The organism is Lysinibacillus sp. 54212 (assembly GCF_036662795.1).
Taxonomy (GTDB): Bacteria; Bacillota; Bacilli; order Bacillales_A; family Planococcaceae; genus Lysinibacillus_B.
This window is the reverse complement of record NZ_JBAFWZ010000015.1, coordinates 1-57671: the sequence shown is the minus strand read 5'-3', so window position 1 is coordinate 57671 and position 57671 is coordinate 1. Positions and strand designations below refer to the sequence as shown.

56 protein-coding genes, 2 pseudogenes and 1 riboswitch (1 of these 59 running past the window's edge) are annotated in these 57671 nt (G+C 36.7%); of the genes and pseudogenes, 41 read left to right on the top strand and 17 right to left on the bottom strand.

The window, feature by feature from the left end; all coding sequences use genetic code 11:
• The 3 genes from V4T18_RS11840 to V4T18_RS11830 all read left to right on the top strand — a co-directional run.
• Positions 1–323, top strand: the final stretch of a protein-coding gene (locus tag V4T18_RS11840) for a TerC family protein (protein ID WP_332649616.1). 448 nt of this gene lie to the left of the window's left edge; only the last 323 of its 771 coding nucleotides appear in the window; its start codon lies off the left edge, out of view; the stop codon is at positions 321–323.
• Positions 324–433: 110 nt separating this feature from the next.
• A complete protein-coding gene (locus V4T18_RS11835) occupies positions 434–1780 on the top strand; it encodes a TrkH family potassium uptake protein (protein ID WP_332649613.1) in 1347 nt (448 codons plus the stop codon).
• Between the two features lie 199 nt (positions 1781–1979).
• Positions 1980–2717 (top strand): polysaccharide deacetylase family protein, encoded by a 738-nt coding sequence (locus V4T18_RS11830; protein WP_332649612.1) that lies wholly within the window; start codon positions 1980–1982, stop codon positions 2715–2717.
• Between the two features lie 103 nt (positions 2718–2820).
• On the opposite strand, the gene V4T18_RS11825 is transcribed toward V4T18_RS11830, so the two are convergent.
• Positions 2821–4557, bottom strand: coding sequence for a B12-binding domain-containing radical SAM protein (locus V4T18_RS11825; protein ID WP_332649610.1), 1737 nt, complete (start codon positions 4555–4557; stop codon positions 2821–2823).
• 227 nt (positions 4558–4784) lie between these two features.
• On the opposite strand from V4T18_RS11825, the gene V4T18_RS11820 reads away from it, so the two are divergent.
• A complete protein-coding gene (locus tag V4T18_RS11820) occupies positions 4785–6227 on the top strand; it encodes a HAMP domain-containing sensor histidine kinase (RefSeq protein WP_332649608.1) in 1443 nt (480 codons plus the stop codon).
• Positions 6228–6466: 239 nt separating this feature from the next.
• Positions 6467–6913 carry a MarR family winged helix-turn-helix transcriptional regulator gene (locus tag V4T18_RS11815; protein ID WP_332649607.1) on the top strand — a complete coding sequence of 149 codons (447 nt, stop codon included), beginning with the start codon at positions 6467–6469 and terminating at the stop codon, positions 6911–6913.
• A gap of 89 nt (positions 6914–7002) precedes the next feature.
• Here V4T18_RS11815 and V4T18_RS11810 read toward each other — a convergent pair whose 3' ends face one another.
• The 3 genes from V4T18_RS11810 to V4T18_RS11800 form a co-directional block, all read right to left on the bottom strand.
• Positions 7003–7713, bottom strand: coding sequence for a hypothetical protein (locus V4T18_RS11810; RefSeq protein ID WP_332649605.1), 711 nt, complete (start codon positions 7711–7713; stop codon positions 7003–7005).
• A gap of 57 nt (positions 7714–7770) precedes the next feature.
• Positions 7771–8382 carry a CPBP family intramembrane glutamic endopeptidase gene (locus V4T18_RS11805; RefSeq protein WP_332649604.1) on the bottom strand — a complete coding sequence of 204 codons (612 nt, stop codon included), beginning with the start codon at positions 8380–8382 and terminating at the stop codon, positions 7771–7773.
• Between the two features lie 82 nt (positions 8383–8464).
• On the bottom strand, positions 8465–8653 hold the full coding sequence (locus V4T18_RS11800; RefSeq protein ID WP_332649602.1) for a YkvS family protein: 189 nt from the start codon (positions 8651–8653) through the stop codon (positions 8465–8467).
• A gap of 261 nt (positions 8654–8914) precedes the next feature.
• Here V4T18_RS11800 and V4T18_RS11795 point away from each other — a divergent pair, with 261 nt between their 5' ends.
• From V4T18_RS11795 to V4T18_RS11740, 12 genes are all read left to right on the top strand, one after another.
• Positions 8915–9121 carry a hypothetical protein gene (locus V4T18_RS11795; RefSeq protein WP_442916935.1) on the top strand — a complete coding sequence of 69 codons (207 nt, stop codon included), beginning with the start codon at positions 8915–8917 and terminating at the stop codon, positions 9119–9121.
• Between the two features lie 80 nt (positions 9122–9201).
• Complete coding sequence (locus V4T18_RS11790) at positions 9202–9393, top strand: aspartyl-phosphate phosphatase Spo0E family protein (RefSeq protein ID WP_332649600.1); 192 nt, start codon at positions 9202–9204, stop codon at positions 9391–9393.
• A 270-nt stretch (positions 9394–9663) separates the two neighbouring features.
• Complete coding sequence (locus V4T18_RS11785) at positions 9664–10530, top strand: NAD(P)-dependent oxidoreductase (protein WP_332649598.1); 867 nt, start codon at positions 9664–9666, stop codon at positions 10528–10530.
• Between the two features lie 163 nt (positions 10531–10693).
• A complete protein-coding gene (locus V4T18_RS11780) occupies positions 10694–11602 on the top strand; it encodes a chemotaxis protein (protein WP_332649597.1) in 909 nt (302 codons plus the stop codon).
• A 167-nt stretch (positions 11603–11769) separates the two neighbouring features.
• Complete coding sequence (locus V4T18_RS11775) at positions 11770–13317, top strand: Ppx/GppA family phosphatase (protein ID WP_332649596.1); 1548 nt, start codon at positions 11770–11772, stop codon at positions 13315–13317.
• Complete coding sequence (locus tag V4T18_RS11770; protein ID WP_332649595.1) at positions 13314–15479, top strand: RNA degradosome polyphosphate kinase; 2166 nt, start codon at positions 13314–13316, stop codon at positions 15477–15479. Before V4T18_RS11775 ends, V4T18_RS11770 begins: the two co-directional genes overlap by 4 nt.
• 92 nt (positions 15480–15571) lie before the next feature.
• Positions 15572–17599 (top strand): sensor domain-containing protein, encoded by a 2028-nt coding sequence (locus tag V4T18_RS11765; protein WP_332649594.1) that lies wholly within the window; start codon positions 15572–15574, stop codon positions 17597–17599.
• 67 nt (positions 17600–17666) lie between these two features.
• Positions 17667–17906, top strand: a complete 240-nt coding sequence (locus V4T18_RS11760) for a short-chain dehydrogenase (protein ID WP_332649592.1) — start codon at positions 17667–17669, stop codon at positions 17904–17906.
• Between the two features lie 115 nt (positions 17907–18021).
• A complete protein-coding gene (gene cbpB, locus V4T18_RS11755; protein WP_332649589.1) occupies positions 18022–18465 on the top strand; it encodes a cyclic-di-AMP-binding protein CbpB in 444 nt (147 codons plus the stop codon).
• 70 nt (positions 18466–18535) lie between these two features.
• The gene (locus tag V4T18_RS11750; protein ID WP_332649587.1) at positions 18536–19426 is read left to right on the top strand and encodes a LysR family transcriptional regulator; all 891 of its coding nucleotides are present in this window, start codon (positions 18536–18538) and stop codon (positions 19424–19426) included.
• 74 nt (positions 19427–19500) lie between these two features.
• Complete coding sequence (gene dapD, locus V4T18_RS11745) at positions 19501–20217, top strand: 2,3,4,5-tetrahydropyridine-2,6-dicarboxylate N-acetyltransferase (RefSeq protein ID WP_332649585.1); 717 nt, start codon at positions 19501–19503, stop codon at positions 20215–20217.
• A 12-nt stretch (positions 20218–20229) separates the two neighbouring features.
• Positions 20230–21348, top strand: a complete 1119-nt coding sequence (locus tag V4T18_RS11740; RefSeq protein ID WP_332649583.1) for an N-acetyldiaminopimelate deacetylase — start codon at positions 20230–20232, stop codon at positions 21346–21348.
• Positions 21349–21492: 144 nt separating this feature from the next.
• Here V4T18_RS11740 and V4T18_RS11735 read toward each other — a convergent pair whose 3' ends face one another.
• A complete protein-coding gene (locus V4T18_RS11735) occupies positions 21493–21762 on the bottom strand; it encodes a hypothetical protein (RefSeq protein WP_332649581.1) in 270 nt (89 codons plus the stop codon).
• A 348-nt stretch (positions 21763–22110) separates the two neighbouring features.
• Here V4T18_RS11735 and V4T18_RS11730 point away from each other — a divergent pair, with 348 nt between their 5' ends.
• The 9 genes from V4T18_RS11730 to V4T18_RS11690 all read left to right on the top strand — a co-directional run bounded on the left by V4T18_RS11730 (position 22111) and on the right by V4T18_RS11690 (position 31179).
• Entirely contained in the window at positions 22111–22785 is a 675-nt protein-coding gene (locus tag V4T18_RS11730) for an adenosylcobinamide amidohydrolase (RefSeq protein WP_332649580.1), read from the top strand.
• Entirely contained in the window at positions 22782–23753 is a 972-nt protein-coding gene (gene cbiB, locus V4T18_RS11725; protein WP_332649578.1) for an adenosylcobinamide-phosphate synthase CbiB, read from the top strand. The genes V4T18_RS11730 and cbiB overlap by 4 nt, the downstream gene beginning before the upstream one ends.
• Positions 23710–24798 carry a pyridoxal phosphate-dependent aminotransferase gene (locus V4T18_RS11720; RefSeq protein WP_332649576.1) on the top strand — a complete coding sequence of 363 codons (1089 nt, stop codon included), beginning with the start codon at positions 23710–23712 and terminating at the stop codon, positions 24796–24798. Before cbiB ends, V4T18_RS11720 begins: the two co-directional genes overlap by 44 nt.
• On the top strand, positions 24767–25366 hold the full coding sequence (locus V4T18_RS11715; RefSeq protein WP_332649575.1) for a histidine phosphatase family protein: 600 nt from the start codon (positions 24767–24769) through the stop codon (positions 25364–25366). Before V4T18_RS11720 ends, V4T18_RS11715 begins: the two co-directional genes overlap by 32 nt.
• Positions 25367–25410: 44 nt before the next feature.
• A riboswitch (cobalamin riboswitch) is annotated at positions 25411–25585 on the top strand.
• 146 nt (positions 25586–25731) lie between these two features.
• Positions 25732–25959 (top strand): glutaredoxin family protein, encoded by a 228-nt coding sequence (locus V4T18_RS11710; RefSeq protein ID WP_332649573.1) that lies wholly within the window; start codon positions 25732–25734, stop codon positions 25957–25959.
• Complete coding sequence (nrdI, locus tag V4T18_RS11705) at positions 25956–26345, top strand: class Ib ribonucleoside-diphosphate reductase assembly flavoprotein NrdI (protein ID WP_332649571.1); 390 nt, start codon at positions 25956–25958, stop codon at positions 26343–26345. Before V4T18_RS11710 ends, nrdI begins: the two co-directional genes overlap by 4 nt.
• Entirely contained in the window at positions 26320–28413 is a 2094-nt protein-coding gene (gene nrdE, locus V4T18_RS11700; protein ID WP_332649569.1) for a class 1b ribonucleoside-diphosphate reductase subunit alpha, read from the top strand. The genes nrdI and nrdE overlap by 26 nt, the downstream gene beginning before the upstream one ends.
• A complete protein-coding gene (nrdF, locus tag V4T18_RS11695; RefSeq protein WP_332649568.1) occupies positions 28401–29378 on the top strand; it encodes a class 1b ribonucleoside-diphosphate reductase subunit beta in 978 nt (325 codons plus the stop codon). Before nrdE ends, nrdF begins: the two co-directional genes overlap by 13 nt.
• Positions 29379–29718: 340 nt before the next feature.
• Positions 29719–31179: an IS1182 family transposase gene (locus V4T18_RS11690; RefSeq protein WP_332649567.1), complete on the top strand. Its 1461-nt coding sequence runs from the start codon at positions 29719–29721 to the stop codon at positions 31177–31179.
• Between the two features lie 508 nt (positions 31180–31687).
• Here the strand turns inward: V4T18_RS11690 and V4T18_RS11685 are convergent.
• The 6 genes from V4T18_RS11685 to V4T18_RS11660 all read right to left on the bottom strand — a co-directional run bounded on the left by V4T18_RS11685 (position 31688) and on the right by V4T18_RS11660 (position 37065).
• A complete protein-coding gene (locus V4T18_RS11685; RefSeq protein WP_332649565.1) occupies positions 31688–32881 on the bottom strand; it encodes an MFS transporter in 1194 nt (397 codons plus the stop codon).
• Positions 32882–33106: 225 nt separating this feature from the next.
• The gene (locus tag V4T18_RS11680) at positions 33107–33610 is read right to left on the bottom strand and encodes a QueT transporter family protein (protein WP_332649563.1); all 504 of its coding nucleotides are present in this window, start codon (positions 33608–33610) and stop codon (positions 33107–33109) included.
• A gap of 154 nt (positions 33611–33764) precedes the next feature.
• The gene (locus tag V4T18_RS11675; RefSeq protein ID WP_332649562.1) at positions 33765–34520 is read right to left on the bottom strand and encodes a 3-oxoacyl-ACP reductase; all 756 of its coding nucleotides are present in this window, start codon (positions 34518–34520) and stop codon (positions 33765–33767) included.
• 15 nt (positions 34521–34535) lie between these two features.
• Positions 34536–34757 carry a DUF2829 domain-containing protein gene (locus tag V4T18_RS11670; protein ID WP_332649560.1) on the bottom strand — a complete coding sequence of 74 codons (222 nt, stop codon included), beginning with the start codon at positions 34755–34757 and terminating at the stop codon, positions 34536–34538.
• Between the two features lie 318 nt (positions 34758–35075).
• A complete protein-coding gene (locus V4T18_RS11665) occupies positions 35076–36467 on the bottom strand; it encodes a TIGR00341 family protein (protein ID WP_332649559.1) in 1392 nt (463 codons plus the stop codon).
• Positions 36468–36687: 220 nt separating this feature from the next.
• Positions 36688–37065 carry an SLAP domain-containing protein gene (locus V4T18_RS11660; RefSeq protein ID WP_332649558.1) on the bottom strand — a complete coding sequence of 126 codons (378 nt, stop codon included), beginning with the start codon at positions 37063–37065 and terminating at the stop codon, positions 36688–36690.
• Between the two features lie 321 nt (positions 37066–37386).
• On the opposite strand from V4T18_RS11660, the gene V4T18_RS11655 reads away from it, so the two are divergent.
• From V4T18_RS11655 to V4T18_RS11645, 3 genes are all read left to right on the top strand, one after another.
• Entirely contained in the window at positions 37387–38112 is a 726-nt protein-coding gene (locus tag V4T18_RS11655; protein WP_332649555.1) for a 3-ketoacyl-ACP reductase, read from the top strand.
• A 160-nt stretch (positions 38113–38272) separates the two neighbouring features.
• The gene (locus V4T18_RS11650; RefSeq protein ID WP_332649554.1) at positions 38273–39469 is read left to right on the top strand and encodes a class I SAM-dependent rRNA methyltransferase; all 1197 of its coding nucleotides are present in this window, start codon (positions 38273–38275) and stop codon (positions 39467–39469) included.
• A gap of 13 nt (positions 39470–39482) precedes the next feature.
• Positions 39483–39671 carry a hypothetical protein gene (locus V4T18_RS11645; protein WP_332649553.1) on the top strand — a complete coding sequence of 63 codons (189 nt, stop codon included), beginning with the start codon at positions 39483–39485 and terminating at the stop codon, positions 39669–39671.
• 943 nt (positions 39672–40614) lie between these two features.
• Here the strand turns inward: V4T18_RS11645 and V4T18_RS11640 are convergent.
• Together V4T18_RS11640 and V4T18_RS11635 are read right to left on the bottom strand one after the other, a co-directional pair.
• Positions 40615–41433: a DEAD/DEAH box helicase gene (locus V4T18_RS11640; RefSeq protein WP_332649552.1), complete on the bottom strand. Its 819-nt coding sequence runs from the start codon at positions 41431–41433 to the stop codon at positions 40615–40617.
• 177 nt (positions 41434–41610) lie between these two features.
• A complete protein-coding gene (locus V4T18_RS11635; RefSeq protein WP_332649551.1) occupies positions 41611–42663 on the bottom strand; it encodes a TOTE conflict system archaeo-eukaryotic primase domain-containing protein in 1053 nt (350 codons plus the stop codon).
• Positions 42664–42767: 104 nt separating this feature from the next.
• On the opposite strand from V4T18_RS11635, the gene V4T18_RS11630 reads away from it, so the two are divergent.
• The 3 genes from V4T18_RS11630 (at position 42768) to V4T18_RS11620 (ending at position 45794) form a co-directional block, all read left to right on the top strand.
• Entirely contained in the window at positions 42768–43310 is a 543-nt protein-coding gene (locus V4T18_RS11630) for a DUF6155 family protein (RefSeq protein WP_332649550.1), read from the top strand.
• A gap of 120 nt (positions 43311–43430) precedes the next feature.
• Complete coding sequence (gene thpR / locus V4T18_RS11625) at positions 43431–43994, top strand: RNA 2',3'-cyclic phosphodiesterase (RefSeq protein ID WP_332649548.1); 564 nt, start codon at positions 43431–43433, stop codon at positions 43992–43994.
• Positions 43995–44363: 369 nt separating this feature from the next.
• The gene (locus V4T18_RS11620; protein WP_332649547.1) at positions 44364–45794 is read left to right on the top strand and encodes an alanine/glycine:cation symporter family protein; all 1431 of its coding nucleotides are present in this window, start codon (positions 44364–44366) and stop codon (positions 45792–45794) included.
• A 291-nt stretch (positions 45795–46085) separates the two neighbouring features.
• Here the strand turns inward: V4T18_RS11620 and V4T18_RS11615 are convergent, their stop codons facing one another.
• On the bottom strand, positions 46086–46859 hold the full coding sequence (locus tag V4T18_RS11615) for a class I SAM-dependent methyltransferase (protein ID WP_332649546.1): 774 nt from the start codon (positions 46857–46859) through the stop codon (positions 46086–46088).
• A gap of 119 nt (positions 46860–46978) precedes the next feature.
• Here V4T18_RS11615 and V4T18_RS11610 point away from each other — a divergent pair, with 119 nt between their 5' ends.
• Entirely contained in the window at positions 46979–47851 is an 873-nt protein-coding gene (locus tag V4T18_RS11610; RefSeq protein WP_332649544.1) for a LysR family transcriptional regulator, read from the top strand.
• Here the strand turns inward: V4T18_RS11610 and V4T18_RS18350 are convergent.
• Positions 47825–48049, bottom strand: a pseudogene (locus V4T18_RS18350) (nuclease-related domain-containing protein); the annotation flags it as partial. The gene V4T18_RS11610 and the pseudogene V4T18_RS18350 overlap by 27 nt on opposite strands.
• 158 nt (positions 48050–48207) lie before the next feature.
• Between V4T18_RS18350 and V4T18_RS11605 the strand changes: the two are divergent.
• From V4T18_RS11605 to V4T18_RS11590, 4 genes are all read left to right on the top strand, one after another.
• Entirely contained in the window at positions 48208–48534 is a 327-nt protein-coding gene (locus V4T18_RS11605) for a nucleoside triphosphate pyrophosphohydrolase (RefSeq protein ID WP_332649542.1), read from the top strand.
• A gap of 55 nt (positions 48535–48589) precedes the next feature.
• Complete coding sequence (locus tag V4T18_RS11600; protein ID WP_332649541.1) at positions 48590–49564, top strand: HNH endonuclease; 975 nt, start codon at positions 48590–48592, stop codon at positions 49562–49564.
• A 314-nt stretch (positions 49565–49878) separates the two neighbouring features.
• Positions 49879–51360, top strand: coding sequence for a phytoene desaturase family protein (locus V4T18_RS11595; RefSeq protein ID WP_332649538.1), 1482 nt, complete (start codon positions 49879–49881; stop codon positions 51358–51360).
• A 66-nt stretch (positions 51361–51426) separates the two neighbouring features.
• Complete coding sequence (locus V4T18_RS11590) at positions 51427–51984, top strand: GNAT family N-acetyltransferase (protein WP_332649536.1); 558 nt, start codon at positions 51427–51429, stop codon at positions 51982–51984.
• Positions 51985–52273: 289 nt separating this feature from the next.
• On the opposite strand, the gene V4T18_RS11585 is transcribed toward V4T18_RS11590, so the two are convergent.
• Positions 52274–52705 (bottom strand): Ohr family peroxiredoxin, encoded by a 432-nt coding sequence (locus tag V4T18_RS11585; RefSeq protein ID WP_332649535.1) that lies wholly within the window; start codon positions 52703–52705, stop codon positions 52274–52276.
• A 286-nt stretch (positions 52706–52991) separates the two neighbouring features.
• On the opposite strand from V4T18_RS11585, the gene V4T18_RS11580 reads away from it, so the two are divergent.
• A complete protein-coding gene (locus V4T18_RS11580) occupies positions 52992–54119 on the top strand; it encodes a stalk domain-containing protein (RefSeq protein WP_332649533.1) in 1128 nt (375 codons plus the stop codon).
• Positions 54120–54489: 370 nt separating this feature from the next.
• Positions 54490–54948: a hypothetical protein gene (locus V4T18_RS11575; RefSeq protein ID WP_332649532.1), complete on the top strand. Its 459-nt coding sequence runs from the start codon at positions 54490–54492 to the stop codon at positions 54946–54948.
• A 268-nt stretch (positions 54949–55216) separates the two neighbouring features.
• On the opposite strand, the gene V4T18_RS11570 is transcribed toward V4T18_RS11575, so the two are convergent.
• Positions 55217–55798 carry a TetR/AcrR family transcriptional regulator gene (locus tag V4T18_RS11570; protein ID WP_332649530.1) on the bottom strand — a complete coding sequence of 194 codons (582 nt, stop codon included), beginning with the start codon at positions 55796–55798 and terminating at the stop codon, positions 55217–55219.
• A 263-nt stretch (positions 55799–56061) separates the two neighbouring features.
• On the opposite strand from V4T18_RS11570, the gene V4T18_RS11565 reads away from it, so the two are divergent.
• Positions 56062–57105: a 2,3-butanediol dehydrogenase gene (locus tag V4T18_RS11565; RefSeq protein ID WP_332649528.1), complete on the top strand. Its 1044-nt coding sequence runs from the start codon at positions 56062–56064 to the stop codon at positions 57103–57105.
• 460 nt (positions 57106–57565) lie between these two features.
• Positions 57566–57671: pseudogene (locus V4T18_RS11560) on the top strand (purine-nucleoside phosphorylase); the annotation flags it as partial.

Sequence of the window (57671 nt, the reverse complement as noted above, 5' to 3'; positions counted from 1 at the left end):
TTGGTGGAATCAATGGTGGTCAATTCGCAGTAATGTTCCTAGGTGGTTTAATTGGATTAATCATTATGCGATTTGCAGCACAATGGTTCGTGAAAATTTTAAATGATTACCCTTCATTAGAAACTGCTGCCTTTTTAATTGTTGGCTGGGTAGGGGTAAAGCTTGCGGTGCTAGCATTAGCACATGAAAAATTAGGTGTTATTCCACACGATTTCCCACATTCTACTGTATGGAAGGTTATCTTCTGGGTAGTATTATTAGGAATTGCAATCGGTGGTTATTTAACAAGTGTAGCCAAAAACAAAAAACAACAACAAGCGTAATAACACGAAGATGTCACAAAGGTGAAATTTCACAATTGTGGCATCTTTTCATTTTCGATACTTTTGTCTATACTGATAAAAAGTTAGTAATTGTAAGGAGGCGAGCTTTCGTGTTTAAGAAAAAAGCAAATCAAGGTTTTACACCATTCCAAGTGCTCGTCTTATATTATTTCATTGCGATTGCCGTATCATTTGGATTGTTAAGGCTACCGGGTGTACATCAGTATGGTGTAGAAGTATCTTATTTAGATACATTATTTACAGCAGTAAGTGCTGTAAGTGTAACTGGTTTAACGGTGTTTAATATTGCTGAAACGTATACAAGCTTTGGGTTATTTGTTTTATTATGTATTTTGCAGCTTGGTGCTATCGGGATTATGTCACTTGGTACGTTTGTATGGTTACTTGTCGGTAAGAGGATTGGAATGAGAGAACGACAATTAATTATGATTGACCACAATCAAGTGAATTTATCTGGCGTTGTACATTTAATCCGAGAAATTATAAAGATTTTATTGGTGATAGAATCGTTAGGAGCAATTGTTTTAGCCATTCACTTTAAACGCTATTTTGACACATGGCAGGAAGCTTTTACGCACGGTGTTTTTACGGCAGTTTCGGCTACTACGAACGGTGGCTTTGATATTACTGGACAAAGCCTATTACCTTATCATTTAGATTATTTTGTACAATTTGTTACGATGATTTTAATTGTATTAGGAGCGATCGGGTTTCCTGTGCTGATTGAAGTCAAAACGTATTTACAAAGGAAGCATGAAGGATTTCGATTTAGTCTTTTTGCTAAAATTACGACAGCTACATATGGTGTCCTTTTTATTGTTGGTACTTTTGTTATTTTTATAATTGAATCTTTTCAATCGTTTAAAGAGATGAGCTGGCATGAGGCTTTATTCTCGGCAATGTTTCATTCGATATCAACTCGTTCAGCTGGTTTAACAACGTATGATGTACAAACGTTCAATGAGGCAACTAATGTGTTTATGAGCTTTTTAATGTTCATTGGTGCATCTCCAAGCTCGGTTGGTGGTGGTATACGAACAACGACTTTTGCCATTGTTATATTGTTTTTAATTTCGTATGCAAACGGGCGGGAAGAAATACAAATTTTCGGAAGAGAAATTCATATGATTGATGTGTTTCGATCGTTTGTTGTAATCATTTTAGCTCTATTTATGGTGCTTATTTCAACGATGATCCTATTAATTACAGAGCCGCATGCTACAGCCACTCAAATCATATTTGAAATAACCTCTGCATTCGGAACCTGTGGAATGTCGCTAGGGATAACAAATGATTTATCGACGGCTGGGAAAGTTGTTATTATGGTGCTAATGTTTATAGGACGTGTCGGCTTAATTTCCTTCTTATATACACTTGGTGGTAAAAAGAAGAAAATGGTTTATCGATATCCGAAAGAGCGCGTAATTATTGGTTAAAAATTTGCCCGTTATCACTATTCTAGTGATGACGGGTTTTACTTTATGTTTTCTGAGAAGTTGTAGGGGAAGTTTTATACATAAACTATAATAATTATTAAGTGTTCTTTCGTGGAGCAATCTAAGTATAATTCATTTCATTTTGTAAATAGTAAAGGGAAATATCTTGTGAAATGATTTACTCTTAGGAGGAATTACTTTGAAACGGAATGGAGTCATACCATTATTAGTAGCTATTTTGCTTATTTCGTTATTTTTTGTGAATTTCTCAAATGCTTCAAATAAAGGGCGCAAGTATTATGAAGAGACTGGTGAAATTGTTTGGGATATTAAAACAAAGGATAAATTTATTGCACTTACGTTTGACGACGGCCCACATCCTATATATACAATCGATATTTTAGAGGAATTGGCTAAATATGATGCGAAGGCGACTTTTTTTATTGTCGGCAAACATGCTGAAAAAAATCCTCAAATTGTTTATCGAATGTACGAAGAAGGACATGAATTAGCAAATCACACATATGCCCATCCGTTAAAAGCCCCTGTTCCTAGGTTAATAAAGGAAATAAGACAGACGAATGAAATCATTTTTAGCATTACAGGTTATTCACCTACTTTATTCCGACCTGTTGAAGGGCAATATACAGATCCCTTAATTAAAGAAGTTGTGAAAGATGGCTATAAGGTAGTCATGTGGTCTTGGCATATAGATACGCTGGATTGGAAGAATCCAGGGGTTAAAAGTATTGTTAATACAGTGTTGAAAAGGATAGGACCTGGTAATGTCATTCTGTTCCATGATGGTGGTGGGAATAGGGAGCAGACAGTAAAAGCACTTAAAGAAATTTTACCCTCACTACAAAACGAAGGATATCAGTTTTTAACAGTATCTGAACTACTTGAGCAAGATAGAAAAAATATTAAATCAAAGTGAGTTTAAAAGTTTGGGTGAGGTATTAGAGAATTAGTACCATTCATTTTATAATCACAACTTTATGGCAAGAAAAAAATCGAGGTGAAATACCTCGATTTTTTAATTAAGATGAAATTGTTGCAAAATAGGGTGGTTGTCCTTGTTGGAAAAATGTAAATAAATAGCCATCTTGTTTTACAATTTCTCCGTTTATGAAATGCTCGTATGAAATACTATACGGTATAATTAATGAATGCTTAAATAAATCCTTCTCACTAACATTCATGAATGCAAATTTATCCCCTACAATAGTTGGATTTTCTCGGATTTCCGTATAAATCGCCTTAAGCTTCTCTTGCTCAATACGGTCATTCCACCATAGCTTACGTGGCTGGAATCCCATAGGTGTAAGGTAATCTAGCTGCATAATACTTTTCACAGCTGATAGATCTACGTGTGGAAGTGTACTTAAGTATTCTAGAAGTCGTTGGAATAAATCCTCAAGCTGATGCCCAATTCTCGACCAGCCTTTTTGCTCCCAGTACGTTCCAAAATTTTGAAAGAAATCAAATGGTGTGTCAAAAACGTGTGAAACTAAATATTCAATCGTATTGTCCATACGATGTGCGTTCCAATACTTCTCTAATACATCCTCAGCATGTTTAATTCGTACAATGTCATCAAAAGGAAGCACATTATTAGAGAAGATTTCGTAAGGTGCAACATCAACATACGTATAGCCGTATTTAGGCGCCTCTGTACGGAGCCCTGTCCCACGTAATAGCTTTAGAAAGCCGAGCTGTAATTCTTCAGGACGCATTGCAAAGACATCATTAAATGTGTCTCGGAAAGAAGCGTAATCTTCTTCAGGTAAGCCTGCAATTAAATCTAGATGCTGATCAATTTTGCCGCCTTCTTTTACCATTGTGACTGTTCGTTTTAGTTTTTCAAAGTTTTGGCGTCGCTTCACAAGTTCATTTGTTAAATCATTTGTTGATTGTACGCCTATTTCAAAGCGGAATAATCCTTTTGGGGCGTGATCATTTAAAAACTGGATAACTTCTGGTCGCATAATATCAGCTGTAATTTCGAATTGGAAAACAACACCTGGCTTATGCTCATCAATTAAAAATTGAAACATTTCCATAGCATAGCTACGGCTTATATTGAATGTTCGGTCAACAAATTTAATCGTTTTAGCACCATTGTCCATCAGAAAGCGAATATCTTCTTTAATTTTTTCACGGCTAAAGTATCGAACCCCAACTTCTATAGAAGAAAGACAAAATTGACATTGGAATGGACAGCCTCGACTAGTCTCAATGTACTGAATACGTTTACCTAAATGCGGCAGATCTTCTTCAAATCTAAACGGTGATGAGAGTTCGCGTAAGTCGATTTTTGGCGGTTGCGCATGAATTTTGACCTTACCATCCTGTAGGTAACAAATACCAGGAACATCCTCTAAATTTTTCTTGCCGTTAATATAATGAAGTAATTCAACAAAGGAAGTTTCTCCTTCACCCATAACAATAAAGTCTATTTCATTATATTTCTTCAACCAATCATGAACATCGTAGGATACTTCTGGACCTCCTAGCACAATTTTAGTGTTTGGACATACTGTTTTTAACATTTTTATAACTTTGATTGTCTCTTCTATATTCCAAATGTAACAGCTAAATCCAACTACATCTGGCTTTTTTTGAAAGAGGTCAGATACAATGTTAAACGCTGGATCTTTAATTGTATATTCTGCAAGTTCAATATCGAATGCAGGTTTGGCGCTTGCCTTTAAATAACGAATCGCTAAATTTGTATGGATATATTTAGCGTTTAATGTAGCTAATATGATATGCATGTACTATTTCTCCTTCACAGCATATATTGTAACAGTGTATGACTTTTGGGACAATATGATATAATTATCCCATTTCCTCATCATAAAACATATGAAATAATAAAAAATAGTTTTGAGCAATATAATTGAAAATTTAGAAATTTGATGCATAATTAGTATTATCAATTAATAATATAAATAATATAATATGTGATACGTTTCTGAACTCATGGGATGGAGGAATAATAATGAATTCATCAATTGGTCCACTTTTTAATGAATTTTTTATGTCGATTAATGATTGTACAATTATCGTACATAGTTCCCTAAAAATCGCTTTTGTAAACGACAAAGCCCGTAAAATGTTAGATTTAGGAGATCGAAATACAGAATTTTTAGAAGTAGACGAGCCTTCATTACCAATTTGGCAGTCATTTATCGATAGGATTCGTCAACAAACGTGCGGATCTTGTGAACTTAGAATTAAAACTTCTAGAACATCTACTAAGCTAGTTAAATTTATGGGGTATTATAGCGAACGAGATGATATTGTTTTTGCCAGATTAGTGATACAAAAGGAAACAGCAATATCAGCTTTTTCTTCGATCAATTATCAAAATTTTTCAACAATGTTAAATCATGTCGAACAAGGGATACTTATTACGACGAACGAAGGTATCGTTGTAGACATGAATAGACAAGCAGCTCAGTTTATTAATTGTGGGGAAAATGAATATATCGATAGCCATTTTAAACAAATAATTAAGCATTTCTCATTTAATACGACTGAATTGAGTGACTTTTATAACATATTAAAATCGTATAAGAGTTCTAGTATAAATTTTGAAAAAACCGATGTATGTGGTAATCGCAGCTATTATCATATTAAAACTTCCTATGACATGGGCATGAATGTGTTTATTACAGTTATTACGGATGAAACAGAGAAAATTTTACTTCAAAAAGAGCGAGAGAAGCAATCTTATTTGCAGGATTTAGGGCAAATGGCTGCTTCTATTGCACATGAAATTCGAAATCCTATGACGTCACTTAAAGGTTTTATTGATTTACTGAAAATGTCAGTGAAGGACGAGCATACGAACTATTTCTCTATTATCGATTCAGAGCTGCAACGAATGGATACCATTCTTTCAGACTTACTTTATTTAGCGAAACCAAAAGTAGAAACATATGACCCGATTTGCTTAATTGGGGTTGTAAATTCTGTTATTGATTTAATGCAATACACAGCTGTAACACAAAACATAATTCTACAGCATGAATATAATGTTATGGATAACTTTACGATTTTCGGAAATAGAGTTCGATTGCAGCAGGTACTAATTAACTTAGTGAAAAATGCGATGGAAGCTATGCCGAGTGGTGGTGTTATTCAAATTAAATTAATTTCAACTTCTGAAGGGAGTTTACAGCTTAAAATCAGAGATCAAGGTGGCGGTATGCATGAGGAAACAAAGCGAAACTTATTCCAGCCCTTCTATTCAACAAAGGATACAGGTACAGGCCTTGGATTACCGTTAGTAAAGAAAATAGTGGAAGAACATAACGGACAGATTGATTTAGATAGCGTAGTAGGAGAAGGGACTAAATTTACTATTAGTTTCCCAATTGTGCCAATGGATGGGGTAATTTCGAATGAAAATTCGAATTCTGAAACATATGTGATCTAATGGCTTTTCCCATATCCCCTTTTCTTTCGCTAAAGTATAAGTTTATGGAAATTGAGCAGCGCCCAGCCCCTCGAGGTCGCTCCATCCCCTCGGTCGAAAGCAAAAAAGAAGCTTTCGATTCGGGTCTTCCAGCGCATGTCGGGGCTAAACAGGGCGCTTCCGCTTTTCTTGCTTTGACAAAGTATTTTCAAACTCGCTATAATAATCATTAGAAATATATAGTAGAGGATGATTTGTCAATGGCGACAGAGGATATAAAACAATCGCTAAAGCTATTTATCGTGTTATCTAGAGCACATAAAGCAATTAGTGAAACGACAAGTCAATTTTTTCAACAAAATGGAGTAAATCCAACTGAATTTGCGGTATTAGAACTTCTATATCATAAAGGTCGTCAACCACTTCAACAGATTGGGAGTAAAATTTTGTTGGCGAGTGGTTCTATTACTTATGTGGTAGATAAACTAGAAAAGCGAGGGTATTTATCAAGAGTTTCTTGTCCCAATGATAGACGTGTAACATACGCTGAAATTACTCAAGCTGGAACCCAGTTTATGGATGAGATTTTCCCGCGGCATGAAAAACATTTGCATGAACTGATGAATGTCATGACAAGTGAAGAAAAGGATACAGCAATTGAGTTACTGAAAAAATTAGGTTTATCGATAAAGGATTTGTCCTATTAATCAAAAAGCTTGCAAACCAACGTTATGGTTGCAAGCTTTTTTAAGTAATAAGAAAGTATAAATTTTTGGAGTTTGAGCTTTTCTCTAAGTTATTGAATTGTAAAGCCCATTTGTAAAAAGGCATTTGTTAGCTCAGGTTGTAAGCTGTCGAAAACGGAAAGACGAACAATTCTATCTTCCTTTTCAAATACAGCCGTTACGACTTGCTCTCCATCTTCTTCATATTTCACTGTGAACATTGCGGCATTTTCTATCGAATTAGATTTTACATAAGGAGTAACATCACCTGGCTCATATTTACCTTCAGGTGCAATTAGAGAGATTGTTTCTTCAGTTTCCTTTACGAAGTCCTCGTAATTTGTATCCTTCTTGTTGAACGTTTCAATTCTCATAGAACGCTTATCGTTTTGTTTGTATATTAACATATCACGCCCAGGCTCTTCGGCTGTTAATGTAAAGTCCTTAGTAATCATCATTTTATAATGCTGTGATTCACTCGTAATAGCAGCTGTTTCGGTTGTGACTTCTTTTCCATTTTTAGGATAAGTGATGGTTGTTTGCTGCTCATTGTTTGTTTGTTGTTCATTGGTTGATTGCTGATCATCATTTACTTGCTCTTCATTTGATTCTGCGTCGTTGGATACTTCTCCATCTGATTCTTCATTTTCCTTATTAGGTGTTTGGGCAGAATTATCTTCTACAGGGTCATTTTCTGATACAGGTTCTTCTGTTTCGTTACAAGCAGTAACAAACAGCATTGCGCATAGGATTGTTGTGATGAATAGGTAATGTTTTTTCATTAAATCTACCTCCATATTCTTAAGACGTATTCGCTTGTTGGTAAGTTTCCAAAAATTTTACGTTATGGGTAAAACTAAGAATAATAATACTACGAATACGATATGTGAAACAATAACTAGTGGTAAGCTTTTTTTCCACTCGTAAAGCGCGCCCCATAATAAGCCAGTAAAGATTGCGGCTAATGCTCCAGGCATAAATCCACTTATTGCTAATGAAAGTGAAAATAGGATAGCTGTTATAAAAACGGCATATAGTGGAGTTGTAAAGCGTTTTAACCCTTGTTGGATAAAACCACGCCAAAACATTTCTTCTCCGACTACAATAATAAAAATTAACATTAAATAATGTCCAATATTAGAAGGTCCATAAGTTGCTAAAAATTTATTAATATCTTTTGTAGCAGAAGAGTCGATATAAGGAAGCAGAATATACCCTAGTTTTACTAAACCGTAAGCAATAGTTCCATAACCCGTGCCATAGATTAAATATTGCCACGTAGGAAGCTGATCCTCGAATTTTCCAAAGATAAGTGAGATAGCAATACCAACAAGTAAAGTAAAAGCATATAAGTACCAAAAAATAGCTTGTTCTTTAAATGTGAAAGAAAGCATCGCAAAAATGAATAACAAAGAAAGAAGGAGCACAATAGTTTGCTTATTTTTTTTCATGTATCTATTTACCTCCTTGCAACAGTGTAACAAAAAAAAACTCCTTCATCATCTATAAACGATAAAAAGGAGTAAATGTTGCTTATGCATCTTTTGTTTGTAAAATTTTATAACGTTTATGGTTTACTACTGTTTTTTCTTCCATCTCGAGATCATAAAAATTTTCCATTATTGTTATATCGACAATGACGGAATTTTCATTTACTTTTTCAACGATCCCTTGTAGACCGTCCTTAAATTCGATAATATTTCCAACTTCAGCTATTTTCATCAGAGGTCAGCTCCTTCATCGACTAATACTTTACAGTTTGCAATAAATTTTCTAAAAGGTAAAGCATTTTTTGAAAATTTCATAAAATACCCTGTATAAATGGTCTTGCAAATAGCTGGAACTAAGAAGGATTTTTAAATAAGCTAAATTAATTCACTTTTATTCAATTTAAGATAAAATATAAGAGTAACAAATACTGATAAATAAATCTTTTCTACGTATATTGAATGGAAAGCAAGATGTTACTCCGAAAGTATAGTTATGAAGGTGTGGTATTCTATGAATAATTTTGAGCTGTTGATTAACCAATTACGAAATGGTGAAATTAAGAGTGTCGATATCAAAAAAAGTGATTTTCTATCATTTAGGGAAATATTAATAAAGGACGATGAGTTCAAACACTTCCGTGGTGAAGCTAAGCAAGGTGGAAACATTGTCTTCACATTTTTACAAAATCCAAGATCGTAAACAGTATAAAAGAAATATTTTCCATTTCGTTAGAGTGAAGTACAATAATTGTTATGATTAAGTATCCTGGGGGGGAAGTAATGGATAAATGTATTTTGAAGCAGTTAGAGCAAACTAGGGAACTAATGATTCAAGCAGGCATGAAATACGGGCTACAAAATATTAGGACAATTAAACTTAGCAGACAGTTGGACGAATTATTAAACGAATATGCAGGCAAAAGCAGAGGTAACCGAGATAGCCAAAAAGAAGCGAACAATTTATTGCAATAATTTGAGAATGGGGTTTAGTCAATAAAATTGTGGGTATAATAACTTTGAACACAGCAACATTCTCATTTCCCCCTTTAGAGCAGGTGCATTTTAAGCATCTGCTCTCTTTTTGTTGGCAGTAGTATGTTCTGGTGAAAATTGCTGCGATGAATATTCGCACCGGAAATCAACCCCTGAGTTATGGTTTTGAACCCGGGATATGTTTTTCTAACCAAATGTTAGGTTGTTTGCTACACTAGAGGGAGAAGGATTTATTGGAGGGGAATAGGAATGGAGAAAAAAATCGCATTTATCGGTACGGGTGTAATGGGTGCTAGCATTGTGAAACACTTACTAAAAGCCGGACACTCAGTAACTGTGTATAATCGTACAAAAAGTAAAACAGAGGAGCTTGTTTCGCTAGGAGCCAAATGGGCATCTACACCAGCAGAAGCGAGCGTAGACAAGGATATTATTTTTACAATGGTTGGGTACCCAAAGGATGTTGAAGAGGTCTATTGTGGCAAAGAAGGTATCTTACAGGAGGCGGCGCCAGGGTCAATTGTTGTAGATATGACAACATCTGAACCAACGCTCGCAAAAAAAATCTACAAGAGAGCGAAAGAAAACGGCATACATAGTATCGATGCACCTGTTTCCGGTGGTGATATTGGGGCAAAGAATGGCACATTATCGATTATGGTTGGCGGTGACCATGATATCGTACAATCCATCCAGTCTATACTTGAAACTTTTGGTACGAATATTGTTTACCAAGGGGAGGCTGGTGCAGGACAGCATACAAAAATGTGCAATCAAATTGTGATTGCATCTGGCATGATCGGCGTTTGTGAGGCAATCGCATATGGCTTGAAGGCTGGGTTAACGATGGAGGAGGTATTAAAGTCTATCTCATCTGGGGCAGCGGGTTCTTGGTCCTTATCGAATTTAGCGCCTCGTATATTGCAGGGAGATTTAGAGCCAGGCTTTTATATTAAACATATTATTAAAGACATTGGTATAGCGATTGACGAAGCAGAAAGAATGAATTTAACCTTACCAGGCTTGCAGTTAGCAAAAGAACTTTATGTGACACTGCAGGAACAGGGCTATGGAGAAAAGGGAACCCAAGCGTTAATCAAGTATTATGTAGAGTAGTCAAACGGAAAATATAGTCGATAAATAGGTTAGAAATGCTATAGCTCTATGATAAAAAATGCAGTGTAAAAAGTAGTTTGAACATAAAACGATTATAGGAGATACGACTCTCCTATGATACAATTAATGTAAAGGTTTAGTGAGTGAAAGGAGCGGGCACGCTTTGGAAAAAGGTCATAAAGGGATTCTGCTAGAAAGCGGAACAAACGAGCTAGAAATTGTAGAATTTGAAGTAGCAAATAATAAGTTCGGTATTAATGTAATTAAAGTAAAAGAAATTATTCAGCCGATCGCTGTCACATTTATTCCACATGTACACCCTCACGTGGAAGGAATTATTCAATTACGTGGGGAAGTATTACCTGTAGTAGATATGTTAAAGGTATTAGGTATCCCTAATGCAGAGCGTAGTCCGCAACAAAAATACATTGTAGCAGAGTTTAATAAGCAACGCGTTGTATTTCATGTAGACAATGTAACGCAAATTCATCGTATCTCATGGGATCAAATTGAAAAGCCATCAGACATGTATCAGGGTGGAACTTCTCAAGTAATTGGTGTTATAAAGCATAATGAGGATATGATTTTACTGCTTGATTTTGAAAAAATTATGGTCGATATTAATCCAGAATCAGGTATTAGTGTCGAAGCCGTGAAAAAGCTAGGGAATCGTGAGCGCTCTGAGAAGAAAATTGTCATCGCAGAAGATTCACCTCTATTACGCAAGCTATTATTCGATACGATGCAAGAAGCCGGATACGTGAATTTAGAGTTCTTTGAAAATGGACGTGACGCTCATGAGTACCTAGAAGCGCTTGTAAAGGCGGATAAAAATATTGAAAAGCATGTACAGCTTGTAGTGACAGATATTGAAATGCCGCAAATGGACGGCCATCATTTAACAAAGAAAATTAAGTCACACCCTGATTTACAAAAGCTACCCGTTATTATATTCTCAAGTTTAATAACAGACGATCTTCGTCATAAGGGCGAGGAAGTGGGCGCTGAGGACCAAATATCAAAACCTGAAATTGCAGAATTAATACTAAGAGTGGATCAATTAATACTATAAGCTTTTGCTAATACTTGTGTCCAATCTATATAACGTTTTATAAAAGCCGGATACTTGAAAAAGTAGTTCCGGTTTTTTTACAATTCCTTTACAGAGGCTTAAAGTTTAAAGGTTAATGTATAGCTGTAAGGGGATGATCTTATTTTAAGAAGGAAGAAGTGAACGGGATGAAGAAAATAAAGACTGCTATTATCGACATCGGCTCCAATACAATTCGACTTGTTATGTATGAATATGACAAAAATGAAGGATTGCATGAATTTGGAAATATAAAAACCGTTGCACGACTTCGTACATACTTAATGCCGAATGGTAAGATGGCCGAGGAAGGTATAAAAGTGCTTTTGGAAACGCTTTCTTCATTTAAGAGGATACTGCATGATTATGGGGTGACAGATATTCAAGCAGGGGCTACAGCAGCAATTCGTCAAGCAACAAACAATGAAGAGATTATCGAACGTATGAAGGAAGAAACGGGAATTGAAATTGATATTTTATCAGAAGAGGAAGAGGCATACTTTGGCTTTTTAGCAGTTGTAAATTCGATGGATACGTCTTCAGCGGTAACGATTGATATTGGTGGAGGATCTACTGAAATTACATTGTTTAAAAATAAAAAACTTCAAAAAACCCATAGCTTTCCATTCGGAACTGTTTCATTAAAGCAACGATTTGTTAGCGGCTCAATAATGAACGAGGCTGAGCGTAAAGCGTTACATGAGTTTGTTAAAGAGCAATTTGAAACATTATCGTGGATTCGACAAGCACACTTACCGATTGTTGCGATTGGAGGAAGTGCGCGAAATGTGGCGCAAGTGCATCAACAGCAAGTAGAATATCCTATTTCAGGTGTGCATCAATATGAAATGCACAAGGATGAGTTAGAAGGATTAAAGCGCGAGCTAAGCGATATGACATTTGACCAGCTTAAACAGCTCGACGGTCTATCATCTGACCGTGCCGATATTATTGTGCCAGCACTAGAGGTATTTACAACATTGATGGGCGTTGTCCAAACAAAGAGCTTCCAAATAAGTAAAAAAGGCTTGCGAGAAGGACTCATTATTAACCGTGTTTTACAAGAAGATACAAAGGCGTTTGATAAATATAATGTTTTTGAGGAAAACGCCAGGAGATTCTCCTATGAGTATGGGCGGTCAGGAGAAGAAGCTAATACGTTAGCAACATTAAGTGAAAGACTATATCGTGAGTGTTGTCAGGTTAAGTTATTGTCCTTTAAGGAGGAGCATTTACAGCTTATTCGAAAGGCAGCGAAGGTTTTTGCTATTGGTGAGTATATTGAGCTTGATTCGGCAAGTCAGCATACTTTTTATTTATTAGCTAATCAATCTATTGCAGGTTTGAGCCATCCTAATCGGGTGAAGCTAGCACTACTAGCATCCTATAAAAATAAAGAGTACTTTAGACGATTTTCTATGCCATTTTTATCGTGGTTTTCGCGTGAGGAATTAAAGGATTTACGTGATTTTGGGGCCTTATTAAAGTTTGCGTATGCATTAAACGTTTCCAAACGAAATGTTGTAAAGCAGCTTTCCTTAGAAATAAGGGACGCAGCTATACATATGTATATTATTGTGAGTGAAAGTGCAGTTGCAGAAATTTATCAAGTAGAGCGCACTAAAAAACACTTAGAACGTGTATTTAAGGGTGAAGTACAAATTCATTTTAGTGAAGAAGGGTGGAATAAAGGATGACAACGAATTTTGAGGAGCTAGAAAATACGAAAAGGGAAGAGCAATCAATGAAAGAAGAGCAAAAGAAATTATTGCTAGAAGAAATTGCAAAGCCTCAATATTACAATAATCGTGAACTAAGCTGGCTGGCCTTTAATGAGCGTGTATTAGAGGAGGCGGAAGATGAAAATAATCCACTTCTTGAACGATTAAAGTTTTTGGCGATATTTAGTTCGAATTTAGATGAATTTTTCATGGTACGGGTTGCGGGGCTACAGGACCAAGTACGTGCTGGCTTTCATAAACCAGAAAATAAATCCGGCCTAATGCCAAAGGAACAGTTAACAAAAATTGCAGAACGTACACAGGCGTTAGTTCGTCGACAAACAGAGGTGTATCGTCATTTAGTGGATGAATTATTACCAAAGGAAAATGTATTTATTCGGGATTTAAAGCTGTTAAACCCCGAACAAAAGAAATTTATTAATGAACTTTTTGAGGAAACGATTTTCCCAGTACTTACACCAGTTGCAGTAGATGCGTATCGTCCATTTCCAACCTTACTTGGTAAAACATTAAATTTACTCGTTATGCTAGAAAATAATAATGGTGATGTTGAAAATACTGATAAGGTTGCCATTGTGCAGGTGCCATCTGTGCTAGATCGATTCATTAAAGTTCCGACGAAAGAAAATGATACGGTGTTTGTGCTATTGGAAGATGTCATTTCTGGTCATATTGATAAATTATTTTACGGCTACAAGGTGAAATCTTCCCAAGCGTTTCGGTTAACGCGTAATGCAGATTTAACAATTCATGAGGAGGGGGCGCAGGATTTACTTTCTGAGATTGAAAAGGAATTAAAAAAACGCAAATGGGGCGTTGGCTCCCGACTTGAAGTGCGTGATGGTGAAATGAATGATGATGTATTAGATTACTTACTAGATGAATTCGAGATAGAAGAATCGGATGTATTTAAAATTGATGGTCCACTGGATTTAACATTTATGTTTCCATTCGTGAAGGCGATTTCTGGAGGTCGAGAGCATTTAGAATATGAGAGCTTTATTCCACAACGTCCAGCAGATCTTGATTCAGATGAAAGTATTTACGAAAAGGCTCTAGTGCAGGATTTATTTTTCCACCACCCTTATGAGTCCTTTGTGCCGATTGTCGATTTTATTCTAGAGGCGGCAAACGATCCTTCAGTACTAGCGATCAAGCAAACCTTATACAGAGTAAGTGGGAATTCGCCAATTATTCAGGCTTTAAAGCAGGCTGCTGAAAACGGGAAGCAAGTAACGGTGCTTGTCGAGCTAAAGGCACGCTTTGATGAAGAAAATAACGTGCACTGGGCGAAGCAGCTAGAGCAGGCAGGCTGTCTAGTTATTTATGGAATGAATAATTTAAAAACGCATTCAAAAATTACACTTGTTGTCCGTCGACGTCATGGGAGAATTGAGCGTTTTGTGCACCTTGGAACAGGAAATTATAATGATGCTACAGCGAAAATTTATACGGACATGGCTATCATTACTTCAAATAAAGAATTCGGAATTGATGCGACGAACTTTTTTAATTATTTAAGTGGCTATACAGAGAAGCCGAAGTTTCACCATTTAGTCGTTGCCCCATTTGATATTCGTGACGATTTCATACGTTTAATTGATGAGGAGATCTATTGTCATAGGAAGCATGGAAATGGTTTTATTCGTGCCAAAATGAATTCCTTAACCGATAAGGATTTAATGATGAAGCTATATGAGGCATCAATTGAAGGTGTAAAAATCGAGTTAATTATTCGAGGGATTTGCTGTATTCGACCGGGTATCCCAGGCATTAGTGAAAATATTACTGTAACAAGTATCGTCGGTCGATTCCTTGAGCATTCACGGATTTTCTGGTTCCATCATAATGGCGAAAATAAGGTGTTCCTGTCATCGGCGGATATGATGACGCGAAATATGATTAAACGGGTGGAAATCCTATTCCCTGTCTATTCGCCAGAAATCAAAAAGCGCATTATTAAAATTATGAATTTACAGCTTCAGGATAATCAAAAGGCTCGTATTCAAGACTCCAATGGAAAATATCATTATAAAGAGGATCATGATAGCTCGCAAAAAATCAATAGCCAGGAAATATTTTTGCGAGAAGCCATTGGAAGAAACATCGAGGATTAACGAAAAACTGAACAATTTCATATAGTCTTGCAAAAATTGTAAGGCTATATGAAACGTAAGGCAGTCGGAAGAGTTGGATAGGAGGGGTCAAAGTGATTAATGCAGTAGATACAGAGAAAAGTAAAGCTTTGCGTGAAATCATTCAACTAAATCCATTTGATGCTGTCACGATTATACAACAGCATGAGAATCATTTTTCTGTGGAAATGATCAATGCGAAGGCAGCCCAATTATTTAATGAGAGATTCCTAGATGGAATGGATGCAGAAAAGTTTTTTCATACAATTCATTGGTTTCAAATATACCCATTAGTCTTGTCTCCGAATGGTGAGGTAAACTATATTACGTTACAATCAGCAAAACAGCTTGCGATTCATGTTCAGCCTATTGCACATAGTTCTGAGCGCTTATTCAGTGTTGTTATGAGGTTGGTATCAAACGATGTAGCGACGGCTTTTGAAGAGCATTTAGAAACGGCGAAGCATGTTTACTTTGTAGAGCAATATGTGGATCCTGTTATTTCATTAGACAGAACGGGAACAATAATTTATACAAATATCGCCGCCACTAGAAAATTACAATCAACGAGTGCTATTATTTTAGGGCAAAGTATTTTTGAATTAATTGAAAAGGATTATTTAACGAGGTTTAGACCGTTGTTTTATAACACTTTAGAAGGATATCCAATGGGGATGCCGCAGTGCTTATTAAAAAATAAGTTATTTAGTGAGGAGCCTGTGTACTTAAAGACGTTCCCTACTTATTGGAACGGAAAAATTATCGGGGCCCACGTCATCGTTAAAAATGTAGATGGACTTTTTCAAGATGGAGATACGTATCCTTATATGGCGTATCAGGACGAATTAACGGGCTTGCTGAATAGGCGTGCGCTAAATGAAAAATGGTCAGCTTTTCTGGAAGGTCAGCCTGAGCTGAATTCAGCGTTAATGTTAGTCGATTTAGATCGCTTTAAAAAGTTTAATGAATCCCTTGGAAAGAAAAAGGCGGATGGGATGCTAGCTATTGTAAGTAATCGATTTAAACGATTACGGAGTGAGTTTTGTGAGATTTTTCGCTATAATGGCGATGAATTTGTCTTTCTTCTTCGGTATGTTGCAAGAGAAGAGGTAGAAAGATTAGCGAGAAATATTTTAGAATTATTAAAAGAGCCGCTAGTGGTAGAAGATCAAGATTATTTTGTAACAGCTTCTATCGGTATAGCTACCAGTGTGTCGGGTCAAATTTCAGAGTTAGACACATTACTACATAAGGCAGATCAGGCTCTTTTTTACGTAAAAAATCACGGTCGCAATCATTTTCGTTTTTATAGTAAAGAGATGAGCCAGGCATTTCCGAATGAAGCGTTACTTGAAGCTCATCTACGTCGTGCTATTGAATTTGGTGAACTGAGCTTACATTTACAGCCACAAATTGACTTATTTACAGAAACGATTGACAGCTTTGAGGCGCTCATTCGGTGGAATAACCGTAAATTCGGGCTTGTACCACCCTCACAATTTATACCACTAGCAGAGTCTTCTGGGCTAATACTAGATATAGGTGATTGGGTGTTGGAACGTGTATGTCAATATCAGCAAGAGTGGAGGAGAAAAGGCTATCGTCCTGTCCGGGTTGCAGTAAATATTTCTCCAAAGCAGTTTAAGCAGGATGATTTTGTCCATAAAGTGGAATGCATATTAAAGCGATATAATGTGAAGCCAGAATTAATAGAGTTAGAAATTACCGAAAGTTCAATGACCAATGTAAATGAAACGACAGCAACGTTGACAGGATTAAAGAGATTAGGGGTTTATGTTTCTGTTGATGATTTTGGGACAGGTTATTCCTCGCTAAGCTATTTAAAAAAGTATCCAATCGATATTATTAAAATCGATCAATCCTTTATTGCTGATATAGAGAAGGACAAGAAAAATGAAGCGATTGTCAAAGCGATTATTCTACTCTCGCATAATTTAGGTTTGGAAGTTGTAGCTGAGGGTGTAGAACAAAAACATCAAGAACGCTTTTTATATGAAAATCAATGTAAAAGAGTTCAAGGTTATTTGTACAATAAACCTTTACCTGTCGAACAAATTATTGAACAATACTTTGTAGGTTGATGTCGAAAATGAATAATTATAAGGCTGGCTTGCCATACTATCTAGAAAACGAAAGGGGACGTTCTCAATGGATATTTGGCTATGGCCAGCTATTTTTGCGATTGTTGTGCTATGCATCTATGCAGTATATACGACAATGGCGGTAGCAAAGCAAACACGAACTCGTGAATCTGAAATGGATACACCTGTACCAGAGGCAGTGAAGGAACACCCACTTATTCTTAATCCGATTATTATTAGCTATGTCGTGTTTTTATTGTTTTTAGGTATTGTTATTTTTTATTATTGGGCTAAGTCAGGCTATTAGTTTTGCGGTATGGTTGCTGCTCCTATACGGTAGGCATTCTTTTGCATATTATGTTATGATAAAAAAGAATGCACTATCCTGTTCTATTCGTAGGGCAGTAAAGGAGTAGAAGTTCATGCTTTCATTAAATAATAAGGATTTACTAGAAACACCGATAAAAGAATTTATTATTTCGTCTGAAAAGGTAGCGCATGTTCAAATTGGGAATAGTGCAGAGCATGCTTTGCTAGTATTAACAAGAACAGGTTATTCTTCGATCCCCGTTTTAGATGTCAAATATCGCTTGCAAGGCTTATTAAGCATAAAAATGATTACGGAAGAGATTTTAGGGCTAGAGCGAATTGAATATGATCGTCTACATGATATTAAAGTGGATGATGTCATGAATAAGGAAGTTGCCTTCTTAAAGGAAAAGGATACATTCCAACGAGCGCTTGACCTAGTGATTAACCATGCGTTTCTTTGTGTGGTAGATGAAGAAGGAACGTTTATTGGGATTATGACGCGTCGTATTATTTTAAAACAATTAAAAAAGTATATATACCAAACTGAAAAATAGTTTTGTAGTATCATCGGCAAAATCCTTTTAGGGTTTTGTCGATTTTTCGTAAAGGGAAGGAGGAAGGCGTTTGACAGCTACAGAAGCGGAAATTATTAAAGTCCTTGCAGAGGAAGGGAACATGCGAAAAGCGGCAGAACGATTATTTTTAACACAGCCCGCCTTATCACAGCGCCTCCAATCTATTGAAAAGGATTGGTGTACGCAGCTATTCCTTCGCTCGCAACGAGGTTTAACACCAACACCAGCAGGAGAGCTCGTTATCCAATATGCAATCGATGCAATTGCGAGACGAGAGGAAATTTTTGAGACGATTCAAGCGTTAAATTCTAAAGTGCATGGGACGTTAAAAATTGCGTGTGCCTCGATAGTTGGGCAAAATTGGTTGCCAAAAGTATTAAAGGACTTCGTTACGTTATATCCAGATACGAAAATTTCCTTAATGACGGGATGGAGCTCGGAAATTGTAAAAGCCTTATACGAAGGAGAGGCGCATGTTGGAATTGTTCGTGGTCAAGCAGATTGGAAAGGAAAGAAAATTCACTTATTTCGCGATATGATGTATTTAGTAGATAAGGAAATCCAATATTTAGAGGATATTTATACGACGGAAAGACCATTTATTCAATTTAAGAGCGATTCGGATTATTATCAGGAAATCCTACAATGGTGGCAGCGACATTTTAATTCTAATCCAAGGCATCAAATTATTGTGGATCAAATTGAAACGTGTAAGCAAATGGCAGTAAACGGAATTGGCTATGCGATATTACCTTCCATCACCTTAAATGGCGAGGAGGACGTTAATAAAATTCCATTAACTCAAAATGAAAAAGATGTAGGTCTTACTCGCGATACATGGCTAATAGGCTATGAATCATCATTTGAGCTAAGGCAAGTTGCCGCGTTTGTTGACGTTGTACAGGACCGAGCAAGGTGCTTATATGAGTATAAAAATTAAACGTGCTATTTAACTGAGTATTTAGTACAATTATGACATGTTAGTTATTCTCACATAAGGAGTGGATTAAAACGATGTCCGAGAACTTAAATGCACAACAAATTATTGAATTTATTTCAAATGCGAAAAAGGTTACACCTGTAAAAGTATATGTGAAAGGTGATGGAGTAGCCCAGTTATCCTATGGTGAAGGCTCAAAGGTTTTTGGTGAGGGTAACACGGCTGTTGTATTTGGTGAATGGGATGAAATCGAAGCCTCTATAAAAGAGCACGGAGATAACATAACAGACTATGTAATTGAAAGTGACAGAAGAAATTCTGGCGTGCCGCTTTTAGATACAAAAAACATTAATGCACGTATCGAGCCCGGTGCAATTATCCGAGATAGAGTAACGATAGGTGATCAAGCCGTTATTATGATGGGTGCGGTTATTAATATCGGTGCAGAAATTGGTCCGAAGACGATGATTGATATGGGCGTTATTTTAGGCGGTCGTGCAACAGTTGGTAGCAATTGTCACATCGGTGCAGGTACAGTATTAGCTGGAGTTATTGAGCCTCCGTCAGCTCAACCTGTAATTGTAGAAGATGATGTGGTGATTGGTGCTAATGCCGTTGTGCTCGAAGGTGTTCGCATTGGCAAAGGGGCTGTTGTTGCAGCAGGTGCTATTGTGATCGAGGATGTTGCACCCTATACAGTTGTTGGTGGTGTACCTGCTCGCGTTTTAAAGCAATTAGATGAAAAAACGAAATCAAAAACTGAGGTTATTGATGCATTGCGAAAAATATAAGAAGGTGACAAAATGAGTTCACTCATTAAATTAAGAAGAGAACTTCATAGGATTCCCGAGCTTGGCTTTCAAGAGTTTAAAACGCAACAATTCCTGTTAGCGCATATTGCAAGCCTGCCTCAAAGCCATTTAGAGGTAACAACGTGGAAAACTGGAATAGTTGTGAAGATTCATGGCGCGAATCCAACGAAAACAATTGGCTGGCGAACAGATATTGATGGTCTTCCTGTAACAGAGGAAACTGGTGTTGACTATGCATCGATTCATGAGGGAAATATGCATGCTTGTGGCCATGATTGTCATATGACGATTGCTCTAGCCCTCGTATCAGCGTTTGCACATGAGCCTCCTGTACAAAATGTCGTTGTTTATTTCCAACCTGCAGAGGAAGCTCCGGGTGGCGCGGAGCCAATGCTTGCCTGGTTAAAGGAAGAGCGTCCGGATTTATTGCCAGATGAAATTTTTGCATTGCATATTGCACCAGAATATCCTGTCGGTACAATCGCTACACGTCCGGGGCTTTTATTTGCCAATACGTCTGAGCTATTTATTGATTTAAAGGGTGAGGGCGGACACGCTGCTTATCCACATAAAACACGTGATATGACCGTTGCTACTGCGAATTTAATCTTACAGCTACAAACAATTGTCAGCCGAAATGTCGACCCTCTTGATAGCGTAGTCATTACAGTTGGGAAAATGACTGCTGGAACAGTGCAAAACGTTATTGCGGAAAATGCACGTTTGGAGGGAACAATCCGAACATTGAATGCTGAATCAATGGAGCGAGTAAAACGACGAATTAATCTTATTTGTGCGGGTATTGAAGCCGCGTTCGAATGCCAGATTTCGATTGATTATGGTGCAATGTATTATGAAGTAAATAATGATGAAGCGTGTGCGAAAAAAATTCTTAACTTCGCAGGACAGTTTGATGGGGCTACAGCCTTCCAGTGTCCTGCTGCAATGACTGGTGAGGATTTTGGTTATTTTGTAAGGGAAATACCAGGAGCGATGTTTTGGTCAGGAGCCAATTGTCCCTACGGCTTACACCAGTCAAAAATGAACCCAGACGAGGCTGTTCTCGACTTTAATGCAATATTTGTCGAGCAGTTTATACGGAGTTTGTAAAGTGAAGTAATAATACCGAGTAAGCCCCACCACGAAAAGCGGAGTGGCGGGGCTTACCGATTTCTATGTAACTAAAAATAGCTTATTTACAATCAAAGAGCAGCGATGTATACGCTGCTCTTTTTATCTATTATTACTTATAAATTATCTAGCTTTTTGTAGTGTTCGTACATCTGCTCTTGTTTCTAGCAGCTCATCTGATAAAATATGAAGCTTTGTATTAATTTTATCTATTTTCGTACTTAATGTATTTTCAACAGAAACGATTTGCTCTTTTGTCGTTTGAATTTGCTGTTGAAGTTCTGCTTTCGTATCAGCGATCTGCTGCTGCAATTCATCCTTTGTAGTCTTTAGTTGGTTCGAAAGCTCTAAAATAGCCTGAAGAACAGCATCTTGATTTGCATTTTGTTCCATCATCGTGCCTCCATCCTTTAATCTTTGTTAACTATCTAAATCCATAGGGCAACAATCCATAGTTTTCTTCATTAAAAGAGTGACTGCAAGACTCTACTAACCATTCTATCTACAATTTTATCCGTAGTCAAAACATAAAAAATAATGAATTGTTGAATAATTCAAGCTCTATTAAAATGATATGATAAATAAGTGAATTATAGGCATATTTCAATTTGAAAAAATGCCAAAATGACAATGATTTTTAAAAATATTCATACGTGAAAAATAACATTTTGCTAGGTCTACAGGATCAACCTATTTTTTTACGCTATAATGTTCTATATAAAATAAAAAGGAATTACTAATATGAGTGAACCAATCATTTCGAATTATGGGATTTATTCAGTGGCATCTTTTAAAAAGCCGTTACTCTCAATCAGTTCGGCGATGATTAATCCTGGACTATATGAAGCCAGTATTTTTATTAATCGAACTGTGCCTGTTGACTATAATCCACAGCATGTACAAGAAGAATTTATAGATTTTTTAGTCCAGCATGACCTTCCTATCGAGAAGAGTGTGGCAATGATGACTGCAGTAAACCAGGAGTTTCTTTTTATAGATACTTTTCAGGATGGAGAACTAACGCTGACGGTCATGTTAACAGCTGGGCTAGGGAATGCAGTAGATATTACCGCCTCGCATCGCTATACATATCAATCAAGGATCGGCACTATTAATATTTTCGTATTTATCGACGGTCATTTAACTGTCGAAGCCTTGATGCAGGCATATAGTGCAGTAACTGAAACAAAGGTGAAAACACTTATCCAGCGTAATATAGTAGATAAAAAAAGTGGGACCTTGGCTACAGGCACATCGACAGATAGCGTATGTGTTGCAGCCACACAACAAGGCGAGCTTTATCCTTATGCAGGCTCCATTACTAAATTAGGAAGCTTGATCGGAAAAGGTGTTGCCCACACATTACATCGTGCAATTGATAATTATATTATTTATACAAAGGGACGTTTAAAATGAATAGTATCATTTGTTTACTGGCCATAGGGTTAGACCGTATCGTAGGCGATCCAAAAGGGCTACCACACCCAGTCATTTGGATTGGCAACTGGATTGCCTTCTTAGAAAAAAGGTTGAATAGGGGGGTCAATCGACGCTTAAAAGGAGCCTTAACGGTATTGCTAACTCTATTCGCTACATTGGCTGTAGTAGGTGCGGTTCTTTTCGTCAGCTATAAAATTCATTGGGCCATTGGTATTGCGATTGAAGTACTCTTAATTGCAATCGCACTTGCTCAAAAAAGCTTAGATCAAGCAGCGATGGTTGTTTATCGTGCATTAGAGGCAAACGACATGGAAGAGGCCCGGACGAAGCTTGGATGGATTGTAGGTCGGGATACAGCTCATTTAGAGGAGCCAGAAGTTGTACGAGGGGTCGTGGAGACTGTTTCGGAAAATACAAGCGACGGCGTAACCGCTCCATTATTTTATGCTCTTCTATTTGGTGCAATCGGTGCGTGGATTTATAAAGCGATTAACACATTAGATTCTATGGTTGCGTATAAGAATGAGCGCTACAGTCAATTTGGCTACATTGCAGCAAAATTAGATGATATTGCGAACTACATTCCGAGTCGTCTAACAGGGTTATTGATTTTGCTTACAACCAAAAATGTAAAAAAGCTACCTTTGGCGGAACGATGGAATAAATGGAAGAGAGATGCGAAAAAACATCCAAGTCCTAATAGCGGCTATTTAGAGGCAGCTACGGCTTATCAACTAGGGATTCGTTTAGGTGGCAATAATTCCTATGGTGGAAAGCAATCCTTTCGAGCGTTTATGGGGGAGCCACTTGTCGTCATGAACCGAGAGCATATTAAGCTTACTGTTCGACATATGTATACCGTCACAATTTACTTTTTACTACTGATTGGAGGGATCATTTTTGGCATTACCTGCGCATGGAGCAAATGCATTGGCTTTATATAGGCAACTTCAGTTACCAATGCCTGAAAAGATTTATGATTTAAGTGAAAATGTGAATGTTCTAGGGAGTCCTTCATCGATTAAAAAGCTTTGGCCAGCGTTGTTGGAAAGTGTCGGAAGTTATCCAGATATGCTTGCAGAACCTTTTCGGAGTAAAGTAGCTAGCGTTCACAGAGTGCCTAATGATTTTGTTGTAGTAGGGAATGGGGCAGCGGAATTACTAATGGCAATCGCGCAGTTTTTTAGAGAAAAGCATGCCATTATTGTGGAGCCCTCCTTTTCTGAATATAAACGAACGCTTTTACAGCAAAACGTTCATGTGGAGTCGATTGTTGTAGAGGATATTTGTCTCTATAAGCTACCGATGCAAGCACTAAAAAAGGCGATGGACAAGGGTGACGTAATTTACCTTTGCAACCCAAATAATCCAACGGGTGTTCTGACAGCTCGTGAGGAAATTGAAGAGCTATTAGCTTACGGTGAAAAGGTTGGCTGTGCCGTAGTTGTTGATGAGGCGTTTATGGATTGGACGGATGAAAAAGAATCGGTAATCGATTTAACTGTCCGCTATGCCAATTTATTTGTCTTACGATCAATGACAAAAATGTATGCTTTAGCTGGCGTTCGCCTTGGCTATTTAGTTAGTAGGCATGCGTCAAATATCTACAATTATTTACCTCATTGGAGTGTTAGCGGCATTGCGATTGCAATTGGCTGCCAATGCTTAGAAGAATCCGCCTTTGTCCAAATATCTGGTGAAAATAGTACGAAAATGCGAACGGCTATGAGTCATTTTTTAATGCAACATGGCTGTGCTGTAACGGCTAGCGAAGCCAACTTTCTAACATTCAAACTACCGATGGGGTGGAGTGTACCGGAAGCCTATCTATATTTCCTTCAGCATGGAATCGTGTTACGGCATACGGAAAACTATATCGGCTTGGATGGTCAGTGGTTTCGGATTGGCATGAAGGATGAAGAAGCAATGAATGAATTTACTAAAAGGTTTGTGGAATATGAAAACAATTTACCTAGTAAGACACGGTGAGACGGAGTGGAATAAGCTAGGCAAGTTACAGGGCTGGCTTGACTCGGAATTAACCGAATTAGGAGTACAGCAAGCAAGGGCGCTTCAGTATACTTTTCAGGGAATGGATATCGATACTGTTTATAGCAGTGACTTAGGGCGGGCGATTTCTACTGCCCGACTTATTGTACCAGCCCAGGAGCCAGTGATTGATGCGCGGCTAAAGGAAATATTTTTAGGTGAGTGGCAAGGAAAAGAGCTTCAATATTTGGAAAGAGATCCTTGTTACGAGCAATATGTGTGTTCACCTCAATCTTTTCAACCGACCACTCAGGAAACATTTCAGTCAGTAGCAAATAGAATGCATGCCTGCTTGCAAAGTGTTGCTCAAAAAAATGAAAAAAATATCATAATGGTATCACACGGGATCGCTATTCATTGTTTGTTGTGGAAATTAAGCGGTGAAAGACTCCATTCTTTATCCGATTTAATCCCTAGCTGTGGTGTTGTAAAGCTAAATTATTGTGACGGTATTTGGGAAATTCAGGAGTTTACCTTGAGGAAAGTACAAAATACTTATTTACAGTAAAAGATTGGTCATGCTATACTTGAAATCGTTGAATCACAATATATTGTGTTATTTTTTATTTAGGTACTACTATATGTAGTTGAAAGGGAAGCTGGTGAAAATCTAGCGCTGTCCCCGCAACTGTAAATCCGAGCGACTTACGTGATACCACTGTTCCAACGGGAAGGTGTAAGAAGTGATGAAGATGAGCCAGGAGACCGCCTCAATAAAAAGACAGTACATTTCTTCGGGGTAGAGTAAATGGATGCGAAGCTTTAGTGTGTCCATTTTAGATTATCTCACATTTGAGGTAGTCTTTTTATTTTTGTCCCATGTTTAGGGATAACGGAGACTATACATAAATTAATGAAATGAGGAATGAAAAAATGAAATTATACACAAAAACAATTTGTCCAAAATGCCTATGGGTGAAATCTGAGTTAGTGCAAGCTGGATTCGATTCAGTTGAAATGATTAATATTGATCACAATGAGCAAGCAAAAGAAAAAATTATCAATGCTGGCTTGATGAGTGTTCCTATTTTAGAGGTTGAAGGCGAACTAATTCATGATGTGCAGGAGATTGTATCGCGAATTGAGATGCTTACGCAGTGATTGCCTATGCTAGTCGAACAGGGAATGTACGCTATATTGTCCAAAAACTAAACCTACCAGCTATCGAAATTACAAAAGATACAGTAATTGAAACACCATTTATCCTTTGTACGTACACAGATGGACTTGGTGATGTGCCCGCTGTTGTCCAAGCCTTTATGGAACAGAACGCTACGTTATGTAAAGGGATTGTCGTTAGTGGAAACAGTAATTTTGGTTTAGATGTTTTTGGACTTGCTGGTGATAAACTCGCTTCAGACTACCATATACCGCTAGTTAGAAAGATTGATTTACGAGGGTTTTCAAAGGATTATGAGGCAATCCTTGCATTTTATAATGATTGTGTGAAAGAGGATGACTATGAAACAATACTTGAAGTTAAATAATGAAGTATTAAATCGCTATCATGCAACTGGTGAGCTCGATTTAGCGAAGGATAAAGAAGCAACACGCCGATACTTTTTAGAGGATGTTAACGTTCGTATGCGTTACTTTATCGACGTAGAGGAAAAAATTCGATACTTAGTCGATGAAGGCTATTATGAAAAAGAATTTATCGACCAATATACGCCAGCATTTATAAAAAGTATGTATAAAAAAGCATACGCTTATAAGTTCCGCTTCCCATCCTTTATGAGTGCAAGCAAATTTTACGAAAGCTATGCGATGAAAAGTCGAGATGGCAAGGAAATTTTAGAAAAGTACGAGGATCGTATCGTTATTATCGCCCTTTATCTCGCACAAGGTGATGAAAGGTTGGCAGAAAAAGCTGTCGAAGCGATGATGGAAGCATACCAGCCTGCTACACCTACTGCATTGAATAGTGGTAAAAAAGCGCGCGGAGAGTTAGTAAGCTGCTTTAAGCTAACAATGGATGACACGATGAATAGCATTGCCGAAAATATTGGCTACTGCTTAGAGCTATCACGTCTTGGTGGTGGTGTCGGTGTAAATTTAACTGATTTACGTCCATTAGGTGATCCAATTAAAGGGATTTTGAACAGAGCTAGTGGTGTAATGCCTGTTGCAAAGCTGCTAGAAAACTCCTTCTCCTATTCCAACCAATTAGGACAGCGTAACGGTTCAGGTGTTGTGTACTTAAACATTTTCCACGGAGATATTGAGAATTTTATTTCCTCGAAAAAACCAAATGCAGATGAAAAAATTCGCTTAGCAACATTATCTACAGGTGTTATCCTTCCAACAATCTTCTTTGAGCTAATGAAGCGAAATAAAGATATTGTGTTATTTAGCTCTTACGATATTTATAAGGAATACGGCAAGCGCATGTCTGAAATTAGCATGAGCGAAATGTATTACGAGTTACTCGATAATCCAAACATTCGCAAGCTAAAACGTTTAAATGCACGTAAGCTTTATACAGAAATTAAGAAGGCACAGTTTGAATCGGGCTATCCGTTTGAAATTTTTGATGATAATGTGAATGAAGCACATCCGTTAAAGAGCATTGGTCGCGTAAAAATGTCTAATCTATGTACGGAAATTCTGCAGGTGCAGGAAACTAGTGTCATTACCGATCAGGACGAGCCAAATCAATACGGCCTAGATGTAAGCTGTAACCTAGGTTCCCTAGATATTTATAAGGCAACAAAGGTCGGGGATTTCGAAACATTAGTCGATACAGCTGTTCGTTTGCTAACGAACGTATCGCAAATGACAAATATTAAAAATGTTCCTTCTGTAGCGAAGGCGAATAAGTTAATGCACTCGATTGGCTTAGGTGTAATGAACCTACATGGCCATCTTGTGACTGAGGGCATTGTATATGGTTCTAAGGAATCTGTTGCATTTATTGATGCGTTTATGGAAGCAGTGAACTACTTCTCGATAAAATCATCGATGGAAATTGCGAAGGAAAAGGGCGTAACCTTTGATCGGTTTGAAGAAAGTGATTATGCAACAGGCGCTTATTTCGATAGCTATACAACGAAAGAGGGCAGTTTATTAGAGCCAGCAGTGGAAAAGGCGTTAGGAAACGTCCCACAGATTACACGTGAAATGTGGCAGGCACTTAAAGAGGATGTTATGAAGCACGGAATTTTCCATGCGTATCGTTTAGCAATTGCACCTACGGGTAGTATTTCTTATATTCGTAGCAGTACGGCATCGATTGCCCCGTGTACTGAACGTGTTGAAGTTCGTGACTATGCAGATAGTCGTACGATTTATCCGATGCCATTTTTAACAAATGAAAATGAGCATCTTTATACAGAAGCATACGAAGTGGACCAATTCAAACTTATTGACCTTTATGCAGCAGCGCAAAAGCATATAGACCAAGGCGTTTCGATGACACTGTACGTGACAGATAGCTGGACTACTGAGCAGCTTGCAAAGGTGTACATTTATGCATGGATGAAAGGAATTAAATCTGTGTATTATGTACGTCAGCGTCTACAAACATTAGAGGAGTGTGTATCATGCCAGGTGTAACAAAGTTTGAGGCGGTTAACTGGAATCAACCAACAAGTGAGCTTGCCAAAGTTTTTTGGGATCAGCAATGGAAGCAAATTTGGTTCCCAGAAGAAATCGCGGTAAGTAAGGATATTAAGCAATGGAAGGAATTTGAGCATCAGGATACGTATAAAAAGGTATTTGGTGGCTTAACACTTCTTGATACTGTACAAACAAATATTGGGATGAATGAAATTGCAAGGTTCACACCGGATTATCAAGAGAAGGCGGTATTAACAGTTTTCGGCGCCTTTGAAGCAATCCACGCAAAATCCTATTCTTATATTTTTACAACTCTTTGTACAAATACAGAAATTGATGAAGTATTTGACTGGGTTAAGAAGAATGAGTTTCTTCAATATAAAGCGACGAAAATTAATGAAGTGTATACGTCGATTAAAGAGGATGATCCTGAAAGTTTGTGGAAGGCGATGTTTGCCTCTGTTATGCTTGAATCATTCTTATTCTACTCAGGCTTTTTCTATCCGCTGTACTTAGGTGGACAAGGCTTTTTACGAAATAGTGCAGAGGTGATATCACTCATTTTACGTGATGAGTCGATTCACGGCGTTGCGGTTGGCTTCTTTGCACAAAACATCTTTAAGCAAATTCCAGCAGACAAACAGGATGAACTAAAGCTTTGGGGCTATGAGTACTTGCTTGATCTTTATCAAAATGAAATGCGTTATACAGATGATGTATATGCGGAAACAGGGCTTAGTCCGGAAGTAAAGGCGTATGTTCGTTATAATGCCAATAAGGCACTAATGAATGTTGGCTTTGATGCGATGTTCCCAGAGGAAGAGGTAAACCCGATCGTGATGAATGGTATTCGTAATGAAGGGTCAACATATGATTTCTTCTCTCAGAAGGGCTCCACATATGCTGTTGCGAAAGTAGCACCAATTACTGACGATACATTTAATTTTGATGATATCCAATAGAGCAAAATAGCTACGAGTAAAGTAAAAGAGCGGGATCATTTCGAGGGCACTGAAAAAGTCCATATCTACTCACGTTGCGAGGTATTTAACGATTTAATCGTTGAATACCTCGCTTTTTTCATTTGGCACTGTGACTGTGTTGTTTTCCGAAGCATTCCGCTCGCTTTCCGCGGGCGAGCGCCGAGCCTCCTCCTACGCTTCGCTTCGTGCGGGGTCTCGACTGTCTCGCTTTCCCGCAGGAGTCGAGCGATGCTTCTCCAAACAACGGAATCTATCATACTATTATTTTATTTACCCTTTCATATATAATAAAAGAATTAATATGCAGGTGGTGCTTCCAATGATTTCAAATCAAGAAACTCTTAACTTAAGTCCATTCATGGCCATTTATGATATTGTTGTGCCAAAAGAGAATATGCTTCGCCAAATCAATGAACTTGTTGATTTTTCATTCATTTTAGAAGAATTAAAGACAAAATATTGTTTAGATAATGGACGTAATGCAATCCCTCCAATCCGCATGTTTAAGTACTTATTATTAAAATCAATTTATGATGTATCGGATGTCGACCTAGTAGAACGTTCAAAATATGATATGTCATTCAAATATTTTTTGGACATGGCGCCGGAAGATCCGGTCATTGACCCTAGCTCACTTACGAAATTTCGTCGGCTTCGCCTCCAAGACGTAAGCTTATTAGACATGCTCATCGGGAAAACAGTTGAAATCGCATTGGAGAAAAAAATCATCAACACAGGCACGATTATTGTGGATGCCACTCATACAAAAGCACGTTACAACCAAAAATCACCGAAAGAATTTTTACAAGAGAAATCAAAAAACGTTCGAAAAGCGGTCTACAAAATAGACGAATCAATGAAAGAGAAATTTCCTGCGAAGACTACTTCTAACGAAGTAAAGGATGAATTAGCTTACTGTGAAAAAGTAATTACAGCGATTGAAAAAGAACCACAAATCGCACAAATTCCAGCTGTCAAAGAAAAGCTGAATGTATTAAAAGAAGTTGTAGAAGATTTCCAAGAACATCTAAACTATTCTTCTGATTCGGATGCGCGAAAAGGGCATAAGACGGCTGAATCTTCTTTCTTCGGCTACAAGACACATATCGCGTTGAGTGATGAACGTATTATTACAGCGGCTATCGTTACAACAGGTGAAAAAAGTGATGGAAAATATCTTCAAGAATTAATCGATAAAAGTACACAAGCAGGTATGAAAATTAATACAGTTATTGGGGATTCAGCTTACTCTGAAAAGGCAAATATTGAATATACAAAAAAAGAGAAAATTGCACTTGTCGCAAAGTTGAACCCTATTCTTACACAAGGACCGCGAAAAGAAGAAGATAAGTTTGAATTTAACAAAGATGCTGGAATGTTTGTTTGTAAGGCTGGTCATCTCGCGACACGAAAAGCACGTACTGGAAAAAAAGGAACGAATAATAGCCAAAGTCAGACTTATTATTTTGATATCGAAAAGTGCAAAGTATGTCCAATGAGGGAGGGATGTTATAAAGAAGGCGCAAAAAGTAAAACGTATTCTGTCACAATCAAGTCAGAAATACATGCCGAACAAGAAGCGTTTCAAAATACGGAAGCATTTAAAGAAATTGCCGCAAATCGCTACAAAATAGAAGCGAAGAATAGTGAATTGAAAAACGGACACGGGTACGATACGGCATCGGCTGCGGGTCTATTTGGCATGGAAATTCAAGGTGCCACAACGATATTCGCTGTCAATTTAAAACGGATAATAAAGCTACTAAAGGAAAATGAGTAAGGAATAGAGACCAAGATAAGGCACTTCCTGTTCAAAAATGAACAAGAAGTGCCTTATTTTTATCTGAAAAAGGTTCATTATAATAAAAACGAAAGTTTTTCAGTGCCCTCATCATTTCCCCGCTCTTTTTTACGTATTGCATTTTTTAGTTGAGACGAAAGCATTTTTTGATTAACTCGCCTATGTGAAGTTTCGTAGTTTGGGTCTTCGTTACTTTTTCAGATACTAGCCACATTTTTCGAAATACTAGCCGTAATTTCAAAAATACTAGCCATTTTTTTCGAAATACTAGCCACATTTTGAAATTTACTAGCCACTGTGAAAATTCGTTGTTTAGAAACTAGCCAACTTTTTTAAATACTCGCCGTTTTTCAAATTAACTAGCCCATCCGAAAATTCGTTATTTAAATACTAGCTCCGTTAGAAATTAGCGTTCTAAGTATAGCTGTTGCCTGTAGCGGAGGCAACGGCTACATTAGAACAACTCCAGTAAACCACGAAATTCCCCTTATTCTTGCTTTGCTGCGTGCATTAAATGTGGTGCTTTTTTCATTGTCCATGTATAAGCAAGGATAAAGCAGCCGATTAGAATAACAGTACCTAAAATATATGGAGAATCCATATTCCAGTCAAATAGAATGCCGGCCAGGGCAGGGCCAACCATGTTACCAAGGCTCATATAGGCATTATTCATCCCGGCGGCAAATCCTTGTTCTGCTCCAGCAAGCTTGGATATTAACGTGTTCACGGCTGGTCGTATAAATGTTGTGGCAATCGAGAAGATCGTCGCCACGACTGTAATAATAAAGAAGCCACTAATATAAATAACAAGCAGCATCGTGACTGCAGCGAGCAATAGGTTTAATAGTATAACCTTCATCTCACCATATCTCTTGAACAATTTATTAACTACGAACATTTGAAGAATTACGCCAGCAAATCCACCTACCGTAATGATAATAGCGATATCAGTAGGCGTATAATCAAATTTTTTGTCTAAATAAAGTGATAGGGTTGCCTGGAAATTTGCAATACCAAAGCTAAAGGTAAACACGACAATTAGGAAAATAAAATACGATGTTTTCACAGAACGTGCTAGCTGTTTCACTAAATTTTCACGAGGTGCAACTTCTTTCGCCTCTTGCTTAATATTCGGTAAAACGAAAAAAGAAAAAATCGCGGCCATAATTGCAAAGGCACCTGCTAAATAGAATGGAAAGTGCAAATTAATGTTAGCTAGGAATCCACCGAATGCTGGACCAATCATAAACCCGAGCGACATCGCCGCCCCAATCATTCCCATTCCTTTTCCACGCTCTTCGTACGTTGTAATATCTGCGACAAATGCCATAATCGGAGGCATAATAAACGCCGCACCAGCTCCAGCTAGGAAGCGTGCTAAAAATAATACCCAGACCTCCGTTGCAATGCCAAATAGGATTTGTGCAAGACCGTAAAGAATTAGTCCACCAATGATAAATATTTTTCTTCCATGTCGATCAGATAAATCTCCTGCAACCGGAGAAAGTAAAAATTGTGCAAGTGCAAAGCTTGCGATTAAAAACCCTAAAACTTGTCCGCCAACGCCAAATATTTCTAAATATGCGGGCATGACAGGAACGATAAGACCAATGCCTCCCATTGTAATAAACATGTTAAACATTAAAAGATATAGGGCAGCATTGTTCGTTTTCTGTGCCATGGCAAACCGCCTTTCCATAAATTTATTTCGAATTCTGAAATGTTTTCACTCTCAGTTTAACATAATTGTACCGTTACACGGGAATAAAATCATCCATCGAATGACCGAGAAGAAGGAAGAATTCAATATACCGCTTTTGCTTGTTAAGGCGATTTTGGAGTATTGACACTACAATAATTGATAAAAAAAGCCAATGCTAATTAAGCATTGGCCCTCTGTCAATCATTATTTTGCAAAGTTAAGCTTCTTATTTAAAAGGTGGATAGTGACACCACCGACAGTCATCGACAATAACTCACCAACTGCAACGGTAAAATAAGTTGGCCAAAATGGTAAATCCAGCATGATTGTTAGCTGAGCCGCCACTGTAAACATCGAGGCGGTAACAATTAGTGCTGTGACAACCATTTTCACTTTCATATTTTCTATATTTTTCGTAACTGCTCGACATAGAAGTAGTACGATAAATGTTGCTAAACCACCAATTGGGACGTCCAAGATCCATGTAGGGGACATAAAATTAGCGAGTACAACGCCAAGCGTAACGGCAATCACGTATCGCTTATGATACAGTGCCAAATAGTTGAACATTTCGGCTATTCGTAATTGAACTGCTCCAAAGCTAATAACAGATAGCATCACTGTAACAGCGACGTAGAGAGAAGCGACAAGCGCTATTTTTGTCAGCTCACTGACAGAGGTACGTGTTGAAGACATAGAAGTTTGCATAAGGGTTCCTCCTTTATAAAATGGCAGGACCATTTTATTCATAACTACGACCAAAGGAGAGAGAGCTATTTTGCTCACCAGAAGTGTCGTAGTGTAAGCTAGACAATTTAACTCACGTGCGTATTATAACAGAGAAACTCAATATACAAAAGAGCTATTTCGTCAGCCACCCACCGTCAATTGTCATCACGGTACCGTGAATATAATCAGCCGCTTTACTTGCCAAATATAGTGTTAAATTGGCGACTTCCTCAGGCTTTGCCCATCGTCCAGCTGGTGTTTGCTCAGCGACCCATTTAGCCATCTCGCCGTCCCCGTCAAAATCTGCCTTGTTCATCGGTGTTCTAATGGCACCTGGTGCTATGGCATTTGCTCGAATACCCTCCCGACAATAATCGCAATCAAGTTGCTTTGTATAGCCTATGACCGCATGCTTTGAAGCCGTATAGGCTGCACCGCCACCACCGGCAACAAGACCAGCGATTGATGCCATATTTACGATGACACCTTCTTGCTGTTTGAGCATTTGCGGTAGAATGGCATTTGTTACGAAATACATTCCCTTTACATTGGTATTCATAATGAGGTCCCATAACGCTTCGTCAGTTTCTAATGTTTTCGCGTAGCTATCGAGTATACCGGCCGTATTTAATAAAATATCAACCTTGCCAAAAGTGGATAGAGCAAGTTCCACTGCCTTATTGACGTCTGCTTGTTTACAAACGCTACCAGCTATAAAAGAGAGACGGTTTTCGTATGGCTCCTGTAATGCTTGTAAATTATCAATATTCTTATCAAAGCCAAATACGTTGGCACCATTTTTTAAAAACGAGAGGGCTTGTGCATACCCAATACCAGAGCCAGCCCCTGTAATGAATACAGTTTTTCCTTGATACTCCTCAAATGTCATAGGTTGTCCTCCGCTTTAAGAAACAATTATCCAGTCTTCGGCTAAAATATCACAAACAGTTGGCGAAAACATTGTGTACCCTTCGCCGGTTACATTAATTAAGAAATACGGATTTAATGCTTCCCCGTCATGCTCACCTTTTTCTACAAGCTTCACATAAAGCTCGGCGCCACCCCAGCCTTCACGAATAACTTTTTCGCCTTGCTTTAAGCGCGGTAAAATTTCTTCAAATGTCATTAATAATCACCTTATCCTTATTAGATTTCGAAAGAAGTATACTTGATTTACGGAAGAGTGGCAATGGGGGATAGCGCCGTTGGACAGGAGAGAAATTTATAAAAATATAGTGGTTATTTTTATGCGGGGAAAAGATGCGCCAGAACTAGCGATTGTAGCTATTTTTCTCTGCTAAATCGCCCTTGTGATACACCTCCTATTCTCTTGCTCTTAAGAGGGTAGGAGGTATGGAAGCTTATCTATAATGAAGGCACTAATCAATACAGCTGCTTAAAAGACTTAGCTAAAGCTATATGTGTGTTTTGCTGCTAACAATATTTATTCTGTATCCTCTATCGATTCTAGGTCTTCTATTTTAACCGGGGCTAATGTAACAATGACCTTCCGTTTCAGCTCTTCTTCTAAGATTGTTTCTAGTGTTCGAATAAATGCCGTATCTAGTGACTCTTCACTTGTAACAGCTAATAGCACATTATATGTACCTGTACCTTGTTGATAAGCAAAGCTAAAGTCGTTTAGTGTACCATCAATTAATTGCAGTTTTTCGTTTACTACTTGTGCAATGATTTCCTCAGGTGTGCTCGTTTTTAATTCTACTACTTCAACGACTTCAGGGTTTGACTCCGGCAGCAGTGATTTATAGCCATCTGTCGCACCTTCATTATTTACTCTCTGAATCATCGAAATATCAGCTACGATTTGTACTGGGGCAGTCAGTTTATACTCTAAGCTATTTTCAAGCTTTCGGATATCCTCTGGTAAAATAATCTGTGCTGAATGCAAGTCAACATTGATGAGAAATGTCGTGTCATCTCTTGTGAAATTCAAGGAATTAATTGCTGCATCAGGAGCCATGACAGCAAGCCCATCTTCCAATGTGTTGCGAATAATCTTCTCTCGTTGATCGGATTCGATAGAAGTTTTTAATAGGAGAATTAATGGAATAGACACAATGACTAATAATAAAATCGGATATATTATTTTACGATCTACAAGACGGGATAAAATAGGTCCCTTTTCCTTGGATGTATCCAAATTCAAATAATGTGCCATTAAGGATGTATTGAATCCTGCAAATTGAAAAATAATCATAGCAATAACATTAATTGCTACCATATTCGCAATAAATAATAATAATGCACCACCGGCCAGATGGTATTCTTGTTTTGCTAATGTAATACCTACTACGCATAAAGGAGGCATTAAAGCTGTTGCGATGGCTACCCCTGGTAACGTAGCACCTGCTCGATAGCAAATGGCATATGCGCCAGCTGCACCGGAAGTAAGCGCAATGATTAAATCAATAAGTGTAGGTGAGGTTCTAGATAATACTTCAGAAGTTAAATCAGAAACAGGTAAAAGTAGTGTTAAAAACGTTGATAAAGCAACGGCTAAAACAGCACCGATAAACTCCGCTTTAATTGTTACTCTTAGTAAAGGATTATTCCCCGTAATCAACGCTAGTCCACTCCCTAAAATGGGATTCATCAAAGGGGCTATGAGCATGGCGCCAATAATTACAGCTGTACTATTTGAAAGTAATCCGTATGTTGCTACGGTACAAGAGAGTACAACCATAATGTAATAATATGTATCTGGCTGTGAGTCTCTCGAAATTTTTTCGGTGATGGATTCGCGTGTAAAATAGTCAATCTGATATTTTTTCTTTTTTGGCTCAATATTAGTTTCGCGCTCCATAGAAGTTGTCATGGCAATCATGCTCCTTTCATCCTCTATAGTGTACTATAATTTCATGATGTAATTAGTGTTTTTTGAAGTTAAAGTTAATACTGGATGTGTATGGTAGGGGGAATAGATTCAGAACGGCGAGATGCCATGTATTCCTATATTAATCACTAGCTTTTGCAATCGTCACTAATTCAAAGTAAAAGCATAAAAAGTAAAAGTAGATGCCATTCGGTTTTGGCGTCTACTTTTTTTGTAATTGACCATTCAGCGGAGAATTCTTTTTTACATAGGTCTCCTTTGGAAAGATAAATGTCCATGGCATGCTAGTATGAGGAGGGATGGAGAGAGCGGGTAGCGAAAATACCTTCTCAGCTATAGCCCCTTGCTCGGTCGAATAGACGAGCCTTGTATGGTCGAAAATGAGCGGATTATCCGAAAAATTATGCACTAAAACGGTAATTAATAGCTCTTCCTTATGATTGATGGCTTCTCGGATTGGAGAAAATGCAATAGTAGAATAGTTTTGGTGTTTCGTTTCATTAAAGATTCTTTGGATTTCATCTCGGTCTTGAGAGGACAGTGTTTTGTCCCAAGCTGCCTCAAATTGTAGCTGCTGCATAAAGGCTAACCTCCTTTTTATGCTAGTGTAACATAAGGAGAGGGAGCTAAAAAATGAAAGGATATTTACTGAGTATCTCGATATTATTTCATCCTATAATTATTTTGTCATCATTTCGAAAACTACGAAACGCAGAAGTGGTGACTCTGTCATTTGAGAGAATCGGTGCTGAAAAATCGGAGTTTATTTTCAAGGTAAAAATTATAACTGAGTGTTCTATATTTCAGGGCAAAAAGGGCATGCTAAATTTTAGTAAAATGTATTTTACAATAGTATAATGAAAATGTAATTCATAGATAATTTGGAAGGGGGCTGCTTAATATGGCTCAAAATTTACAAGGAAAAGTAGCATTTGTTACAGGTGCAGCAAGAGGAATCGGTAAAGCAACAGCGCTTTATTTAGCAAAAGAGGGCGTACACGTAGGTTTACTTGCAAAAACAGAGGGAACGTTAAAGGAAGTGGCTAAGGAAATTGAAGGCTATGGCGTAAAAGTTGCCTATGCAACGGCTGATATTTCATCAAAAGAGCAAGTCGACGAAGCCATTTCTTCACTTACAAACGAATTGGGATCGGCTGATATTTTAATAAACAATGCGGGAACGGGTACATTTGGTAAGGTAATGGACATGGACCCAGCTCAATGGAAGCAAATCATCGATATAAATTTAATGGGCACATACTATGTAACACGTGCAGTACTGCCGCAATTAATCGAAAAAAATGGTGGAGATATTATTAATATTTCTTCTACAGCTGGATTAAATGGCGCGGCTACATCAAGTGCTTATAGTGCATCAAAATTTGGGGTAATCGGTTTTACAGAATCACTGGCACAAGAAGTTCGCCGCAACAACATTCGTGTATCGGCTTTAACGCCAAGCACAGTGGCAACCGATTTAGCTATGGACGCAAACTTAATTAAAGAAAACGACGAATCAAAATTCATGCAACCTGAAGATATTGCTGAATTAATTGTTAGCCAATTAAAGTTAAATCCACGTATTTACGTAAAAACAGCAAGCGTCATCGCAACAAATCCATATTAAGCGAATTATTTTTAGTAGAGAGTTAATTATCCGAAGTGGATAATTGGCTCTTTTTTTATAAGCCTGTGCCTCGGTCAAGAGAAGTAAAAATTTAACTCCTTCGCTTTTTCCTCAGAAACATGCCATAATAGATAGATTATAAAAAGGTTAGGATGACTCGATGGAGCAGATACGCGAAATATATGTAAAACCAAAATTTATTAAACAAATGACAAATGGCTATCCACTGATTTTAAAGGAAGCTATAGATATGCCAGAGGTACCGATAGAAGAGGGAACGATTGTGCAATTATTAGACGCACAAGGTGGTTATATTGCGACAGGCTATTATGGTGAGCAAAACAAAGGCATCGGCTGGGTACTCTCACGCAAACAAAAAGAAGTTATTGATGTGCGTTTCTTTAAGAAAAAAATTCTTGAGGCAGCTGAAAAACGTGCGGATTTTTTTGCATCAGAGGACACGACGGCTTTCCGTGTATTTAACGGAGAAGGCGATGGAATTGGTGGCTTAACAATTGATTTCTTCAATGGCTTTTATATGGTGAGCTGGTATAGTGAAGGGATTTATGCCTTCCGTGATGTCGTATATGAGGCATTACATCTAGTGCTAAACACGCGCGGCGTTTATGAAAAATTACGATTTAATAAGAATGGTCAATACGTTGAGCAGGACGATTATGTCTCAGGTGAAAAAGGAGATTTCCCATTAATCATCAAGGAAAATGGCATGAATTTTGCTGTTGATTTAAACGATGGAGCAATGACAGGGATTTTCCTTGATCAGCGCAATGTTCGTAAAGCACTACGAGATCAATATGCAATGGATAAAACAGTGTTAAATACATTCTCCTACACAGGAGCATTTTCTGTAGCAGCAGCACTTGGCGGCGCATCAAGTACGACGAGTGTGGATTTAGCGAAACGTAGCTTAGCAAAAACAATCGAACAATTTGCAGTGAATGAGATTGATTATGAATCACAGGATATTAAAGTGATGAATGTTTTCGACTACTTTAATTATGCAAAGCGTAATGGATTGAAGTTTGATGTTGTTGTACTTGATCCACCGAGTTTCGCACGAACAAAAAAAATGACCTTTAGTACAGCAAAGGATTATCCGAAGCTTTTAAAGGATGCGCTTGCGATCACGAATGATCATGGGGTGATTATCGCCTCAACGAATAACGCGAGCTTTGATATGAAAAAATTTAAAACGTTTATTGATAAAGCATTTAAAGAGACGGATACACGTTACAAAATATTAGAACAACATCAGTTGCCAGAGGATTTCGCTGTTCCACATAACTTCCCTGAATTTAACTATTTAAAAGTAGTTATCATTCAAATCATCGACTAAAAGGACGGGTAGAATGAAATATCAAAAATCAATCATGCTTAAGCTTATCAATGAACATCGTGAGCTGCATGATGAATTAAAAAAACTAAAAGCTGAGATGGGTTTAGAGAAAAACTTTGCAGTAAAGGCATTGTATCATTCATATGTGGCAGAGGATGGACCGTATATGAAGGATTATCAGGATTTGGAGCGACTATATTAAATCGTAGTGCTACATTTTAAAGTGATAGGTGTTATCTGATTACGCGAACCCTATCCTTATATAAGGTCAGTTTAAAGAGCTACTTTCAAATTGGGTTTTTCCTTTGGAAGTAGCTTTTTTCCTTTCCAAGGACGTTTTGGCGAGTAAAATTCAAAAATCGGCGAGTAAAATTTAAAAATTATGCTAGTATTTTTAAAATTGTGGCTAGTAAATCCAGCGTGATGTGTGATTCTCCGATTTTCAATGGTGCAGAATCATTAAACGTAGCAGTATCGATAGGGATTTTAAAAATTGGCTACTAAGCTTTCAATGTGGCGAGTATACAGTCACATCGACGAGTATTTCAAGCTCGAATTTTCACATTGGCGAGTAAATTCTAAAAAATGGCTAGTATTTCAAAAAAAGCGGCTAGTATTTTCAAAATTGTGGCTAATAAATTTAAAAAATCTGACTAGTACTTATAAATATTTCGTAGTTCACGTGCATGTAAAATAATAATAGCTATTTTTATTGTAAACTTGTGCATACTTAGGTGCACATGCAATTAAATCTACTTTTTTGGAGCAAGTGACTAATCGTATGAAAAGAAAAATTAAGCAAATCCTAAAAGTCGTTAAAATAATTTCATCTGTCTCTGCTTAGACTGTACGCAAGATTTATCGTCGACGATTTTATATCCCATTGTCTGATATGTCTTTAATCTTTTTTCGAACATGACTTGTAACATAGGCTCGTTTTGATCTATATAGTCAAATACTTTCACTTGTGTTTTTTGGATGTGTTGGCGATGCAATCTTCCAACATATTGCTGCATTGTCCCTTTCCATGAAATAGGACAAGTTAAAAATAAGGTATCCAGTTTGGCATGGTCGAATCCCTCTCCAATATATTTTCCTGTTGCAATAATCAGTCTTTCCTCGTTGTCAGGTAAATTTTCTAACTTCTATAGGTTTGCTTGTGCTTCTTTTCGGCTCATTTTTCCTGTTAACACGATAATGTTTTTTACAAAGCTTGAGAATTTTGATGCTAAATGATAAGCATGTTCTACTCGTTCCGTTAGTAGTAAGGGAGTTGCCCCCTCATTCAAAGCATTTAATACATCATCGAAGATAAGTTGATTTCGAGCTTCGTTATGAGTTAGGTCATTATATAAACCTTGTATATCTTTTTTTGCACTATGAGGAGAACTCTTGAATTTCGTATACTTTGGGATTAGTAAATATTCAAAGTCATGCATTTCTGCTTGTTTTTTTGCAGAGACTTTGTGGCGAACAGCACCTAATTGCATAACCATAATTGGTTGCAAACCGTCTTTTCTAGTAGGAGTCGCTGTTAAACCGTGAATATATTTTGCGTTAGCTTTTTTTAATACGCGTTCAAAACTATATGCAGAAATATGATGACATTCATCTACAATGATTTGCCCGTATTGGGTGACTAAATCTTTAATTTCTCCTTTATAGTTAAGGCTTTGAATCGTTGCAATATCAATGACTCCTGTCTGTTTGCTTTTCCCACCACCAATTTGCCCAATAAGATCCTTTTCTAAATGTAAGAATTCCATTAATCGATCTTTCCATTGGTCAATTAGTTGATTTCTATGAACAATAATTAAAGTATTGATATTTCTTTTGGCAATTAAAGCCGCCGCCACTACTGTTTTACCAAATCCAGTGGTTGCAGATAAGATGCCATTTGTATTTTCGAATAATTTATTCATTGCTAATTCTTGGTCAATACTTAGTTGTCCTTTAAAATTCACATCAATTTTAGTTCCTTGATTCGTACAATCTTTTAATTCTAAATTAATTGAACTTTCATTTAAAAGTCTTATTAGGTCCTGTTTACAAGCGCGCGGTAAAATGATTAAATTTTCTGACTCTTCATAACAAGAGATGTTTCTAGGTATTCCATTTGTAGATAGTCGATTTGCTTGGGCTTAAAAAAATGCTGGGTTATTAAATGTAGTCAACTGAATTAGTTTCTGAATGAATCCCGAAGAGAGCCCATCCTTTTCAATATACAAGCCGTTTTTTTCAGTTATGCTAATTTTAATTGGTAGTTTATTTTCAACTAAGGTGTCCTCCTTTACAAATGACTGTGTGTCGTCGTTGTGAAAATAGGATTGAACAATCTGTTTTATATTCTCTAGACTCATTTTTCTTACATGTTTTAAATAGAGCCACTGATCCGGGTAAGGAATCATTTGATCATCGATAAATACACTATTGCCGCTTTTTCTTGGTCCGTTCTGTAAAGGGAGAGCAATTAGATTTCCAAAACCTCCTTTTGGTAAGGTATCTTGGTTGGGGAATAGTCGGTCAAACGATTCCATTCCTAGCTCGTATCGTCTTGAAAGTGTTCGGGATAGCAATACATGCCCTAGTTTTCTAACAAGGGCAGCAGGTGTAGCTTGCTGTAAAAAAATCCACACGTGCCCTCCATTTCCTGACCTTGAACGCTCGATACTTGCTGGAACATTTAGTTCCTTACAACTTTCTATAAACGCTTTTACATCTTGTTGCCAATTATTCTTATCAAAATCTACAGCTAAAAACCAACATGTTTCATCTTGTAAAAGAGGGTAGAGGCCTATCGTTCTTTTCCCGATAAGATGATTGTAGATAACTTGATTTGTCAAAGGTAAAAACTTTCTAAAAGTGCAATTTGCACATTTAATAGTAGGCTTTTGACATATAGGCGGTTGCCATTCATAGGCACATGCCGGTGAATAGCCAGACCTTCCATTCTTTGATTCCCATCTTACTGCAAATAGGTCCGTTCGACCGTTGAAAAGACTTCTGAATAGCTCAATTCTTTCATTGATTTTTTGCTCTTTTGATATAGAAAAATCATGGGTATTATGTATTGTGTCATCTTTAACTAGCTGAATATTGTGTTTTATAAGCAGGGTTTTCAATTGTTGATTTTCTTTCTTCAAACGTTCGCATTCTTGTATGGCTTGTTTAAGTCTTTTTTCAAGTTTGTCCATCATATCCCTCTATCTATGTTATATTTCTAGAAAATACATACTGTATAATCTAAGTATACACAGAATATTAAAAGACATTCAGGTCTGATGAAAGGTTTGAAAAAATGACTAAATTAACGTTAAGTGCACTGAAAAAGGAACTCAAGCAATTTGAACAAAAGGAACTGATTCTGCTAATTGCTGAACTATATAAATTAAATGACGATGTGAAGCATTATGTATCGAACCGTTTTATAGGGGAAGAGGCCATTTTAGCATTATATGAGACGACCAAAAAGAAGATCAACAATGAATTTTTCCCAGAACGGGGTTTTGGAAAAATGCGTTTGAAGGAAGCTAAAAGCGCTATTTCAAACTTTAAAAAATTATCAGGTGACCATGAGAAAACAGTAGATTTGATGCTTTACTACGTCGAGTTGGGAACTCAATTTACGAATACGTATGGCGATATTGATGGTCCTTTCTATGACAGTATGATTTCTATGTATGGTAAAGTGACGGAAGCTTGTAATCAAGATGAAGCGTTGTTCAATAAATTCAATGATCGATTGTATGCGGTTGTGGAAGAGACTGTGGGAATAGGATGGGGTTATCACGATTGCCTATTTGACTGCTATTATTCCATTGAGTGGACTATGGAAGCTTAATTTTTATATTGCTTTCTTAACAGTTAGAACAACGAAATGACAGCGTGTTCAAGCAAAGTTAAAAAACCGTATGTTATTTCGATTTGTACAAATCCTACTGTAAAAGAAAAGAGGGATTTAATGAATACACATTACTTTTGGGCCGTTCGATTACCAGATTTCATAAAACAAAATATATATGAAGAGCTGACAAGTATTAATCAAATTTTTCAATTTAATCGTTGGGTACATAGGAATGATTACCATATTACGCTTGCTTTTCTTGGGTCAGTGGATCAACAACAGCTCCAACTTGTCATTGAAAGAGTGGGAAATGCCATTAAGGATGAAAAAGCTTTCTCTCTACAGATTCAAGGATTAAATATATTTGGAAATAATAAAACACCACAAATTTTCTGGGCTTCCATCTATCCGGAAAATAAATTATTGCCATTACAAAAAATCGTTCATAAAAAATGCGTAGAAGTCGGCTTTGAACTAGAAAATCGCCCATACCACCCACATATTACATTGGCGCGAAAATGGATAGGGGAAAAAGATTTTAAGATGGAGTTATTAGACAGGTATAATCCATTTCGGGAACAGCCTTTATCATTTCAAGCTGAGGAAGTTGTCTTATATAAATCAAATTTAGAGAAAATACCAAAATATGAACGAATTGCAGCCTTCGCACTGAATAATTAATTAAGTAAATGATAGAAAAAATCTAAAAAACACCATTTTTCATTGAGAAAAATGGTGTTTTTTTAGTATAATAAAAACTGCTTTTCATTCTGATGAAGCTTTCGGAAGGTGCAGAATGAGCTTTTAATATGAGGTTTTGAGCGATTTCTTCAGAAGTTAATCCACCGATCTCTTCAGTTTAATAATTGTCAGAATTTTATTATAGATTTTCGCTGATCGTATTAAAATTATCGGGCTATAAAAGAGAGTGGCCTAGGCCAGAGATAGCTTGGATTGTGAAGATTTAAGAATGGAGTATTCGTAATAAAACCCGTTAGTTTATTCCTATCGGGTGAACTGGAGATTCAATTAAATAAAGGAAGTGAATGTATGGATTGGTTTGGCAATATTTTAGGTGAAATAAATACACTATTATATTCGTATGTATTAATTATATTGTTAATTGGAGCGGGTTTGTTTTTTACCGTTAAAACAAAGTTTATTCAATTTAGATTAATTCCAGAAATGTTTAAACTTATTACGGAAGCAGCACCAAAAGACAAGTCAGGGAAAAAGGGAATCTCTTCTTTCCAGGCCTTTACAATATCTGCTGCTTCTCGTATTGGGACAGGTAATATTGCTGGGGTTGCGACGGCAATAGCTCTTGGAGGCCCAGGTGCTGTATTTTGGATGTGGATGATTGCACTTATTGGTGGCGCATCTGCACTGATTGAAAGTACATTAGCACAAGTATATAAAGTGAAGGATCACCGTACTGGACTGTTTCGTGGGGGTCCTGCTTATTATATGGAAAAGGGCTTAAACAAGAGATGGATGGGCATTCTGTTTGCCGTTGTTATTACCGTAACTTACGGCTTTATTTTTAATGCAGTACAAGCCAATACAATTTCTATTGCCTTTGAAGAAAGCTTTGGTGCTAACCGTGTTGTTGTAGGTATAATCATGGCTGCTTTAACAGGAATTATTGTTTTTGGTGGATTAAAGCGAATTGTAAGCTTCACACAAATCGTTGTTCCGGTAATGGCCATTTTATATATTGTCATTGCACTTGTTGTTGTCATCATCAATATTACAGAACTTCCGAATGTATTTGTCCTAATTATTAAATCTGCCTTTGGATTGGAAGAAGCCTTTGCAGGTATGCTAGGGGCAGCAATCATGAACGGGATTAAACGCGGTCTATTCTCCAATGAAGCAGGGATGGGTTCTGCACCGAATGCAGCAGCAACAGCATCTGTTTCTCACCCAGTAAAGCAAGGCTTGATTCAAGCACTTGGTGTATTTATTGATACATTGTTAGTTTGTACTGCAACGGCTGCTATCGTATTATTGGGGGATGCCTACCTTCAATCGGACGCGACCTCCGTCAATTTAACGCAAGCTTCCTTAGTTGGAAGCCTTGGTGATTGGGCAGGGAGCTTTTTAGCCATCATTGTCCTAATGTTCGCCTTTAGCACGGTTATTGGTAACTACTATTATGGGGAATCAAATATTGGATTTATTAAAGAATCTAAAAAGGGTTTATTTATCTTCCGTATATTTGTCGTACTTTTTGTTATGTTTGGTTCAGTTGCAAAAGTACAAATTGTATGGGATTTAGCCGATCTATTTATGGGCATTATGGCCATCATCAACTTAATTGCGATTCTGTTACTTTGGAAAGTAGCAAAACCAGTTATTAATGATTACCTAATCCAACGTAAGCAAGGGAAGGATCCAGTGTTCTATAAGAAAAACGTACAGAATATTGGGGACGTTGAATGTTGGAGTGAAGATGAAGGAATAGAAGAAACACGATAGTCAGTTTAATAATGAAGGAGTGTCCAATGGGGGGCACTCCTTTTTGCTGAAAATAAGTGAAACGCGTAAATGTGTGGCTAACCTACGTAATAAAGTTGTTTAAAAAACGCCAGTCATTTTATTTATCAATCGGACGCAATTCTTTGAATAAGTATAAGCCCTTATTTGAATTTATGGCCCGGTTACTGAAGTGAATCAAAGTAATAAGTATTGAACGATTCAAATTAAACTATTTCCTAATAAAGTGAAAGAAAAGGGCTAAGTTGCTTTCTTCCTTTCATTAGTTCAGTTTTATTTTACTCCAACTACACGAATCCTTTTATAATCTGCCATCCAATTTCCTTCTTGATACAAAGTTTCTTTTAAGTTGTTTTCAACATTTTCGATTATTTGAGCTTTTGTATGTTCTGGAATATTATCAAATAGCATACCGCCAAACATATGAATCCAATTTCTTAATCCATTCTCTCCATCCAATTGCGTTGGTCGATCATAGTGTTGAGCAAATGTCACTCTAAACCCTACCTTTTCCATTAACTTCGAATACTCCGCAATACTTGGATAAAACCAAGGAAACTGTTCTGCTTTAAATTCAAATCCTGAATTTTTTATTTGTCTAATGATTTCAGCAGTAATTGTTTGTACGTTGCCTTTTCCTCCAAATTCAGCAACAAATCTTCCGTCTTGTTTCAAACTATGATAGATACCTTGTACCGCTTTAATAGGTGGCTGTACCCAATGAAGTGTTGCATTTGAAAATACCGCATCAAATTCACAATCGTATGCTAGGTTCGTTGCATCCTGGACAATAAATTGTATATTAGGGTATTTACTAATGGCCTGTTTCACCATATTTTCAGAGTTATCTACACCTACAACTTCCACACCACACTCATATAACGTACCGGCTAAATCTCCAGTTCCACAACCGAGGTCAAGAATTCTTTCTCCCTCCTTGGGAGCTAATAATTCCACCAGACTATTCCCGTATTTTGAAACAAATGAATGCTTAACATCGTATAAACTTGCATCCCAATGATCTTTTGTACCTTGAAATGTTTCCATATCTATTCTCTCCTTACTGTATATATTTGTTAATTGAATTATAATTGAAAAGGTTAATAATAGATATTAACGAAAAAATGATTTTTCAATAACAAATCGTTATTAATATGGAGGTATATATGGAGATTAAGTGGATAAAGACTTTCGTTGTTACAGCAAAGTTTGAGAATTTTAGAAAAGCCTCAGAAGAACTTTTTCTAACTCAACCTGCTGTAACTAAACATATTCAAAGGTTAGAAGAAAATCTTAACATTCAATTATTTGAAAGAGTGGGAACTAAAGTGATCCTTACTTCAGCAGGTCATAAGTTTTATTCATTTGCGAGAGCGCTTTTAACGAAGTATGAGGAAGGCATGGAAGAATTTGAATCTTGGAAACAGGGGTATAATCGAAAGTTAGTTATTGCTACTGCACCACAAATTGCATCCTCATTTCTTCCCTCTTTAGTGCGTCATTTTATAAATGAACATCCAAATATAGAGGTCATTATAAATATACTGAAATCTTATGAGATAGGCGAAGAAATCAGTATCGGAAAAGCAGATATAGGGTTGTCAAGGCTACTTCCTATTCAAACAAATATTAAAGTTAATACTGTTCATAAAGAACCTGTCATTTTGGTTGGACCTAATTGTAAAGAGGCATCTGACCTTGACGAACAAACCGCAATACATAAATATCGGTTGGTTACACATAATCATCCCGATTATTGGGATCATCTTTTAAACGATATTAAGAGACATTATCCAACTGTTCGAACGATGAAAGTAAATCAAATAGAAGTGACAAAACGTTTTATCGAAGAAGGCCTCGGCATTTCATATTTACCAATTACGATGATTAAAGAAGAGCTAACAACGAATAAGTTGGTAGAGATAAAAGCAGATAAAATCACTCCACCAACCTCCTATACGTATGTATTAACAAAAGTAGAATCAGAAGAAGTATTAGCTTTTATCAACTTTTTAAAGAATGCGTTGAGCAGATTGTGAAATAACTTTAATAATTATCCTTTGATTATTAAAGAATTGGGCGAAGCGTTCACTGAATACGACTAAGTTAGTATATGCCTCGGTAGGGATGTTCGGTAATACATGTTGCAAGCAGCGGATATGTGTTTCGTTTTGTTTAATTGGGTTATAGAAAGAATATTTTCTACGATTAGGGTATACTTGTGTCCATTTTTTATGGTCGCCATTACCTAATCCCTCCTAGCGATTAGTATACGGTATTTTATATCATGGAATAAATATGGAAATTTAATTGAAGCGAAATGATGGAAAATATCATATTATGAAATAGAAGATAGTTTGCGAAAATAGAAGTATTAAATAGAAGAGGTGAAATTATGCCAGTATACAACAAACTAATTCGTGATCGCATTTTAGAAATTATAGAAGCAGACGGTCTTTCATATAATGCCCGTACACTAGCACCAGAAGAGCATCTTACAGAAATTAAGAAAAAGCTATACGAGGAAGCGAAAGAATTTGACGAGACGACAAATGAACAAGATGCAATAGAAGAAATGGCGGATGTGTTAGAACTTTTACATGCTGCTTTAAAAGTATATGGCAAATCATTTGATGAGCTAGAAGCTGTCCGTGTGAAAAAGAAGGAAAATCGCGGTGGTTTTGATAAAGGGCTTTATTTGATGGATGTAGAGGATAAATAAGTGTTTAGTAATATTATAAAAGTAGCGCAAATGTTCTTGAGAGAAGGTGATATGGATGTCATGGAGTTTACAAGCAGCTGAAATGAAAAATCCCTATATTTTGGAGGAGGATATTTGGAAGTCTATTCATTATTTTTTCTATCATTCCAAAACTACAACGACTTATAAATATGGTTTTTTTAAAGCACTTTTAGAGAATGTAGCAAATGCCAATGAGGAAAAGGAGATATCATTCGACGATTTATTTTATTCCTTTAGTAAAATTTATTGGAATCTTGTCGTACATCACGGACTATGGCAATCGAATAGTAGGGGGCAAGTATCCTCTGTTCAAAAAGCAATAGCAACTTTTCAGCAAGGGCACGAAATTCCGACCGAATGGAACTTTGACCAACTTCCTGGAGAGCTTCAACAAGACTTGATAACGGAAGTTAAAAAGCGCGGCAAAAAATATGTAATCGGTGCGCTATATGGGGACTTTAACGGTGAAATTTACACCTTTAATTTAAAGAAGAATTACTTAAAATTGAATTTGAAATACTACCATTTTTTTCATACATATAAACGGATTTTAACGAACGTCACGAATTATCAGCTCGCACAATTTTTAGAAAAGTTTAATGAGGTTGAGAAAGTAAATCAAATATTATCAAAGGTAGAGTTCGTAACGAAAAGGCAGTCATTAAAGGAATTTGCAAGATTACTGCAACAAGCAGGAGTTCACCAATGCTTTTACTGCAAAAAGCCTGTTAAGAAACATGTACATGTTGATCACTTCATTCCATGGAGCTACATACAAAACGACCAGCTGTGGAACTTTGTTTTATCCTGTCCAACCTGCAACACAAGCAAAAACAACAAGCTCCCAATCGAAAAATATCTAGCAGCCATCATGGCACAAAACGAGTCGTTGAAGGCAAAAGAAACATTAAAAGATTATTTTGTAAACTACAACAGTGAGAAGCTAAAGACACTCTATCAATATTCAGAACGGAATGGGTTTAGGAAGGAATGGGAGCCTAGGGGATGATTGTTGAATTGTAGGGTTAGAAGGGGAACAGTATATATTTAATAGTTGCTATTTTAGGGATAAGAATTTCTAATAAATTCTCCTTGCCTTAGACGTGCAATGAGATTTCTTATTTTACATTTTAGGTTGTTCAAAATAGAGAGGCACTACGAAAGCTAAATTGTGCTTATGCAGTACTAGTCCTTTTGCCCTTTTATAGGTAGAAGTTTTGCTGATTTTTAAATAGTTATTGCAGAAACGAAAAGAGATGAGCTTACATAATGCTTTGCTTATCGTCCATCTTTATTAAGTGATCTGAAAGGAAGGGGATCCCCTTGGGTAAAACTGTTTGTATTATTGGTGCTGGCGTTGGAGGGTTGATGGCAGGGGCACTATTAGCTAAAAAAGGCTATAGTGTGACTGTTCTTGAAAAAGCGACAACAGTAGGTGGATCCGCAGGTTGGTATGTGCGGAAAGGACGTATTTTTCCTACAGGTGCGACAATCGCTTTTGGATTAGAAGAACGTGGTTTATTGGATACTTTATTAGAAGAGCTCCACCTAAATCTTCAATTCGATATGATGCAACATCCTATGGACGTCATATTAGAAGATCGTAAAGTTTCGATTTATCAGGATGAGAAAAGGTGGGATGATGAACTCCTACATGCATTATTTGAAAGAAAACAAGATGTTAAAGAATTTTGGGAAAAACTCGACCAAATCAGTGAATTAGTATACGAGGTAACAGCCACAGGGGTTTCCATGCCGATTCAGCGTGTATATGACCTAGGTAAATTACCACGCTATGCTCTCACTCATCCAAAATCTATGCTACGTTTGGCACGCTACGCTACATGGACAGTTGAGGATTTATTACGTAAATACAATTTACAATCCTATGAGCCACTTCGACAGTTTTTGGATGCACAATTAATGGATGCAGCACAAACTGATTGTACCGAAGCTGCTTTATTGCCTTCTAGTCTAGCCTTAACGATTTATAGAAAAGGCAGCTTCTACATAGAAAAGGGAATGGGACAATTAAGTGAAGTATTAGCCCAAAGAATTGTCGAGCTTGGTGGTGAAGTGATAGTAGCTTCTCCAGTTAAAGAAATCTATTATGAACAGAAAAATTGGCATGTTACAAGTAAAAAGCGGAATGAAGCCTATGATGTAGTAATTAATAATACAGGAATTTCTTTTGGACAAGGTACGAGTCATGCTGCACCTGAGACATTTTCTTGGGGAGCTTTTCGAATAGATGCACTTGTGAACGATGCATTTTGGCATAAGGAGCTCCATGCAAGACAGCTTCCTTTTGCACTTCAAATAGTACCGAGTAAAGAACATGAGGTGTTATATTCAGATGGTCATGGGCCTGTGTATGTCACTTTCCAAACGGCATACAATCAACATAATGAACGAGTCCACGGAGAAATTATGATGACTCTTTCCATTCATACGAATATTGAGGATTGGGATAAATATTCAAAAGAAGAGTACAAAGAAAAAAAACAAAGATTAACCGAGGCGATGTTAGCGGAAATTCAAAAAGTCGTAAACATAGAAGATTATTTAATCTATAAAGAAGCAGGATCACCATTAACCTATAAAAAATTTATCGGTAAATCCGGTGTAGGTGGTTTTCCACTAACAGTAAGGAATGCAATTGTAAAACCTAAAAGTATTCGTTCGTCGTTACCGCAACTTTACATTGTAGGTGAACAATCATTTCCCGGACCAGGAACGCTATCCTCTGCACTGAGTGGCTACTATGCAGCGCGAGCGATTATGCGCTCTCATCCGTTAACTTGATCTAACAGAACAATAGAAAAGACACTTTCTCACAAGTCAGTACAGTTTACAGAAGGAGATAGTTGTATGCTAACAGTTCGACAAATCTATCAAAAAGATTATCCAAAGGGGAAGAAAGCAGTTTATAAATATACGTCAGAGAAATATTATGAAATTTCTATGCCTAGAAGAGATAATGGCTGGAATATCTCTTTAGTTGAAGAAAGGTTTGCAGCTCCTTTTGTGAAAGAATTGGAAGAAGAAATTTTTGAACAATATAAAGAGGGTTCGGAAGTTTATTTGGCAGACCATAAAGGCGAAGAAGCTGCTATTATGGTAATTCAAAAAATGGATTGGAATAATACGTTATTAATTCATGATTTATATGTGGATGATCGATTTAAGAAAAATGGTATTGGTAGATGTTTAATTGAAGTAGCTAAGAAAAGAGCTATAGAATTAGGGGTAAGATCGATTATATTAGAAACGCAAACATCTAACTATCCAGCCATCCAGTTTTATTTGAAAAATGGATTTGAATTGATTGGTTTTAATTCAATTTCCTATACAAACGAAGATATAAAGAATAATGAAGTGTGTATAGAAATGGGCTATAAATTAGAAAGTCACCATCCGAATTTGTAACGGAGAACCTTATGATAAGTAATGGAATTTCATTACTTTTTGCGGATGTATTTTGATTGTATTCTCCTTGGTTTCATCTGAGTGAGTATGTGTGGAACGTTTTGGAATTACAAGTTTCATTGTAGTAATTTCATACCTATATTGAACGAATAGTTGTTCTGGGTTGAACTTACACAAGCTATAAACTCTAAAGATCATATGTATTAAGTTTTAATAAAGCGACTGATGAAATATACAAATGAACGAATTATAGACCCTGTAGGACGATGCATCAGGGTCCTTTTCTCATTTAGTGATTTGATGTGTCAATTTCGAGGGTTAATTCCATATTTTTTCTTTTTTCTTCTGAATAAGGCCAAATTTGGTTGGCTTTTTGGACTAAATTGTCTAATTGGTTGTGATCAATATTTTCGCCCTTTATCTGTAAGTTAATGGATAGCTTATATCCATCTTTCTCATCTTCTACCAAAGTCACATTTGCTGTAACTTGTGATTCTAGATCTAATCTTTCCTTTTTCGCTACTATTTGTAGAGCATTATCAAAACATGTTGCGTATGCTGCTGCGAATAATTGCTCAGGATTTGTAACGTGCTCTAATTCCTCGTCTCTATCAGTTCCTGGTATAGCGGTAGCCATATTAATTACACCGTCTGATGATTTAACTTTTCCCTCTAACCCTCCATATGTTGTTGCAGTTGAACTATATAGAATTTCAGACATCTAATTCATCTCCTTAAATGATGGTCATAACTATACTTATTGTTCCCCATAGATGTCTTTTTATGAATAGAAAAAATTTTAAATAAGCTAAAAACTACGTAGAAAGAATCAATAATGTATGACCCTGTAAACTTGATAAAATAACAGTATTTTCTAATGCTGCAGAGTCGCTAATATGGTAATTTAATAGTATTAAAGGAATATTTAACTAACTTTTTAGGTGGGTAAGTGTTAAAATAAATTGTTGATAAAATGGTTTAAAATGTTAATTAGAGGAGATAAGGTCATGTATAAGAAAGTATTATTATTAGTAATGGCGTTAGGATTATTTTCAACAGGAGTTTACGCAGGAACTATTATCGGGCAATACAAAACGCCAAGAGGTAATATTGCGACAATTGAGAAAGAGGAAATTCATAAAAATCGTATTGGTATTTCTGTTAACGGTAAAGAAATTAAAAATAATTCATGGTATAGCAAAGATGCAGTAACATTTGTTCCATTACGAGAAATAGCTGAAATGCTAGGTGCTGAAGTTAAGTACAATGCACAAACAATGTCAGCTGATATCGTTACAAAAGATAATGTGTCAAAACCAAAACCACCCGTAGATAATACTGATTATGCTGCACAAGCTAAACTTGTTGGTGACAATTATGTTTATGAAGGAAAATACTTTACTGTATATGCTCCTAAAGACATTAAGAGCGATATCAATGCTGCAGTAAAATATTTAAATGAAGGTGCGGCATTAGCACTAAAAATTTATGAAGGTCGAATTCCTGAATTAGAGAAGAAATTAACTTCAAAGAAAACCCACCCTACTAATATTTATCTTCAAACTAAAGAGTCACAAAATTATAGCTTTGAGTTCCCAGAAAACTCTGCTTATGGTGGATTAGAGCAAATGGAAACTAATATCAAAATCATGGCTCCATCACTATATAAAGGTCAAGGTACATCAATAGATGGAATGTATAAGTTTGATAGTAACTTTGCTCGTAAAACATATATTTCTGAGTATGTGCGAGTTGTAGACAATTTATTAATGGAGAAACATATATGGAGCCCTGACTGGTATGGAGCTGAAGTTCCAGAATGGATGTTTAAATCATATGTGAAATACAACACATTAGTAGCTGTTAATCAATACAATGCTTTTGCTAAAACTGTAAAAGGTAAAATTAAATCAACTGATGTAAAATTCACTGACGGAAACTTACGTGTTACGGCTACGGGTACTAATTATCTTAATACGGGTGTACTTGCTATAGCATTTTTAATCGAAACTTATGGTGAGGACAAGTATAATGCATTCATCGATAGTGAAGAAGAAAAAGAAAGTAAGGCATTTACAGATAGCTTTGGTAGCTATCAGGATGTTGAGAAGAAGTGGGCAGAATGGTTAAAGTAATATTTGATTTAGATTGGAAGATGTCGTTTTAATTAGAGGAACACAATTAAAGATATAACACTGAATGATAAACGAGAAGTTGAGAGCACTCAAATACAATTCAATAATATGGTTTTAGATTATGTAACAGAACATGGAGCAGATAGGTCATTAGCAGATGACTTATGTGCTCCTTTTTATAATTGCGATACATGTATAATTATATAAGTGAGGTGTTGGAATGAAAAGTGTTATAACTATAATTACAGTTTTTGTAGTTGGCTATATTTTGGCTGAAGTAGATATAAAGCCTATTTTTTGAGATTTAGAAAGAGAATTTATTGAACTTAATACCATGTGAATAATTAGTTTAGTCTCATCTCTTACAACGTTGATAGTATTTTTAATGTATTTAGTGGGAAAAATATACTCTATTAAGAAAGCTGAAATGTTTCTTACAGAATCTTTCTTTGTAAGACATGATGATGACACTAGCCATTTAAATATCGGTAAAGAAATAACTTTAGATGAAGACATGGAAGCATATGAAACGATCTATTTAGTTCCAAATGACGTAATTAGAGAAATTCAGTTTTACACATATGATTGGGAGAATCATAAGGAAGGAGAATGGATTGAAAGTGCCGGTGCACTGAGAGCAGGAGAAGTACTTTGTATAAATACATATCTTGCCTCTGGAATTCCAAATTATATTATAAAATATGAACGTTTTGATTATGTTATTGGAACATTAGTGCTCCAAGAGGAAGGTCGAGGTCTTTCAAATTTTAGAACACCTGAAATTAAACATACATGGAAAAGTTATTTTTATCATTTAATTAAAGCATAAAACCGCATTTAGATACATTACGGTGAACCGTACCACAAGTGAGGTTTTTTCTAAGGAGGAAAGACAATGCCAGTTTGTATTTGTCGTACTACCAGTATAGCCTGTTATTAAAACGCCTGATTTTCGAATTAATAGGGGACTCCGGTTATTTGAGTTTTTATATTCCTTTTCAGAAAAATAATCGCTTCATCTTATGTAAATTTATTCACTATGTTTTCCCTATTATGAGGGAGGCGAGTATTGCGTATAAGGATGTTTTAAAATTCATTTATTGAAATTGTATTTTAACACCATTAGTTAGAACACTAGCCATATGTTTTGCTAATATTTGTGGATCACTTTCTAAGCCATTATTAACCCAATCAATGATTACTGATAAATGTGCTCCTGCAATGAAATTTACCAAATATGATTTATCATTAAGAATTACAATATTTTTCTTTCGAAGCAATTCAAAATTATCACTTAATGATGACTTAATGGTATCTAACATTTTCCAGCAAAAATTTGTGATACCATTACTACTTAATAAAACCTTATAGACATCTTCAAAACTTTTTACGTGTTCAAGTGTTGCAAGTATCGGATGATAAACAATGTATTCAAAAGAATTGAAATGATCATCTGGTATACGAATATTTTGTATTAACCCTTCAAGTGTTTCCGTTTCAATCGTAGCTACTAAATCTTTTTTATCCTTATAGTGATAATAAAATGTTGCTCGATTAATATCTGCACGATCAATAATATCTTGTACGGTTACTTGTTCGATTCCTTTACTATTGGAAGCTTCCAACAATGCACGTTTAATTTCATTTTTAGTTTTTTTAATACGACGATCCATAGCCATAATGCTATACCTCATTTATTCATTTTAGATTGTATAATAAAAACTATTCATAGGCATTATATCATTATTGGGTTAATTAAAGGATTTATCTACTAAAATTTTAAACAAATACGTAAATATTGTTTGAAATCATACAAATAGAAAGATTCTGATGGTTGTTGCGTAGTATTAATTGATTTAAAATCATAAGCGCTTACAACGTAAAGGTAAGTCCTCTTACCTGTCGATAAAGTGAAAATTTCAAAACTGGAGGTAGTTCTGTGATGAAAGCTGCAAAATTTTATAAAGCAAAAGACTTTAGAATTGAAGAGGTGTCTGCACCTAAGGTTAAATCAGGACATGTCGTTGTGGATGTGGAATGGATCGGTATTTGTGGTAGTGATATTCATGAGTATGTTGCAGGACCACTAAACGCAGTGCCAGGAACAATTATGGGACACGAATTCTCTGCTGTTGTATCAGAAGTAGGAGAAGGTGTTTCTAATGTGAAAGTTGGCGACCGTGTAGCGTGTATTAACTTAGATGTTTGTGGAGAATGTAGATATTGTAAAACTGGGCAACGTAATTTATGTGAAAAAATGGGCATAGATGGTTATGGTTTAGTCGGATTCACAGCTGACGGTGCATTCGCTGATAAAGTTTTGCTTGAAGCGAAAAACTGCATAAAAATTCCTGACTCGTTATCTCTTGAGCATGCAGCGATGGTAGAACCAGGAGCAGTAACACTACATGCTGTTAATAAATCAAGATTAACAGAAGGTAAAACAGCGGCAGTATTCGGTGCAGGCCCTATTGGACTTTTACTGGTTATCATGGCAAAGGCGAAAAAAGCTAGCCAAATTATCGTCGTAGATGTAGCAGAAGACCGTTTGGAGATGGCCAAAAAATTAGGTGCAACAACGGTTATTAACCCAATGAAAGAAAACGCAGTTGAAAAAATTAAAGAAATTACAGAAGGTGGAGTAGACGTTGCGTTTGAAGCAGCTGGTGTACAACCAACATTCTCTTCTGCAACGAAATGTTTGGCGAAAAATGGCGAAGTGATGATTGTTGCGCTGTATGAGAAAGACGTTACCCTTAGTCTAATGGACTTAACAATGGGCGAATCAATCATTTCTAACTCATTCTGCTACTCAGAGGAATTCCCAGAAGTAATTGATATTTATTCAAGCAATATCGTAGATTTAGATTTATTAATCACGAAAAAAATCCACTTAGACGATTTAGTGGATGAAGGATTTGAAACAAATATTAACGATAAAACACACATCAAAATTTTGGTTACACCAAAACAAAGTAATCTATAAAAGGCTGGGATAAAACCCACCTCAAAATGAAAAGCCACGAAAGTTTTACGACAGTAAAATTTTCGTGGCTTTGTTGGTGAAATGAAAACCTTTGCTATAAAGTGACACCTAAAAATTAGGCACGGTTATTTCATCAGGAAGCTTGGGTAAAATGAGTTCAGGATTGTACAGGACTCATTTTTAATTTCGTTTTCAACTACCCATTATACTGGTGGTTTTAATTATAGGCGGAATATAAAAGTAAGAACGAGGAAAATTTAGGTAAAGGTGGAGTGATTCTTCACAATAACGGTTGAGTAGTTGCGAATTAGGGCACGGAGCCCATAAATTTTGAAAAGTTTATGCTTAGTATTTTTTGATTATAATAAATCGTAAGTAGTCCAGAAATTTAAAGATAAGCCTCTTTTAATAGTGAAGACATAGCTTAACAATAATAAAAAGATATTAAGGAGAGAATGAAATGAAAAACAGTGAATTAAAAGAAACGCCACATATAAAGCCAAACGGAGTAGAAATAGCTGAAACTATACTTTTGCCAGGAGATCCACTTCGTGCAAAGTTTATAG

Excerpts from the sequence above, each read along its gene's own strand:
- V4T18_RS11635 (WP_332649551.1), bottom strand. The coding sequence starts at position 42,663 with ATGGACAAACTTGAAAAAAGACTTAAACAAGCCATACAAGAATGCGAA.
- V4T18_RS11730 (WP_332649580.1), top strand. The coding sequence starts at position 22,111 with ATGAGTGAACCAATCATTTCGAATTATGGGATTTATTCAGTGGCATCT.
- V4T18_RS11580 (WP_332649533.1), top strand. The coding sequence starts at position 52,992 with ATGTATAAGAAAGTATTATTATTAGTAATGGCGTTAGGATTATTTTCA.
- V4T18_RS11615 (WP_332649546.1), bottom strand. The coding sequence starts at position 46,859 with ATGGAAACATTTCAAGGTACAAAAGATCATTGGGATGCAAGTTTATAC.
- V4T18_RS11740 (WP_332649583.1), top strand. The coding sequence starts at position 20,230 with ATGAGTTCACTCATTAAATTAAGAAGAGAACTTCATAGGATTCCCGAG.
- V4T18_RS11810 (WP_332649605.1), bottom strand. The coding sequence starts at position 7,713 with ATGAAAAAACATTACCTATTCATCACAACAATCCTATGCGCAATGCTG.
- V4T18_RS11795 (WP_442916935.1), top strand. The coding sequence starts at position 8,915 with ATGAAGGTGTGGTATTCTATGAATAATTTTGAGCTGTTGATTAACCAA.
- V4T18_RS11805 (WP_332649604.1), bottom strand. The coding sequence starts at position 8,382 with ATGAAAAAAAATAAGCAAACTATTGTGCTCCTTCTTTCTTTGTTATTC.
- V4T18_RS11620 (WP_332649547.1), top strand. The coding sequence starts at position 44,364 with ATGGATTGGTTTGGCAATATTTTAGGTGAAATAAATACACTATTATAT.
- V4T18_RS11605 (WP_332649542.1), top strand. The coding sequence starts at position 48,208 with ATGCCAGTATACAACAAACTAATTCGTGATCGCATTTTAGAAATTATA.
- V4T18_RS11650 (WP_332649554.1), top strand. The coding sequence starts at position 38,273 with ATGGAGCAGATACGCGAAATATATGTAAAACCAAAATTTATTAAACAA.
- V4T18_RS11655 (WP_332649555.1), top strand. The coding sequence starts at position 37,387 with ATGGCTCAAAATTTACAAGGAAAAGTAGCATTTGTTACAGGTGCAGCA.
- thpR (WP_332649548.1), top strand. The coding sequence starts at position 43,431 with ATGAATACACATTACTTTTGGGCCGTTCGATTACCAGATTTCATAAAA.
- nrdE (WP_332649569.1), top strand. The coding sequence starts at position 26,320 with ATGAAACAATACTTGAAGTTAAATAATGAAGTATTAAATCGCTATCAT.
- V4T18_RS11645 (WP_332649553.1), top strand. The coding sequence starts at position 39,483 with ATGAAATATCAAAAATCAATCATGCTTAAGCTTATCAATGAACATCGT.
- V4T18_RS11665 (WP_332649559.1), bottom strand. The coding sequence starts at position 36,467 with ATGACAACTTCTATGGAGCGCGAAACTAATATTGAGCCAAAAAAGAAA.
- V4T18_RS11825 (WP_332649610.1), bottom strand. The coding sequence starts at position 4,557 with ATGCATATCATATTAGCTACATTAAACGCTAAATATATCCATACAAAT.
- V4T18_RS11685 (WP_332649565.1), bottom strand. The coding sequence starts at position 32,881 with ATGGCACAGAAAACGAACAATGCTGCCCTATATCTTTTAATGTTTAAC.
- V4T18_RS11660 (WP_332649558.1), bottom strand. The coding sequence starts at position 37,065 with ATGCAGCAGCTACAATTTGAGGCAGCTTGGGACAAAACACTGTCCTCT.
- V4T18_RS11590 (WP_332649536.1), top strand. The coding sequence starts at position 51,427 with ATGCTAACAGTTCGACAAATCTATCAAAAAGATTATCCAAAGGGGAAG.
- V4T18_RS11585 (WP_332649535.1), bottom strand. The coding sequence starts at position 52,705 with ATGTCTGAAATTCTATATAGTTCAACTGCAACAACATATGGAGGGTTA.
- V4T18_RS11770 (WP_332649595.1), top strand. The coding sequence starts at position 13,314 with ATGACAACGAATTTTGAGGAGCTAGAAAATACGAAAAGGGAAGAGCAA.
- V4T18_RS11565 (WP_332649528.1), top strand. The coding sequence starts at position 56,062 with ATGAAAGCTGCAAAATTTTATAAAGCAAAAGACTTTAGAATTGAAGAG.
- dapD (WP_332649585.1), top strand. The coding sequence starts at position 19,501 with ATGTCCGAGAACTTAAATGCACAACAAATTATTGAATTTATTTCAAAT.
- V4T18_RS11820 (WP_332649608.1), top strand. The coding sequence starts at position 4,785 with ATGAATTCATCAATTGGTCCACTTTTTAATGAATTTTTTATGTCGATT.
- V4T18_RS11800 (WP_332649602.1), bottom strand. The coding sequence starts at position 8,653 with ATGAAAATAGCTGAAGTTGGAAATATTATCGAATTTAAGGACGGTCTA.
- cbpB (WP_332649589.1), top strand. The coding sequence starts at position 18,022 with ATGCTTTCATTAAATAATAAGGATTTACTAGAAACACCGATAAAAGAA.
- V4T18_RS11760 (WP_332649592.1), top strand. The coding sequence starts at position 17,667 with ATGGATATTTGGCTATGGCCAGCTATTTTTGCGATTGTTGTGCTATGC.
- V4T18_RS11775 (WP_332649596.1), top strand. The coding sequence starts at position 11,770 with ATGAAGAAAATAAAGACTGCTATTATCGACATCGGCTCCAATACAATT.
- V4T18_RS11680 (WP_332649563.1), bottom strand. The coding sequence starts at position 33,610 with ATGCAAACTTCTATGTCTTCAACACGTACCTCTGTCAGTGAGCTGACA.
- V4T18_RS11600 (WP_332649541.1), top strand. The coding sequence starts at position 48,590 with ATGTCATGGAGTTTACAAGCAGCTGAAATGAAAAATCCCTATATTTTG.
- V4T18_RS11670 (WP_332649560.1), bottom strand. The coding sequence starts at position 34,757 with ATGACATTTGAAGAAATTTTACCGCGCTTAAAGCAAGGCGAAAAAGTT.
- nrdF (WP_332649568.1), top strand. The coding sequence starts at position 28,401 with ATGCCAGGTGTAACAAAGTTTGAGGCGGTTAACTGGAATCAACCAACA.
- V4T18_RS11570 (WP_332649530.1), bottom strand. The coding sequence starts at position 55,798 with ATGGCTATGGATCGTCGTATTAAAAAAACTAAAAATGAAATTAAACGT.
- V4T18_RS11675 (WP_332649562.1), bottom strand. The coding sequence starts at position 34,520 with ATGACATTTGAGGAGTATCAAGGAAAAACTGTATTCATTACAGGGGCT.
- V4T18_RS11715 (WP_332649575.1), top strand. The coding sequence starts at position 24,767 with ATGAAAACAATTTACCTAGTAAGACACGGTGAGACGGAGTGGAATAAG.
- V4T18_RS11790 (WP_332649600.1), top strand. The coding sequence starts at position 9,202 with ATGGATAAATGTATTTTGAAGCAGTTAGAGCAAACTAGGGAACTAATG.
- V4T18_RS11710 (WP_332649573.1), top strand. The coding sequence starts at position 25,732 with ATGAAATTATACACAAAAACAATTTGTCCAAAATGCCTATGGGTGAAA.
- V4T18_RS11735 (WP_332649581.1), bottom strand. The coding sequence starts at position 21,762 with ATGGAACAAAATGCAAATCAAGATGCTGTTCTTCAGGCTATTTTAGAG.
- cbiB (WP_332649578.1), top strand. The coding sequence starts at position 22,782 with ATGAATAGTATCATTTGTTTACTGGCCATAGGGTTAGACCGTATCGTA.
- V4T18_RS11610 (WP_332649544.1), top strand. The coding sequence starts at position 46,979 with ATGGAGATTAAGTGGATAAAGACTTTCGTTGTTACAGCAAAGTTTGAG.
- V4T18_RS11815 (WP_332649607.1), top strand. The coding sequence starts at position 6,467 with ATGGCGACAGAGGATATAAAACAATCGCTAAAGCTATTTATCGTGTTA.
- V4T18_RS11785 (WP_332649598.1), top strand. The coding sequence starts at position 9,664 with ATGGAGAAAAAAATCGCATTTATCGGTACGGGTGTAATGGGTGCTAGC.
- V4T18_RS11630 (WP_332649550.1), top strand. The coding sequence starts at position 42,768 with ATGACTAAATTAACGTTAAGTGCACTGAAAAAGGAACTCAAGCAATTT.
- V4T18_RS11690 (WP_332649567.1), top strand. The coding sequence starts at position 29,719 with ATGATTTCAAATCAAGAAACTCTTAACTTAAGTCCATTCATGGCCATT.